Source organism: Burkholderia sp. Ac-20345 (genome assembly GCF_017104825.1).
Lineage (GTDB): Bacteria > Pseudomonadota > Gammaproteobacteria > Burkholderiales > Burkholderiaceae > Burkholderia > Burkholderia lata_B.
Map to the genome: position 1 here is coordinate 1 of NZ_JAAGPO010000048.1, position 57,406 is coordinate 57,406.

Annotated in this window: 50 protein-coding genes and 1 pseudogene (1 of these 51 cut by a window edge); 12 read left to right on the top strand and 39 right to left on the bottom strand. The window is 65.2% G+C overall.

Annotation, left to right across the window (positions count from 1 at the left end; all coding sequences use genetic code 11):
- Positions 1-375 (bottom strand): annotated as a pseudogene (locus G3O06_RS18765) (primosomal protein N'); the annotation flags it as partial.
- 454 nt (positions 376-829) lie between these two features.
- Complete coding sequence (hemE, locus tag G3O06_RS18770; RefSeq protein WP_302478512.1) at positions 830-1,924, bottom strand: uroporphyrinogen decarboxylase; 1,095 nt, start codon at positions 1,922-1,924, stop codon at positions 830-832.
- 149 nt (positions 1,925-2,073) lie between these two features.
- On the opposite strand from hemE, the gene G3O06_RS18775 reads away from it, so the two are divergent.
- Positions 2,074-2,874 (top strand): transporter substrate-binding domain-containing protein, encoded by an 801-nt coding sequence (locus G3O06_RS18775; protein WP_205817094.1) that lies wholly within the window; start codon positions 2,074-2,076, stop codon positions 2,872-2,874.
- Positions 2,875-3,595: 721 nt separating this feature from the next.
- Here the strand turns inward: G3O06_RS18775 and G3O06_RS18780 are convergent.
- From G3O06_RS18780 to G3O06_RS18870, 19 genes are all read right to left on the bottom strand, one after another.
- Positions 3,596-5,323, bottom strand: a complete 1,728-nt coding sequence (locus G3O06_RS18780) for an AMP-binding protein (protein WP_205817095.1) — start codon at positions 5,321-5,323, stop codon at positions 3,596-3,598.
- A gap of 254 nt (positions 5,324-5,577) precedes the next feature.
- Positions 5,578-6,003 carry a F0F1 ATP synthase subunit epsilon gene (locus G3O06_RS18785; RefSeq protein ID WP_006477288.1) on the bottom strand — a complete coding sequence of 142 codons (426 nt, stop codon included), beginning with the start codon at positions 6,001-6,003 and terminating at the stop codon, positions 5,578-5,580.
- Positions 6,004-6,159: 156 nt separating this feature from the next.
- On the bottom strand, positions 6,160-7,554 hold the full coding sequence (gene atpD, locus G3O06_RS18790; RefSeq protein WP_011350527.1) for a F0F1 ATP synthase subunit beta: 1,395 nt from the start codon (positions 7,552-7,554) through the stop codon (positions 6,160-6,162).
- A 66-nt stretch (positions 7,555-7,620) separates the two neighbouring features.
- A complete protein-coding gene (gene atpG / locus G3O06_RS18795) occupies positions 7,621-8,496 on the bottom strand; it encodes a F0F1 ATP synthase subunit gamma (RefSeq protein WP_011350526.1) in 876 nt (291 codons plus the stop codon).
- A 69-nt stretch (positions 8,497-8,565) separates the two neighbouring features.
- On the bottom strand, positions 8,566-10,107 hold the full coding sequence (atpA, locus tag G3O06_RS18800) for a F0F1 ATP synthase subunit alpha (protein WP_011350525.1): 1,542 nt from the start codon (positions 10,105-10,107) through the stop codon (positions 8,566-8,568).
- Between the two features lie 44 nt (positions 10,108-10,151).
- On the bottom strand, positions 10,152-10,691 hold the full coding sequence (locus G3O06_RS18805) for a F0F1 ATP synthase subunit delta (protein ID WP_174985766.1): 540 nt from the start codon (positions 10,689-10,691) through the stop codon (positions 10,152-10,154).
- A gap of 2 nt (positions 10,692-10,693) precedes the next feature.
- Positions 10,694-11,164, bottom strand: coding sequence for a F0F1 ATP synthase subunit B (locus G3O06_RS18810; protein WP_011350523.1), 471 nt, complete (start codon positions 11,162-11,164; stop codon positions 10,694-10,696).
- A 129-nt stretch (positions 11,165-11,293) separates the two neighbouring features.
- On the bottom strand, positions 11,294-11,563 hold the full coding sequence (gene atpE, locus G3O06_RS18815; RefSeq protein ID WP_006482730.1) for a F0F1 ATP synthase subunit C: 270 nt from the start codon (positions 11,561-11,563) through the stop codon (positions 11,294-11,296).
- Positions 11,564-11,638: 75 nt separating this feature from the next.
- Positions 11,639-12,490: a F0F1 ATP synthase subunit A gene (gene atpB, locus G3O06_RS18820; protein WP_174916783.1), complete on the bottom strand. Its 852-nt coding sequence runs from the start codon at positions 12,488-12,490 to the stop codon at positions 11,639-11,641.
- A 109-nt stretch (positions 12,491-12,599) separates the two neighbouring features.
- Positions 12,600-13,124: an ATP synthase subunit I gene (locus G3O06_RS18825; RefSeq protein ID WP_205817096.1), complete on the bottom strand. Its 525-nt coding sequence runs from the start codon at positions 13,122-13,124 to the stop codon at positions 12,600-12,602.
- Between the two features lie 568 nt (positions 13,125-13,692).
- Positions 13,693-14,823, bottom strand: a complete 1,131-nt coding sequence (locus tag G3O06_RS18830; RefSeq protein ID WP_205817097.1) for an SLC13 family permease — start codon at positions 14,821-14,823, stop codon at positions 13,693-13,695.
- A gap of 13 nt (positions 14,824-14,836) precedes the next feature.
- A complete protein-coding gene (locus G3O06_RS18835) occupies positions 14,837-15,730 on the bottom strand; it encodes a ParB/RepB/Spo0J family partition protein (RefSeq protein WP_174916786.1) in 894 nt (297 codons plus the stop codon).
- A 31-nt stretch (positions 15,731-15,761) separates the two neighbouring features.
- Positions 15,762-16,541 (bottom strand): ParA family protein, encoded by a 780-nt coding sequence (locus G3O06_RS18840; protein ID WP_174916787.1) that lies wholly within the window; start codon positions 16,539-16,541, stop codon positions 15,762-15,764.
- A 56-nt stretch (positions 16,542-16,597) separates the two neighbouring features.
- Positions 16,598-17,284, bottom strand: coding sequence for a 16S rRNA (guanine(527)-N(7))-methyltransferase RsmG (gene rsmG / locus G3O06_RS18845; RefSeq protein ID WP_174916788.1), 687 nt, complete (start codon positions 17,282-17,284; stop codon positions 16,598-16,600).
- Complete coding sequence (mnmG, locus tag G3O06_RS18850) at positions 17,281-19,251, bottom strand: tRNA uridine-5-carboxymethylaminomethyl(34) synthesis enzyme MnmG (RefSeq protein ID WP_174970641.1); 1,971 nt, start codon at positions 19,249-19,251, stop codon at positions 17,281-17,283. Before mnmG ends, rsmG begins: the two co-directional genes overlap by 4 nt.
- Positions 19,252-20,249: 998 nt before the next feature.
- Positions 20,250-21,005: an ABC transporter ATP-binding protein gene (locus G3O06_RS18855; RefSeq protein ID WP_174985757.1), complete on the bottom strand. Its 756-nt coding sequence runs from the start codon at positions 21,003-21,005 to the stop codon at positions 20,250-20,252.
- Positions 21,005-22,789, bottom strand: a complete 1,785-nt coding sequence (locus G3O06_RS18860; RefSeq protein WP_174970646.1) for a branched-chain amino acid ABC transporter ATP-binding protein/permease — start codon at positions 22,787-22,789, stop codon at positions 21,005-21,007. Before G3O06_RS18860 ends, G3O06_RS18855 begins: the two co-directional genes overlap by 1 nt.
- Before the next feature lie 4 nt (positions 22,790-22,793).
- Positions 22,794-23,849: a branched-chain amino acid ABC transporter permease gene (locus G3O06_RS18865; RefSeq protein WP_124533405.1), complete on the bottom strand. Its 1,056-nt coding sequence runs from the start codon at positions 23,847-23,849 to the stop codon at positions 22,794-22,796.
- A 207-nt stretch (positions 23,850-24,056) separates the two neighbouring features.
- A complete protein-coding gene (locus tag G3O06_RS18870) occupies positions 24,057-25,214 on the bottom strand; it encodes an ABC transporter substrate-binding protein (RefSeq protein WP_174985751.1) in 1,158 nt (385 codons plus the stop codon).
- A gap of 336 nt (positions 25,215-25,550) precedes the next feature.
- On the opposite strand from G3O06_RS18870, the gene G3O06_RS18875 reads away from it, so the two are divergent.
- Positions 25,551-25,835 (top strand): hypothetical protein, encoded by a 285-nt coding sequence (locus G3O06_RS18875; protein ID WP_205817106.1) that lies wholly within the window; start codon positions 25,551-25,553, stop codon positions 25,833-25,835.
- 507 nt (positions 25,836-26,342) lie between these two features.
- Here the strand turns inward: G3O06_RS18875 and G3O06_RS18880 are convergent.
- The 6 genes from G3O06_RS18880 to G3O06_RS18905 form a co-directional block, all read right to left on the bottom strand.
- On the bottom strand, positions 26,343-27,317 hold the full coding sequence (locus G3O06_RS18880) for a branched-chain amino acid ABC transporter permease (protein ID WP_174970778.1): 975 nt from the start codon (positions 27,315-27,317) through the stop codon (positions 26,343-26,345).
- Complete coding sequence (locus tag G3O06_RS18885) at positions 27,317-28,201, bottom strand: branched-chain amino acid ABC transporter permease (protein ID WP_011350508.1); 885 nt, start codon at positions 28,199-28,201, stop codon at positions 27,317-27,319. Before G3O06_RS18885 ends, G3O06_RS18880 begins: the two co-directional genes overlap by 1 nt.
- A gap of 128 nt (positions 28,202-28,329) precedes the next feature.
- Positions 28,330-29,529 carry an ABC transporter substrate-binding protein gene (locus tag G3O06_RS18890; RefSeq protein ID WP_174998706.1) on the bottom strand — a complete coding sequence of 400 codons (1,200 nt, stop codon included), beginning with the start codon at positions 29,527-29,529 and terminating at the stop codon, positions 28,330-28,332.
- A gap of 76 nt (positions 29,530-29,605) precedes the next feature.
- The gene (locus G3O06_RS18895) at positions 29,606-30,361 is read right to left on the bottom strand and encodes an ABC transporter ATP-binding protein (protein ID WP_059682652.1); all 756 of its coding nucleotides are present in this window, start codon (positions 30,359-30,361) and stop codon (positions 29,606-29,608) included.
- Positions 30,358-31,137 carry an ABC transporter ATP-binding protein gene (locus tag G3O06_RS18900; RefSeq protein WP_021160426.1) on the bottom strand — a complete coding sequence of 260 codons (780 nt, stop codon included), beginning with the start codon at positions 31,135-31,137 and terminating at the stop codon, positions 30,358-30,360. The genes G3O06_RS18895 and G3O06_RS18900 overlap by 4 nt, the downstream gene beginning before the upstream one ends.
- Before the next feature lie 458 nt (positions 31,138-31,595).
- Positions 31,596-33,281, bottom strand: a complete 1,686-nt coding sequence (locus G3O06_RS18905) for a choline dehydrogenase (RefSeq protein WP_205817098.1) — start codon at positions 33,279-33,281, stop codon at positions 31,596-31,598.
- Positions 33,282-33,452: 171 nt separating this feature from the next.
- On the opposite strand from G3O06_RS18905, the gene G3O06_RS18910 reads away from it, so the two are divergent.
- The gene (locus tag G3O06_RS18910) at positions 33,453-34,352 is read left to right on the top strand and encodes a LysR family transcriptional regulator (RefSeq protein WP_205817099.1); all 900 of its coding nucleotides are present in this window, start codon (positions 33,453-33,455) and stop codon (positions 34,350-34,352) included.
- A 235-nt stretch (positions 34,353-34,587) separates the two neighbouring features.
- On the top strand, positions 34,588-35,121 hold the full coding sequence (locus G3O06_RS18915; protein ID WP_174985742.1) for a class IV adenylate cyclase: 534 nt from the start codon (positions 34,588-34,590) through the stop codon (positions 35,119-35,121).
- Positions 35,122-35,198: 77 nt separating this feature from the next.
- Here G3O06_RS18915 and G3O06_RS18920 read toward each other — a convergent pair whose 3' ends face one another.
- The gene (locus G3O06_RS18920) at positions 35,199-35,684 is read right to left on the bottom strand and encodes an Lrp/AsnC family transcriptional regulator (protein ID WP_006408082.1); all 486 of its coding nucleotides are present in this window, start codon (positions 35,682-35,684) and stop codon (positions 35,199-35,201) included.
- 139 nt (positions 35,685-35,823) lie between these two features.
- On the opposite strand from G3O06_RS18920, the gene phhA reads away from it, so the two are divergent.
- Positions 35,824-36,717 (top strand): phenylalanine 4-monooxygenase, encoded by an 894-nt coding sequence (gene phhA / locus G3O06_RS18925; protein ID WP_241020124.1) that lies wholly within the window; start codon positions 35,824-35,826, stop codon positions 36,715-36,717.
- A 143-nt stretch (positions 36,718-36,860) separates the two neighbouring features.
- Positions 36,861-37,169 carry a 4a-hydroxytetrahydrobiopterin dehydratase gene (locus G3O06_RS18930; RefSeq protein WP_048247945.1) on the top strand — a complete coding sequence of 103 codons (309 nt, stop codon included), beginning with the start codon at positions 36,861-36,863 and terminating at the stop codon, positions 37,167-37,169.
- A gap of 92 nt (positions 37,170-37,261) precedes the next feature.
- Here G3O06_RS18930 and G3O06_RS18935 read toward each other — a convergent pair whose 3' ends face one another.
- A complete protein-coding gene (locus tag G3O06_RS18935) occupies positions 37,262-37,492 on the bottom strand; it encodes a DUF3717 domain-containing protein (RefSeq protein WP_174917303.1) in 231 nt (76 codons plus the stop codon).
- Between the two features lie 122 nt (positions 37,493-37,614).
- Here G3O06_RS18935 and G3O06_RS18940 point away from each other — a divergent pair, with 122 nt between their 5' ends.
- Both G3O06_RS18940 and G3O06_RS18945 read left to right on the top strand, forming a co-directional pair.
- On the top strand, positions 37,615-38,307 hold the full coding sequence (locus G3O06_RS18940; RefSeq protein ID WP_006401494.1) for a response regulator transcription factor: 693 nt from the start codon (positions 37,615-37,617) through the stop codon (positions 38,305-38,307).
- Between the two features lie 118 nt (positions 38,308-38,425).
- A complete protein-coding gene (locus G3O06_RS18945) occupies positions 38,426-39,910 on the top strand; it encodes a sensor histidine kinase (protein WP_174970670.1) in 1,485 nt (494 codons plus the stop codon).
- A gap of 127 nt (positions 39,911-40,037) precedes the next feature.
- Here G3O06_RS18945 and G3O06_RS18950 read toward each other — a convergent pair whose 3' ends face one another.
- From G3O06_RS18950 to mnmC, 7 genes are all read right to left on the bottom strand, one after another.
- On the bottom strand, positions 40,038-40,568 hold the full coding sequence (locus tag G3O06_RS18950) for an SET domain-containing protein-lysine N-methyltransferase (RefSeq protein WP_205817101.1): 531 nt from the start codon (positions 40,566-40,568) through the stop codon (positions 40,038-40,040).
- A 180-nt stretch (positions 40,569-40,748) separates the two neighbouring features.
- Positions 40,749-41,861, bottom strand: a complete 1,113-nt coding sequence (locus tag G3O06_RS18955; protein WP_205817102.1) for an NADH:flavin oxidoreductase/NADH oxidase — start codon at positions 41,859-41,861, stop codon at positions 40,749-40,751.
- 214 nt (positions 41,862-42,075) lie between these two features.
- Positions 42,076-42,786, bottom strand: a complete 711-nt coding sequence (locus tag G3O06_RS18960; protein ID WP_166963938.1) for a glutamine amidotransferase — start codon at positions 42,784-42,786, stop codon at positions 42,076-42,078.
- A 28-nt stretch (positions 42,787-42,814) separates the two neighbouring features.
- A complete protein-coding gene (locus G3O06_RS18965) occupies positions 42,815-43,453 on the bottom strand; it encodes a MarR family winged helix-turn-helix transcriptional regulator (RefSeq protein ID WP_027788730.1) in 639 nt (212 codons plus the stop codon).
- Between the two features lie 508 nt (positions 43,454-43,961).
- Complete coding sequence (locus tag G3O06_RS18970; RefSeq protein WP_006490006.1) at positions 43,962-45,077, bottom strand: YbdK family carboxylate-amine ligase; 1,116 nt, start codon at positions 45,075-45,077, stop codon at positions 43,962-43,964.
- Positions 45,078-45,091: 14 nt separating this feature from the next.
- Positions 45,092-46,306 carry a cation:proton antiporter gene (locus tag G3O06_RS18975; RefSeq protein WP_174985728.1) on the bottom strand — a complete coding sequence of 405 codons (1,215 nt, stop codon included), beginning with the start codon at positions 46,304-46,306 and terminating at the stop codon, positions 45,092-45,094.
- Between the two features lie 671 nt (positions 46,307-46,977).
- Entirely contained in the window at positions 46,978-48,924 is a 1,947-nt protein-coding gene (gene mnmC / locus G3O06_RS18980; RefSeq protein WP_205817103.1) for a bifunctional tRNA (5-methylaminomethyl-2-thiouridine)(34)-methyltransferase MnmD/FAD-dependent 5-carboxymethylaminomethyl-2-thiouridine(34) oxidoreductase MnmC, read from the bottom strand.
- A gap of 388 nt (positions 48,925-49,312) precedes the next feature.
- Here mnmC and G3O06_RS18985 point away from each other — a divergent pair, with 388 nt between their 5' ends.
- Complete coding sequence (locus G3O06_RS18985) at positions 49,313-49,591, top strand: HU family DNA-binding protein (protein ID WP_006401505.1); 279 nt, start codon at positions 49,313-49,315, stop codon at positions 49,589-49,591.
- Between the two features lie 118 nt (positions 49,592-49,709).
- Here G3O06_RS18985 and G3O06_RS18990 read toward each other — a convergent pair whose 3' ends face one another.
- The gene (locus tag G3O06_RS18990; RefSeq protein WP_174917310.1) at positions 49,710-51,023 is read right to left on the bottom strand and encodes a GTP-binding protein; all 1,314 of its coding nucleotides are present in this window, start codon (positions 51,021-51,023) and stop codon (positions 49,710-49,712) included.
- A gap of 158 nt (positions 51,024-51,181) precedes the next feature.
- Complete coding sequence (locus G3O06_RS18995) at positions 51,182-51,631, bottom strand: lytic transglycosylase domain-containing protein (protein WP_174917311.1); 450 nt, start codon at positions 51,629-51,631, stop codon at positions 51,182-51,184.
- Between the two features lie 367 nt (positions 51,632-51,998).
- Between G3O06_RS18995 and gspD the strand changes: the two genes are divergently transcribed.
- The 3 genes from gspD to gspF are packed head-to-tail and all read left to right on the top strand — an operon-like array spanning position 51,999 to position 57,059.
- Positions 51,999-54,341, top strand: a complete 2,343-nt coding sequence (gene gspD / locus G3O06_RS19000) for a type II secretion system secretin GspD (RefSeq protein ID WP_205817104.1) — start codon at positions 51,999-52,001, stop codon at positions 54,339-54,341.
- Positions 54,338-55,837 carry a type II secretion system ATPase GspE gene (gspE, locus tag G3O06_RS19005; RefSeq protein WP_174917313.1) on the top strand — a complete coding sequence of 500 codons (1,500 nt, stop codon included), beginning with the start codon at positions 54,338-54,340 and terminating at the stop codon, positions 55,835-55,837. Before gspD ends, gspE begins: the two co-directional genes overlap by 4 nt.
- Before the next feature lie 4 nt (positions 55,838-55,841).
- The gene (gene gspF / locus G3O06_RS19010; protein ID WP_205817105.1) at positions 55,842-57,059 is read left to right on the top strand and encodes a type II secretion system inner membrane protein GspF; all 1,218 of its coding nucleotides are present in this window, start codon (positions 55,842-55,844) and stop codon (positions 57,057-57,059) included.
- 35 nt (positions 57,060-57,094) lie between these two features.
- Here the strand turns inward: gspF and G3O06_RS19015 are convergent, their stop codons facing one another.
- Positions 57,095-57,406 carry the 3' portion of a general secretion pathway protein GspC gene (locus G3O06_RS19015; protein ID WP_085041256.1) on the bottom strand. The gene runs 99 nt beyond the window's last position, so 312 of the gene's 411 nt are visible here — the last part of the coding sequence; its start codon lies off the right edge, out of view — the gene reads right to left on this strand; the stop codon is at positions 57,095-57,097.

The following is a 57,406-nucleotide window of genomic DNA, read 5'->3' on the forward strand; positions in this document are numbered from 1 at the left end:
TGCCGTCGGCCGGTAGCGCACCTCGGGCGCGAGCAGCCGCCCCCAGCGCCCGGCATCGCGCAGCGCCTGCGGCAGCGCCGGCAGCGCGACCTCGCCTCGCCCGCGCTGATAGTAGTCGGCGGCGAACGACACGAGCGCGAGCCAATCCGGCGACAACGGCGGCAGGTCGGTGCAGATCGCGTCGATCGCGCGCAGCCGGGACGGCGGCACGTCGGTGTGAGTCGTCACTTCGCAGACGAGCCCGACGGCCTGCCGCTTGCCGAACGGCACCTGCACGAGCGTGCCGGGCCCGGGCGCCGGTTGCGCGTCGCAGCGGTAATCGAACAGGGTGGCGAGCGGATGGTCGAGCGCGACGCGCAGGTAGGTGCCGCTCATCGCGGCGCTCCGGCGGCGACATGCGCCGAATGGACATGGGCGGCCAGCATCCGCGCCCGCATCGGGGCAGCGAACTTAAAGTAAAACTTCAGATTCGGCGCTAAGTTTTGGATTCGCATTAGGAATCGCCGTATACCCTGCCCAGCCTGTGGATAACTTTGTTGAGAACTCGCCGTTCACTGGCCGCAACGCACGCGGGGCCGCGCTTTGCGCTGATTTTCGCCGCCTGTTGCGGTGCCCCGCGGAGCCTTATTCCATAAGGCTGCTATTCAAATTACCGAACCATAGCGAGACAATTTGACCGATACAGGGCTCTACCGCGCTGCAACGTGGAAAATGTGTATAAGTCAAGTCTTGACAAGCACTGAATCGGCAACCGGTGCGGGGTTGCGCCCTGTTTAGTGCCAACAACGAAACGCTGTCACACCGCAGTGCAGCATGACAGCGCTTGCGTTCAGCCGGCAGCTCCGCTACGGATCGCGCGGCTGTGGCTATGCACTTCGTCGACGAGTTCGGCGACGTGATCGGGCGACGTGAATTGCGAAATACCGTGCCCGAGGTTGAATACATGGCCCGGATGGTTGCCATAGCTGTCGAGCACCGCACGCGCCTGCTCGCGCACCGCGGCCGGCGGCGCAAACAGGATCGTCGGGTCGAGGTTGCCCTGCAGCGCGACTTGCCCCGCGACGCGCTCGCGCGCCTTGCCGAGGTTGACCGTCCAGTCGAGCCCGACCGCGTCGACGCCGGTCGCCGCGATCTCCTCGAGCCACAGCCCGCCGCCCTTCGTGAACGTGATCACCGGCACGCGCTCGCCGTCGTGCTCGCGCTTGAGCTGCGAGACCACGCGGCGGATGTAGTCCAGCGAGAAGCGCTGGTACGCGCCGTCCGCCAGCGCGCCGCCCCACGTATCGAAGATCATCACGGCCTGGGCGCCCGCTTCGATCTGCGCGTTCAGGTACGCGGCCACCGCCTGCGCGTTCACGTCGAGGATCCGGTGCATCAGGTCGGGGCGCGAATACGCCATCGACTTCACCGTGCGGAAATCGTCCGACCCGCCGCCCTCGACCATGTAGCACGCGAGCGTCCACGGGCTGCCCGAAAAGCCGATCAGCGGCACGCGCTGGCGGCCCTGGCCGTCGGTGAGCGCGCGGCGGATCTCGCGCACGGCGCCCGTCACGTAGCCGAGCGTTTCCTCGATGTCCGGCACCGCGAGCTTCGCGACGTCGGCCTCGGTACGCACCGGATGCGCGAACTTCGGCCCTTCGCCGACCTGGAAGTCGAGGCCGAGCCCCATCGCGTCGGGAATCGTCAGGATGTCCGAGAACAGGATCGCGGCGTCGAGCGGAAAGCGCTCGAGCGGCTGCAGCGTCACTTCGGTCGCGTAGTCGGGATTCTTCGCGAGACCGAGGAAGCTGCCGGCGCGTGCGCGCGTCGCGTTGTATTCGGGCAGGTAGCGGCCGGCCTGGCGCATCAGCCAGATCGGCGTGTAGTCGGTCGGCTCGCGCAGAAGCGCACGCAGGAAGGTGTCGTTGAGCAGGGTATGGGCCACGGTAGGAGCGACGATGCGAAGGCAAAGCGGCATTTTACCGGACAGCCGCCGTCCGGCTGCGTATGCCGATGCGATGGCGGCCATATGACGCGCGCGATGGCTCCGTTATGATCGGACGCTCATATCGAACGAAACGAAGGAGGAGACCGATGAAGACATTCGCCACGCTCGCCGCCGCCGCGCTGCTTTGCTGCGCCGCCGCGCACGCGCAGACCGGCGCGGGCGCCGCTGCCGCCGCACCGGGCGTCGGCTCGCGGCTCGACGACGTGCTCGCGCGCGGCACGCTGCGCGTGTGCACGACGGGCGACTACAAGCCGTATTCGTACTACCGCACGGACGGCCGCTTCGAGGGCATCGACATCGACATGGCCGAATCGCTCGCGAAGTCGCTCGGCGTGAAGACCGACTACGTGAAGACGAGCTGGCCGAACCTGACCGGCGATTTCGTCGCGAAATGCGACATCGCGGTGGGCGGCGTGTCGACGACGCTCGAGCGCCAGAAGCGCGTGTTCTTCACGCAGCCGTACGTGGTCGACGGCAAGACGCCGATCGCGCGCTGCGCGGACGCCGACAAGTACCAGACCGTCGCGCAGATCGACCGGCCGGAAACGCGCGTGATCGTGAACCCGGGCGGTACCAACGAGCGTTTCGCGAAGCAGTATTTCACGCACGCGAACCTCACCGTCTATCCGGATAACGTAACGATCTTCAAGCAGATCCTCGCGGGCAAGGCGGACGTGATGGTGACGGATGCGTCCGAGACGCTGCTGCAGCAAAAGCTGAATCCGGGCCTGTGCTCGGTGCACCCGGACAAGCCGTTCCAGTTCGGCGAGAAGGCGTACATGGTGCCGCGCGGCGACGCCGCGTTCCAGCAGTACGTCGACCAGTGGCTGCATCTCGCGCTGTCGACCGGCGAATACCAGGCGATTTCGGACAAATGGCTGAAGTAAGTGGGCACGCGCGCGGCGGCCGATAGCGGGCACCGACCCCGTGGCCACCGCCGCAAAAGTCGCTGCGCGGCGGCGGCCGAAGCGCCGCCGTTACACTTAGGTGCAGCGTGCCAGCGCCGGCAAAATTGGCCGGAAGCCCCCGAATTGGCCGAACGGCCGACTTCCGCGCGTGCCAATCACGTTTCAAAATCTTTCTGACGAATGAATCGTCATGCGCGGTATCGATCGAAAGGCGCATTTTCTCGCGTGCAAATCGGCAATTCGTCGAGCCTGATACGCATTAAAAACGCATCGCGCGCATGCGCTGAAAACGCTGCGGAAAATATGAGTAAAAATGACCTTTCTCAGACCCTCAAAAACAGCAAAAAATCCCGGAAAGCCTTATCTGGCGGGCGTTACAACCTGAAACACTTTGTTACCGCGAGGGGTCATTAATTCGCCCACAATGGCCTCAACGGTTTCAACACGGATGCGGTCTCGTGTGCCAAGTGTGAGCGGACGCGAAGCGCTGCGAGCCAGTCGGTCACGTACCGAAGCCCTTCCGAGGGGCATCCCTGTTGGAGTCGTTTCCGGCCCCCCGCCGGACTCGGTTTCATCTTTGGTCTCCTCGCGCTAACCCCGTAGCGTGTGGTTTTTAGCGGGCTAATAAGCCCGCTTTTTTTCGTCCATCGAAAGCGCAACGGCCCGCAGGCCGCCGCGTTTTTCCCGCCTTCATGCCGCGCTACGCGGTCTTCTGCACGTCGAGCTTCAGCTCCTCGATCATCCGGTCGCGCATCACGAACTTCTGCACCTTGCCCGTCACCGTCATCGGCAACTCGTCGACGAAGCGGATGTAGCGCGGGATCTTGTAGTGCGCGATCTGCCCTTGGCAGAACGCTCGCACGTCGTCCTCGGTCATCTGCTCGTCCGCGCGCAGCACGATCCACGCGCACAGCTCCTCGCCGTACTTCGCATCGGGCACGCCGAATACCTGCGCGCTCTGGATCTTCGGATGCCGAAACAGGAATTCCTCGATCTCGCGCGGATAGACGTTCTCGCCACCGCGAATCACCATGTCCTTCAGCCGGCCGACGATGTTGCAGTAGCCGTCCGCATCGAGCGTCGCGAGGTCGCCCGTATGCATCCAGCCGTCCACCAGCACCTCGCGCGTCTTCGCGTCATCGTCCCAGTAGCCGAGCATCACCGAATAACCCTTCGTGCACAGCTCGCCCGTCGCGCCGACCGGCACGATGCCGCCGCTCGGATCGACGACCTTCACTTCCAGATGCGGCTGAATGCGCCCGACCGTCGTCGTGCGCTTCTCGAGCGGATCGTCGGTCGAGCTCTGGAACGACACGGGGCTCGTTTCCGTCATCCCGTACGCGATCGTGATCTCCGACAGGTGCATCTGCGACACGACGCGCTTCATCGTCTCGATCGGGCACGGCGAACCGGCCATGATCCCGGTGCGCAGCGTCGACAGGTCGAATTTCGCGAACTCGGGGTGATCGAGCTCGGCGATGAACATCGTCGGCACGCCATGCAGCGCGGTGCAGCGTTCGTCGGCCACCGCCGCGAGCGTCGCGACCGGGTCGAATGCCTCGCCGGGGAACACCATCGCCGCGCCCTTCGACACGCACGCGAGCACCGCGAGCACCATCCCGAAACAGTGATACAGCGGCACCGGGATGCACAGCGTGTCCTGCTCGGTGAAACGCATCGCCGCCGCGATCGAGCGCCCGTTGTTGACGACGTTGCGATGCGTGAGCGTCGCGCCCTTCGGGCTGCCGGTCGTACCGCTCGTGAACTGGATGTTGATCGGCTCGCTGGCCGCGAGCGTCGCACCGATCGCATCGAGCAACGCAGGATCGACGGCCTGGCGGCCGCGCGCCATCACGTCCGTGAAGCGGAACATGCCGGCCGGTGCGACATCGCCCATCGACACGACCGTGCGCAGGCTCGGCACGCGCGCCGCATGCAGCTCGCCCGGTGTCGCGGTCGCGAGCTCCGGCGCGATGGTCTGCAGCATCTCGACGTACGCGGACGTCTTGAAGCGCTCGGCGGCGATCACGGCCTTGCAGCCGACCTTGTTCAGCGCGTATTCGAGTTCCGACAGCCGGTAGGCCGGATTGATGTTGACGAGCACCGCGCCGATCCGCGCGGTCGCGAACTGCGTGAGCAGCCATTCGCTGCGGTTCGGCGACCAGATGCCGACGCGATCGCCCTTCACGATGCCGAGTGAGGCCAGGCCAGCCGCCAGCACGTCGACCTCGTTCGCGAACTCGCGCCAGGTCCAGCGCACCTGCTGCTCGCGGAACACGACGGCCGGACGATCGGGAAAGCGACCGGCCGTGTCGAGCAGGAACCGGCCGATCGTCGCTTCGGAGAGCGGCACGTCGGTTGTGCCACGCACGTACGACAAGCCGTTTTCGGGCGCGATCAGCGCGCCCACGCCAAGGTCTGCTGCCATGAATGTCTCCGTCATTTTTGTCTGATCGGCCTGCACGCGCCTTCGGCGCCCGCCTCCGCCACGCAATCGCGACGGACAGCCTCCACGCGGATGATGACGCGCGCGGCTGACGACACTCTGACATCAAATCACGGCGGACGGATGAAATAGCACGACCGGACGGAATGATCCGACCCGCAAAAATCAGACGAACATGGCGGACGAAAAAAAAGCAGCCCGAAGGCTGCTTTCTTTCGCGGGATACGCGGCGCGGCTCAGTGCCGGCTGCGAATCTTCGCCAGACGCTGGATCGCCTCGAGCTGCGCCATCGCGGTCGCGAGCTCGGATTGCGCCTTCGCGAGGTCGAGATCCGACTTCGCGTTCTGCAGCGTTTCCTCGGCACGCTTGCGTGCTTCCTCGGCTTTCGCCGCGTCGAGGTCCTTGCCGCGGATCGCGGTATCGGCGAGCACCGTCACGGCGCCCGGCTGCACTTCGAGAATGCCGCCCGCGACGAACACGAATTCGTCGTTGCCGCCCTCGACTTCGATGCGCACCGCACCCGGACGAATCCGCGTGATCAGCGGCGTGTGGCCCGGCAGAATGCCCAGCTCACCCGTTTCGCCCGGCAGCGCGACGAATTTCGCCTCGCCCGAGAAGATCTGCTCTTCCGCGCTGACGACGTCTACTTTGATGGTTGCCATATCGACTCCTGTCGACGAGTGCGAACGCCTCGCGGCGCCTGCCCTCGTCCCATGCACGGCGGATTGAGCGTGTTGCGGTCGGCGCGACCGGCCCGGTTATCGGTCAATGAAGACCGACACCCCGGCCAGCACGCGCCATGCGACTCACTCGAACCCTTACGAGATCTTCTTGGCCTTTTCGAAGGCTTCGTCGATCGTGCCGACCATGTAGAACGCCTGTTCCGGCAGGTGGTCGCACTCGCCGTCGACGATCATCTTGAAGCCGCGGATCGTTTCCTTCAGCGGCACGTACTTGCCCGGCGAGCCCGTGAACACTTCAGCAACGTGGAACGGCTGCGACAGGAAACGCTGGATCTTACGAGCGCGCGCGACCGACAGCTTGTCTTCCGGCGACAGTTCGTCCATACCCAGAATCGCGATGATGTCGCGCAGTTCCTTGTAGCGCTGCAGCGTCTGCTGAACGCGACGGGTGATCGAGTAGTGCTCTTCACCGATCACGTTCGGGTCGATCTGGCGCGACGTCGAGTCGAGCGGGTCGACCGCCGGGTAGATACCCAGCGAAGCGATGTCACGCGACAGAACGACGGTTGCGTCCAAGTGGCCGAAGGTCGTAGCCGGCGACGGGTCGGTCAAGTCATCCGCAGGGACGTACACGGCCTGGACCGACGTAATCGAGCCCTTCTTGGTCGACGTGATGCGCTCTTGCAGCTTGCCCATTTCTTCAGCCAGCGTCGGCTGATAGCCCACTGCCGACGGCATACGGCCGAGCAGTGCCGACACTTCGGTACCGGCCAGCGTGAAACGGTAGATGTTGTCGACGAAGAACAGCACGTCGAGGCCTTCGTCACGGAAGTGCTCGGCCATCGTCAGGCCGGTCAGCGCGACGCGCAGACGGTTGCCCGGCGGCTCGTTCATCTGGCCGTACACCAGCGCGACCTTGTCGAGAACGTTCGAGTCCTTCATTTCGTGGTAGAAGTCGTTCCCTTCACGGGTACGCTCGCCCACGCCCGCGAACACGGAGTAACCACCGTGTTCCTTCGCGATGTTGTTGATGAGCTCCATCATGTTGACGGTCTTGCCCACGCCAGCACCGCCGAACAGGCCAACCTTGCCGCCCTTTGCGAACGGGCAGATCAGGTCGATAACCTTGATACCCGTTTCGAGCAGTTCGGTCGACGGCGACAGTTCGTCGAACGCCGGAGCCTTCTGGTGGATCGAACGCGTCGTTTCGCTTTCGATCGGGCCAGCTTCGTCGATCGGACGGCCAAGCACGTCCATGATTCGGCCGAGGGTCGGCTTGCCGACCGGCACCGAGATCGGCTTCGCCGTGTTCTTCACGGTCAGGCCGCGGCGCAGGCCGTCGGATGCACCCAGACAGATGGTACGGACAACGCCGTCGCCCAGCTGCTGCTGGACTTCGAGCGTCAGTTCCGAGCCATCGAGAATGAGCGCGTCGTAGATCTTCGGCATGCTGTCGCGCGGGAATTCCACGTCGATAACGGCGCCGATGCACTGTACGATCTTGCCTTCTACCAAAGCAGCAGTACTCATCGCTTTTCCTTTAAATACCTGATTCTTTACTCGCGCAAAGGCGCAGTTGTCGTCCCGGGCGCGCGCTTAAACAGCGGCTGCGCCGCCGACGATCTCCGACAGTTCTTTCGTGATCGCGGCCTGACGGCTCTTGTTGTACACGAGCTGCAGTTCGCTGATCACCGTCTTCGCGTTGTCGGACGCGGCCTTCATCGCGACCATGCGCGCCGATTGCTCGGACGCCATGTTTTCCGCGACGGCCTGGTACACCAGCGCCTCGACGTAACGCACGAGCAGTTCGTCGACGACTGCCTGCGCGTCCGGCTCGTAGATGTAGTCCCACGACGTGGCCGGCGTACCGTCATCGGCTTCGAAGTGCTCCGACGACAGCGGCAGCAACTGCTCGATCACGGCTTCCTGCTTCATCGTGTTGACGAAGCGCGTGTAAGCGATATAAACCGCCGACAGCTTGCCTTCCGAGTACAGATCGAGCTGCGTCTTCACGGCGCCGATCAGCTTGTCCAGATGCGGGGTATCGCCGAGGTGCACGACCTGCGACAACACCTTCGCGCCGAAGCGGTTCAGGAACCCGAGGCCCTTGCTACCGATCGCGGTAGCTTCGACCTTCTGGCCCTTCTCTTCCAGCTCCTTGAACTTCTGCACCGTCGCACGCAGCACGTTGGTGTTCAGACCACCGCACAGACCCTTGTCCGTCGTGACGAGGATGATGCCGGCCGTCTTCGCGCCTTCGTTCGCCACCATGAACGGGTGGCGGTACTCCGGGTTCGCGCGGCTCATGTGCGCGGCGATGGCACGGACCTTGTCCGCATACGGACGAGCGGCGCGCATGCGTTCCTGCGCGCGACGCATCTTCGATGCGGCCACCATCTCCATCGCCTTCGTGATCTTGCGCGTGTTCTGCACGCTCTTGATCTTGCCGCGAATTTCCTTCATTCCAGCCATAGCTTGCTCCTTGACCGAAGCGGCGCGGGCGCATCAGCACCCGCGCGGCCTCAGTGTGTCACTCGCGGATCAATAGGCACCGGACTTCTTGAAGGATTCGATCGCCGAGCGCAGTGCGCCTTCGTCGTCCTTCGAGAGATCCTTGGTGTCTTCGATGCGCTTGATGAGGTCAGCGTTGCTGGTCTTCAGGCTTTCGCGCAGGCCCTTCTCGAACGACAGCACTTGCTTGACGTCGAGGTCGTCGAGGTAGCCGTTGTTGGCGGCGTACAGCGACACGGCCAGTTCCCACACCTGCAGCGGCTGGTACTGCGGCTGCTTCAGCAGTTCCGTCACGCGGCGGCCGCGCTCGAGCTGCTTGCGGGTCGCTTCGTCGAGGTCCGATGCGAACTGGGCGAATGCCGCCAGTTCACGGTACTGCGCGAGGTCGGTACGGATACCGCCCGACAGCTTCTTCACGACCTTCGTCTGAGCGGCGCCACCGACTCGCGACACCGACACGCCGGCGTTGATTGCCGGGCGGATGCCTGCGTTGAACAGGTCGGTTTCCAGGAAGATCTGACCGTCGGTAATCGAGATCACGTTCGTCGGAACGAACGCGGTCACGTCGCCAGCCTGCGTTTCGATGACCGGCAGTGCCGTCAGCGAGCCGCTCTTGCCCTTCACTTCGCCGTTCGTGAACTTCTCGACGTACTCTTCCGACACGCGGGCAGCACGCTCGAGCAGACGCGAGTGGAGATAGAACACGTCGCCCGGGTAAGCTTCACGGCCCGGCGGGCGGCGCAGCAGCAGCGAGATCTGACGGTATGCCCAGGCTTGCTTGGTCAAGTCGTCATAGATGATCAGCGCGTCTTGGCCGCGGTCGCGGAAGTATTCGCCCATCGTGCAGCCGGCGTACGGTGCGAGGTACTGCATCGCTGCCGAATCCGAAGCCGAAGCGGCGACGACGATCGTGTATTCCATCGCGCCCGTTTCTTCGAGCTTGCGAACCACGTTCATGATCGACGAAGCCTTCTGGCCGATCGCGACGTAAATACAGATCAGGTCCTTGCCCTTCTGGTTGATGATCGCGTCGAGCGCCACTGCGGTCTTGCCGCACTGACGGTCGCCGATGATCAGCTCACGCTGGCCACGGCCGATCGGCACCATTGCGTCGATCGACTTGATGCCCGTCTGCACCGGCTGCGACACCGACTTACGCCAGATCACGCCCGGGGCGATCTTTTCGATCGCGTCGGTCAGCTTCGCGTTGACCGGGCCCTTGCCGTCGATCGGGTTGCCGAGCGCATCGACCACACGGCCGACGAGTTCCGGGCCAACCGGGACTTCCAGAATGCGGCCCGTCGTCTTGACGATGTCGCCTTCCGAGATGTGTTCGTATTCGCCGAGAATCACCGCGCCGACCGAGTCGCGCTCGAGGTTCAGCGCGAGACCGAACGTGTTGCCCGGAAACTCGAGCATTTCGCCCTGCATCACGTCCGACAGGCCGTGGATACGCACGATACCGTCGGTCACGGAGATCACGGTGCCCTGGTTGCGAACGTCTGCGCTCGCTTCAAGGCCCTGGATCCGGCTCTTGATCAGCTCGCTGATCTCAGAGGGATTGAGTTGCATTATTCGCTCCTGATAGTCAATTCTGTTGCGTGCCGGCGTGGCGCTCAGGCGGTCAACGCAGCCTGCATCGATGCGAGGCGCGCGCGAACCGAGGTGTCGAGCACTTCGTCGCCGACCGTCACGCGCACGCCGCCGATCAGCGACGAATCGACTGCGACCGTCGGTTTCAGCTTGCGCTTGAACTTGCGTTCGAGGCCCGAGAGGAGACTCTCGAGATCCGCGCCGTTCAGCGGGAACGCGCTCACGATCTCGGCGTCGGCTGCACCTTCACGTTCGTTCTTGAGCGCCTCGAACTGCTCGGCGATTTCCGGCAGCAGCGCGATGCGATGATTGTCGACCAGCATCTGCACGAAGTTCTTTGCTTCGGCGCCGGCTCCGAGCGGCGACTTCACCGCAGCAAGCAGCAACTCGGCTACCTGCGTGCGCGTCACCTTCGGGCTCGACGCGACCGACAGGACTTCCGGCAGACGCGCAACCTGGGCCAGCTCTTGCACGAGCGTGGACCAGGCGGCGATGTCACCGCCCTCGGCCACGCGGAACAGCGCTTCTGCGTAAGGGCGGGCGATGGTTGCAAGTTCGGCCATGATCAGAGCTCGGCTTTCAGTTGATTCAGCAGTTGGGCGTGGGCCGTTTGATCGACTTCGCGCTTCAGGATCTGCTCGGCGCCCTTCACGGCCAGCGTAGCGACTTCGCCACGCAGCGCTTCGCGCGCCTTCACGATTTGCTGTTCTGCTTCCGCCTTCGCCTGGGCGATGATGCGGGCGGCTTCAGCCTGGGCGTTGGACTTGATTTCCTCGGCGACCGCCTGGGCACGCTTTTCAGCGTCGGCGATGCGCTGCTGGCCGTCATTGCGGGCCTGCGCGAGTTCCTGGTCCACGCGCTTGTGCGCTGCGTCGAGTTCTGCCTTGCCCTTCTCGGCGGCGGCGAGGCCGTCGGCGATCTTCTTCGAACGTTCGTCGAGGGCGTTGATCAACGGCGGCCACACGAATTTCATCGTGAACCACGCGAGGACCAGGAACACGACCATTTGCGCAAACAGAGTTGCGTTGAGATTCACGGTGTTTCCTTATCTGCTATTCCGGAAAAATGAAACGGTAAGGCGCTCATCGAGTTGCATTCGATCAGCGCCCCAAGTCTCCGTTCCGCCCTGCGCCGGCTTGCGCCGGGCGCATGTTTCCGAGAAACCTTAGCCTGCGAGCTTCGACAGGAGCGGGTTCGCGAACGCGAACAGCATTGCAACACCCACGCCGATCAGGAATGCCGCGTCGATCAGACCAGCCAGCAGGAACATCTTCGTTTGCAGCGGGTTGATGAGTTCCGGCTGACGTGCGCAGGCTTCGATGTACTTACCACCCATCAGCGCGATACCGATACAGGCGCCGATTGCACCCAGGCCGATGATGATGCCGATACCGATGGCGGTCAGACCCTGGATGTTGGCGATGTAAGCTTGCATGATCACTCCTTTGTGAAAAGACTTGGAACTGAGATTTAAAAAACTAAAACGGAAACTCTTTCTTGCACGCCGCGCTTAGTGCTTGTCGTGCGCCTGGCCGAGATACACCAGCGTCAGCATCATGAAAATGAATGCCTGCAACAGAACAATCAGGATGTGGAAGATTGCCCAGACGCTGCCCGCGATCACGTGGCCAACGAAGCCGAGGAACGTTGCGTCGCCACCGAAGCTCCACATGCTGCCGAGCAGGGCGATCAACAGGAACAACAGCTCACCCGCGTACATGTTGCCGAACAACCGCATACCGAGAGAGACGGTCTTCGCGAGATATTCGACGATGTTGAGCGCGAGGTTCGGGATCCACAGCAGCGGGTGGGCGCCAAACGGTGCCGACAGCAGCTCATGCACAAAGCCGCCTGCGCCCTTGATCTTGATGCTGTAGTAGATCATCAGGACGAACACGCCGAGCGCGATGCCGAGCGTACCGTTCAGGTCGGCCGTCGGGACGATGCGATGGTGGGAAATCACGTCCGACAGACCGAGCAGGCCGATCACGCGGCCCGGCAGGTCGACCGGGAGGAAGTCGAGGGCGTTCATCAGCGCGACCCACACGAACACCGTGAGCGCGAGCGGAGCGATGAAGGTACGATTGCCGTGAACGATGGCCTTCGATTGGTCTTCGACCATCTCGACGAGCATCTCGATCGCGCACTGGAAACGGCCCGGCACGCCCGACGTCGCCTTGCGGGCGGCCAGACGCAGCACGAGGATCGTCACGATGCCGCAAACGATCGACCAGAACAGCGTGTCGAGATTCCAGACGTGAATGTCGAAAATCGACGTCTGATGCGAGGTGGAGAAATTCTGCAAGTGGTGCGCAATGTACTCGGACGGATCCGGACCGCGCGTGCCTTCGCTAGCTGCCATATCGTTAATGCCACCCAAATTGTCGAAAATCGTTTTGCCAGTTCCGCAACACGCTATTGCGGGAACGGGCCGGTGCGGTTCGTTGTCGAAACCGCACGCTGCTTGTTCCTTACCGCCAGGCCAGCGCGATCCAGTACGTCTTCAGCACGACGAGGTACGTGACGAGGAACGGCACCCAGTGCACGCCGGCCCAGCCGAACGCCACTGCTGCGAACATCCCGATCGTCAGGCCGAGCTTCAGGGCTTCGCCCATCACCCAGCTCATCACGGTGGCCGAGCCACCTGCCTTCAGTCGTGCCACGAACAACGCACTGGGCACCCAGCCAATCGCTCCGCCCAGAAACGCGGATTGCGCAGCGGCGCCCGGCGACTTCGAAAACAGCCACCACGCCAGCGTTGCAACCAGGGACAGAACCACTTGCGCGAATACCACCTTATAGGGGGTTACGCGCGAGGGCTTGCTCACGTTCGGGCCGAACAGCTTTTCGGCTTCTGCCCGTGTGAGCGGAACGATGTTGTTATCTTGCCGCTCGGCATCCCAGTCATCATCGAATTCGCGCCGCTCGCCGGCCGCTGAAGCGGTGCGTTGCGTGCGCTGATCATCGTGCCTGTCGTCCGGCGCCTGACCCGCCATCGCAATCTTCCGCAAAATCCTTGAACCCGGCCCCAAGCTTTCTGAAAGCTTTCAGGGGTGCCTAGCTAACAAATCCGGGCGATTGTAAGCGATAGTTGCAAGTGATTCAAGGCTTTAGACGCGACAAAAACCTGCGTAAAACGACGCCTCATCATGTGAAAAAACTCGCGATTCGACGACGTACGATGACAGTTGTAAGGTCGCTTTTTTGCACCGGTATTTCTTGCTCGAAAAAATCCGGCGAGGATGAAATGAGGAGGAATCGATGCCCGGTGCGGGCGCCGGCGGAGCGGCACGATCGCCACCCAGGATCCTCGCTGTGACGCGGCCCAGGGCCCGCGCTCCGCGCGAAGCTCCGGGCAAGCAAAACACTGTGGCCACGCGCTCCCGCCGGATGCGCGAAATCCAGACCGACGCTGACGCAGCGAATCATCCAATCAGTTGTCATGCCACCACAGTCGATCGACTGTGGATTGCCATACTTATCAACAGCCCGCAACGAACGCGAATGCTGTGCGCCCTCCCCGCCACCCGAATGGCACGCCTGTGCCACACGCACCTGCATCACTCAACCGTGAACGAGCAGCCACGCACCGAGTGCCGCGCTTGCGAGCGCGAACGGAATCGAAACCAGGTGGAACGGCAGCCACATGCGCGGCTCCTTCGCGAGACGCACCGCGATCAGGTTCGCAAGCGAGCCGATCGCGAAACCGAATCCGCCGACCGATACGCCAAACGCGAGCGCGCGCCAGTCATGTGTAAACTCCGACAGCAGGATCGCGGCCGGTACGTTGCTGATGCCCTGCGACAGCACGGCACCGGCCGCAAAGATGCGCAGTGGTGAACCGAGATTCGCACGCGCAATCGCGTCATGGATGACGGGCAGCGCAGCCGCGCTGCGCAGCACGACGAACATCAGCACGAAGATCAGCAGCAGCAACCAGTCGATCTTCAGGACTGCGTCACGTTTGACGACGAGCAGCATGATCGCGACGGCAACCAGGCCCGGCAGCGGATGGTGCGCATCGGCAAGCAGCACGAATGCCGCGAACAGCACCGCCGCGATCAGCGCATGCATGCGTTGCACGGGAATGGCGACGACGTCGCCGGACAGGTCGAGCGGTTTCGCGCGAAACGCGCACGCGGTCAGCACGAACAGCAGCGCCATCAGCGCGATCGCGAGCGGCCCGAGCGTGACCACGAAGTGGCCGAACGACACGCCGCTCAATTGCCACAGGAAAAGATTCTGGGGATTGCCGAGCGGTGTCGCGACCGACCCCGCATTGACGGCCAGCGCGACGACGATCACGAGCCGCCGGAACGGCAGTGGTGTCAGCGCACGCAGCGACACCATCAACGGCACGACGACGAACAGCGCGACGTCGTTGGTGAGCCACATCGACAGCACCGCGGCGAACCCGACGAGCAGCATCGCGAGCCCGCGTTCGGAGTGCACGTGATGCACGATGCGGTGTGCGAGCCACATCAGGCAGCCGGACAACTCGAGCGCCTTGGTCAGCATCAACAGGCCCGCGAGCGTCGCGACCGTCTGCCAGTCAACGCGATCGGCCAACACGGAAAATGGTTGCGGACGCACCCATTGCAGCACAATCAGGCCCAGCGCGAGTACCGATAGCACGGGCTCCTTCGCAAGCCACCCCAACCACCGGCGCGGCGCCGGTGTGCCCGTCTCCTCCATGCGCCGCCGCCCTTTACTCTTCGGTTGCGACGTTGCCGCGCAGTCGCACGAGAATGCCCTCGAGCGCATCGAGGTTGCCGAAGTCGATCGTCACCTGCCCGCGCCCGCGGCGGCCGAGCTTGATCTTCACCGTCGACGCGAGCAGGTCAGACAACTCCTCCTCGAGACGGCGCGTATCGCGGCCGCCGTCGTCCTTCGCGCGCGCCTTCACGGCCGGCACTTCCTTCGTCGTGTGCGTGACAAGCTTCTCGGTCTCGCGCACCGACATGCGCTTGTTGACGACCTGATGGGCGAGCGTGATCTGCGTAGCCGCATCGACGGCGAGCAGCGCGCGCGCATGCCCCATGTCGAGATCACCGGCCAGCAGCATCGTCTGCACCGGCGAAGCTAGGTTCAGCAGGCGCAGCAGGTTAGACACCGCGCTGCGCGAACGGCCGACCGATTCGGCCGCCTGTTCGTGCGTGAAACCGAACTCGTCGAGCAGGCGCTGGATACCGTGCGCCTCTTCAAGCGGATTCAGATCCTCGCGCTGGATGTTCTCGATCAGCGCCATCGCCGCGGCGGCCTGATCCGACACGTCCTTCACGAGCACCGGCACTTCATTGAGGCCCGCCAGGCGCGCCGCGCGGAAACGGCGCTCGCCTGCGATGATCTCATATTTGTCTGATGAAATGGGCCGCACCAGAATCGGCTGCATCACGCCCTGTGCGCGAATGCTCGCTGCGAGCTCCTGCAGGCTGCCTTCGTCCATCCGCGTCCGCGGCTGGTACTTGCCGGCCTGCAGCTTGCCGAGCGCGAGCGTGTTCGGCGCCCCTTCGATCTTCACCGCTTCGGTGATATCGGCACTGCCGCCGAGCAGCGCTTCGAGGCCACGTCCCAAGCCCTTCTTCTTTGGTACCGCGTTCATGTCTTTCTTCCTCGCTTCGCTCATGTCCGGATCACGACACCTCGAACGCGCGAACGCGGTCGATCATCTCGGCACCGAACTGGAGATACGCTTGCGCACCGCGCGAGCTGCGGTCGAACACGACGCCCGGCAGCCCGTAACTCGGCGCTTCCGCCAGGCGCACGTTACGCGGAATCACCGCGTCGAACACCTTGTCGCCGAAGTGCGCTTTCAGTTGATCGGAAACTTGCTGCTGCAGCGTGATGCGCGGATCGAACATCACGCGCAGCAAGCCGATGATCTTCAGGTCGCGATTCATGTTCGCGTGAACCTGCTTGATCGTGTTGACGAGGTCCGACAACCCCTCCAGTGCGAAGTACTCGCACTGCATCGGGATCACGACGCCATGCGCCGCGCACAGCCCGTTCAGCGTCAGCAGCGACAGCGTCGGCGGGCAATCGATCAGCACGAAATCGTAATCGTCGGCCACGCTCTCGAGCGCGGCCTTCAGCCGGCGCTCGCGGTTGTCGATGCTGATCAGTTCGATCTCCGCACCGGACAGCTCGCGGTTCGCAGGCAGCACGTCGTAGGTGACGCCTTCCGGGCGGATGCGCGCATCGGTCACCGACACGCCGTCGACCAGCACCTCGTACACGGTCGCTTCGCAAGCAGCCTTGTCGATCCCGCTGCCCATCGTCGCGTTACCCTGCGGGTCGAGATCGATCAGCAGGACTCGTTGCTCCTGCGCTGCAAGGCTTGCGGCGAGATTGACCGATGTCGTCGTCTTGCCGACGCCCCCCTTCTGGTTCGCAACGCAGAAGATCTTTGCCATCGTTGGTGTGTTCCCTTTACCTTCAAACAAACGGCGCGCTACTGCGCGCCCGCCCTTCAATTCGCCTCGTCGACGGCCACTTCGATCAGATGCCGTTCGGCATCGAGCATCGGCACCGCCAACCGTATCGTCTGCTTGACGCGGCTGCCTTCCGGCAACCGCGCAATCTCGTCATCCGGATGGACGCCCTTCATTGCCCAGATCGATCCGCCCGGCGCGACCAGATGTCGAGCAAGTTTAACGAAGTCGGACAGATCCGCGAAAGCGCGAGAGACGATCATGTCGAATTTTTCCGGCACTTCGACACCCGGCTGCAGCGATTCGACCCGCCCGGTGACCACCGACAGGTTCGCGAGCTTCAGCTCCGCGCGCATCTGAGTCTGGAAGGCAGACTTCTTCTGCACGATATCGTTCAACGTGATCTGCCAGTCCGGCTCGACGATCGCCAGCACGATACCCGGCAATCCGCCGCCCGATCCGACGTCGAGCACGCGGGCCGATGCACGGCCACGCAGATGCGAAACGATGGAAAGCGAGTCGAGGATGTGCTGGATCAGCATCTGCTTCGGGTCGCGGATCGCGGTCAGGTTGTAGACCGCGTTCCACTTGCCGAGCAGCGCGACGTAGTCGAGCAGCTGGTTGCGTTGTGCATCCGTCAGCGCGAGGTCGAGCGCCGTCGTGCCTTCGACGAGCATCCCTTCCAGTACATCCCGATTAACCGCCGGCGCGCGACGCGCCGTCATTGTTGCGTCGGGACGGCGCCGTCCCCCTGCTCCGTTGCCGCTTCGGCAGTGCCATTACGGCGGCCCAGGCCGCGGCGCTTCAGGTGCACCATCAGCAGCGAGATCGCCGCCGGCGTGACACCCGAGATGCGCGACGCCTGCCCGATCGTCTCCGGCCGGAACTCGTTGAGCTTCTGGCTCACCTCGAACGACAGGCCACGGACTTCGCGGTAATCGATGCCGTCCGGCAAGCGCGTGTTCTCGTTCGCATCGTTGCGTTCGATCTCCGATGCCTGGCGCTCGATATAGCCCTGATACTTGATGCCGATCTCGACCTGCTCCTTGATCTGCTCGAGCAACACCGGATCGTCAGCCAACGGCTCTGCGGGGCCGCATTCACCGCCCTTCAGTCCGCACACGCCGTCGTAGCTGATACCCGGACGGCGCAGCAGCTCGGCGAGGCTGTATTCATGGTCGATCGCCTTGCCCAGCAGCGCGGTCGCCTCTTCCGCCGGCAACGTCTTCGGCGTCACCCACGTCGACTTCAGGCGTTCGGTTTCACGTGAAACAGCGTCGCGTTTCCGGCTGAATGCATCCCAGCGCGCATCGTCGACGAGACCCAGTTCGCGGCCGATCTCGGTCAGACGCATGTCGGCATTGTCTTCACGCAGGCTGAGGCGATACTCGGCGCGGCTCGTGAACATACGGTACGGCTCGGCCACACCGCGCGTCACGAGATCGTCGACCAGCACGCCAAGGTAGGCCTGGTCACGGCGCGGGCACCATGCGTCCTTCTCCTGCACGTAGCGGCCCGCATTGAGGCCGGCCAGCAGACCCTGCGCGGCCGCCTCTTCATAGCCGGTCGTCCCGTTGATCTGGCCCGCAAAGAACAACCCGTTGATCGCCTTCGTCTCGAGCGACGCCTTCAGCGCGCGCGGATCGAAGTAGTCGTACTCGATCGCGTAGCCGGGGCGCAGGATATGCGCGTTCTCGAGGCCGAGCATCGAGTGCACGAGTTCAAGCTGGACGTCGAACGGCAGGCTCGTCGAGATCCCGTTCGGGTAGAACTCGTTGGTCGTCAGCCCTTCCGGCTCCAGGAAGATCTGGTGCGATTCCTTCGATGCGAACCGGTGGATCTTGTCCTCGATCGACGGACAATAGCGCGGCCCGACGCCTTCGATCACGCCTGTATACATAGGCGAACGATCGAGACCGCCGCGAATGATGTCGTGCGTACGCTCGTTCGTGTGCGTGACCCAGCACGGCAGCTGCTGCGGATGCTGCTCCGCGCGGCCCAGGAACGAGAAAACGGGGATCGGATCGAGATCGCCCGGCTGTTCGGTCAGCTTCGAGAAATCGATCGAACGGCCATCGATACGCGGCGGCGTACCGGTCTTCAGGCGGCCCTGCGGCAGCTTCAGCTCCTTCAGGCGCGACGACAGCGACACGGCCGCCGGATCGCCTGCGCGGCCGCCCGTGTAGTTGTTCAGGCCGACGTGGATCTTGCCGTCGAGGAACGTACCGGCGGTCAGCACGACCGCACGGGCACGGAAGCGGATGCCGATCTGCGTGACCGCACCCACCACACGGTCGCCTTCGACCATCAGGTCGTCGACGGCCTGTTGGAACAGCCAGAGATTCGGCTGGTTCTCGAGCCGGTGGCGGATCGCAGCCTTGTACAGGATGCGGTCGGCCTGCGCACGCGTCGCGCGCACAGCCGGGCCCTTCGACGAATTGAGGATCCGGAACTGAATACCGCTCTCGTCCGTCGCGGCTGCCATCGCGCCACCCAGCGCATCGACTTCCTTGACCAGATGGCCCTTGCCAATGCCGCCGATCGACGGATTGCAGCTCATCTGCCCAAGCGTTTCGATGTTGTGGGTCAGCAGCAGTGTCTTTGCGCCCATGCGGGCGGACGCCAGCGCGGCTTCCGTGCCGGCATGGCCGCCACCGACGACGATGACGTCAAATTCTGTGGGAAAAAGCATGGTGGATTCCGTACGCAGAGCTACGCACGAACCTATCTGAGAAATGTATGGGCCGAATTATAGCGGGTTCGCTTTTCACCCGAATGCCGTCCGAATGGTAGGGTCTGTGCATTTCGGCAATTTTTCGGCGATGAACCGATGAATCTGTGGCTCAGAGCCCGCGCCGGCAATGCTTCCGGCCCACTCGCCGCACATCGTCGTGCCTGTGAAAATATCCGGCTACCGGGAAAACCCACGTGCAACGCGCACCCGATTCGACGCCTGTGACCCAGGCAACAACCCGGACTGAACACCCTGTGCGACCGTACCCGCCCTCTTCCCCACAGAGTTTCCGCCGGTTCGCCCGACACTTATCCCCTGTGACTCGACACATCATCGGCCCACCGCACATGGCTGCTTGCGCCTATGTAGATATCCGGCCGCCGAGAAACCCACGTGAAATACGCGCACCATTCGACGCCTGCGGTCCGCGCAACATCCCGGACGAAACACCCTGTGCGACCACACCCGCCCTCTTCCGCACAGAGTTTCCGCCGGTTCGCCCGACACTTATCCCCTGTGACCCGGCACATCATCGGCCCACCACACATGGCTGCTTGCGCCTATGTAGATATCCGGCCGCCGAGAAACCCACGTGAAATACGCGCACCATTCGACGCCTGTGGTCCGCGCAACATCCCGGGCGGAGCACCCTGCGCGACCGCACCCGCCCTCTTCCCCACAGAAATTCCGTCGGTTCACCCAACATTTATCCCCTGTGGCTCGACACATCGTCGATCTGTGGGACAAACGGCAACTACCACCAAGCGGCTGCCAGGATGCGTCCCCCGCACTGTGATAACGTCGCCCACCACTACACAGAGCTTCCGACTGTTTCCCTGGCACTTATCCCCTGGCTGCCAACCGCCAATGTATCGGCATCACATCTCGCCCCAAAAACAAAAACGGCGTGTTTCACGTGAAACACGCCGCCTGTTTCCCGCCAACCGCATCACGGATCAAGCCGTTTTCTTCACCAACCCAAGGTACGTTTCGATCACGCGTGGATTCTGCGCGAGTTCAGCCGCCGGCCCTTCCAGCGCAAATTCGCCCGTCTCCAGCACGTAGCCGTAGTCGGAGATCTGTAGCGCAGCCCGCGCATTCTGCTCGATCAGCAGCGTCGCCACACCCGTACCGCGCAACGCGCTGATGATATGAAAGATCTCCTTCACGATCAGCGGTGCCAGCCCGAGGCTCGGCTCGTCGAGCATCAGCAGGTCGGGCTTGCCCATCAGCGCGCGGCCGACCGCGAGCATCTGCCGCTCACCGCCGGATAGCGTGCCGGCTGCCTGCTTGCGCCGCTCCTTCAGCCGCGGAAACAACGCGAACACGTGATCGAGCTGGTCGAGGAAGTTAGCTTCACCGGCCTGCTTGCGCCGATACGCGCCCAGCACGAGGTTGTCTTCGACTGTCATCGTGCTGAACAGCTCACGCTTTTCCGGCACGAGGCACATCCCGCGTGCAACGCGCTGCTCGACCGGCAATGCGCCGACGTCGTGACCGCGATACACGACCGCGCCCGACGCATGCCCGTTCACCGGCAGCGCGCCCATGATCGCGTTCAGCAGCGTTGATTTGCCGGCGCCGTTCGGGCCGATCACGCTGACGATCTGTCCCGCACCAACCTTGATCGCCGCGCCGTGCAGCGCCTCCACCTTCCCGTACCGGACTGCCAGCCCGCGCACTTCGAGAATCGGCATCGTCGTGTCCGTCATCACTCCACCCCACCCAGATACGCTTCGAGCACCGCCGGATCCTGCTGCACGTCCTGCGGCAGCCCTTCCGCGATCCGCGTGCCGAACTCCATCACCACCAGCCGGTCGGTGAGATTCATCACGAAATCCATGTCGTGTTCCACGAGCAACACGCTCATGCCTTCCGCCTTCAACCGCCGCAGCAGGTCGGCGAGCTGCTGCTTCTCCTGGTAACGCAGCCCGGCAGCCGGCTCGTCGAGCAGCAGCAGCGTCGGGTCGCAACACAGCGCCCGAGCGATTTCGAGAATCCGCTGCTGGCCGAGCGCGAGGCTGCCGGCTTCGTCGTACATGTGCTTTTCGAGCCCGACGCGGCGAATCTGGCGTGCGGCCTCGGCCAGCAACTGCGCTTCCTCATGGGCATTGAGCCGCGCGACGCTGCGCCATACGCCCGTATGGCCCCGCAGGTGCGCACCGATCGCGACGTTCTCGAGCACCGTCATCGCCGGCAACAGCTTCACGTGCTGGAACGTCCGGCCGATGCCGCGGCGGACGATCTGGCGCGATGTGAGCCCGTCGATGCGCTCGCCACGGAACGTGATCGTGCCGCCCGTCGGCTTCAGCACACCCGTCACGAGGTTGAACGTGGTCGACTTGCCGGCGCCGTTCGGGCCGATCAGCCCGATGATCTGCCCCGCTTTCACGTCGAAGCTGACGTCGTTGACGGCCACGAGCCCGCCGAACTGCTTGCGCGCGTTGTCGACGACGAGCAGCGGCTCGCCGGCCGCCGGCTTCGCGCGTTGCGGCAACGGATCGGCATGCTCGGGCACATGCGCACGTGGCCCGCGCGGGAACAGCCTGGCGACGAACGGCCACACGCCCTGGCGAGCGTACTGCAGCAGCAGCACCATCAGCACGCCGAACACGATGATTTCGAAGTTGCCTTCCGAGCCGAGCAGCTTCGGCAGCAGCGTCTGCAGGTAGTCCTGCAGCACGGTCAGGATCGCCGCACCGAGCACCGCGCCCCACACGTGCGACACGCCACCGACCACGGCCATGAACAGGAACTCGATCCCGTGGTTCAGGCCAAACGGCGTCGGGTTCACCGCGCGCTGCAGGTGCGCGTACAGGAAGCCCGATACGGCCGCCAGCACGGCCGCGTAGACAAAGATCACGACGCGCATCCACGCAGTGTTCACGCCCATCGCCTCGGCCATCACGCCGCCGCCGCGCAGCGCGCGGATCGCGCGGCCCGGGCGGCTGTTCAGCAGGTTCTGCACCGACACGATCGCGGCCAGCACGACGGCCCAGATCAGGAAGTACAAGCTACGACCGCTTTCGAGCGTGATGCCGAACACGTTCAGAGCCGGAATCCCGTTGATCCCGTCGTACTTGCCGAGCAGTTCGAGGTTGCCGAACAGGTAGAACAGCGCGAGGCCCCATGCGATCGTGCCGAGCGGCAGGAAGTGGCCGGACAACCGCATCGTGACCGCGCCGAGCACGAGCGCGACGAGCGCCGTCAGCACGACGCCGACGATCAGCGCGAACCACGGCGACACGCCATAGCGCGTCGTCAGGAGCGCGGTCGCATAGGCGCCGATACCGACGAACGCGGCCTGCCCGAAGCTCGTCATCCCGCCGACGCCCGTCAGCAGCACGAGCCCGATCGCGACGATCGCGTAGAGGCCGATGTAGTTCAGCAGCGTGATCCAGTATTCGGGCACCTGCAGCGCGCCGGGCAGCACCGGCAGCGCGAACAGCACCACGAGAAACACCCAGAAGGTCTTGTTGCGTACCATCGTCTTCATCGTGTCACTCCTCTTCCTCTTCCGTGTGCGGTGTCGCGAAGCTCCGCCACAGCAGCACCGGAATGATCAGCGTGAACACGATCACCTCCTTGTAGGCGCTCGCCCAGAACGACGAATACGATTCGAGTACGCCGACGAGCAGCGAGCCGGCGGCCGCGAGCGGATAGCTGACGAGCCCGCCGATGATCGCGCCGACGAACCCCTTCAGGCCGATCAGGAAGCCCGAGTCGTAGTAGATCGTCGTCAGCGGGCCGACGAGGATCCCGGACAGCACGCCGAGCCCCGCGGCGAACGTGAACGCGAGCCGCCCTGCCTCGGTCGTGCCGATGCCGACGAGCCGCGCGCCGAGCCGGTTCACCGACGTCGCGCGCAGCGCCTTGCCGGCGATCGTGCGGCCAAAGTACACGTAGAGCGCGCCGATCAGCACGAGCGCCGTCACGACCACCAGGATGCTTTGCACCGACACGGTCATGCTGCCGATCGCGAGCGACGCATCCGAGAAGCCGTTGGTACGCGAGCCCTCCGCGCCGAACATCACGAGCCCGAGGCCGACCATCGCGAAGTGGACGGCGACCGACACGATCAGCAGCAGCAGCGTCGTGCCTTCGGCGATCGGCTGGTACACGAGCCGGTAGACGAACGGCCCCATCGGCACGACGATCGCGAGCGTCAGTGCGATCTGCGCGAGCATCGGCAGCGGCTGCGCGGCAAAGCTGCGCGTGATCGCGAACACTGCCAGCGGCAGCAGGACGTAGCGGCTGCCGAGCGTCGCGAGCGTGCGGCCGAGCTGATGGCGCCGTTCGCGATGCCGGATCAGGCCGCCGACTTCGAGCAGGAAGCACGCGATGCCCATCACGAACAGCAGCCAGCAGGTGGCGGGAAATTTCTGCGCCTGTAACGCGGCAAGCGTCAGCGCACCATAGGCGACGAATTCGCCCTGGGGAATGAAGATCACCCGCGTGACGGAAAACACCAGTACGAGCGCCAGCGACAGCAATGCATATATGGCGCCGGTCGTAATGCCGTCTTGCGCGAGGATCGCTGCAATCGAGAGATCCATACGTTTCGTGTATCGAGAATGCTGAGGAGAAACGAAAGACAGGAATGGCCGGGGCGCACGGGCCGCAAGATCGGCGCGTCGGGCGCCACGCGGCGAGCCCCGGTGGTTCCACACGACATGAGCATGGGCGCGGCCCGTCAGGCCCGGCGCCCTGCCGACGGCACGCACGGCGCCATTCGCGCCGCGCATGCCGGTTTCACGTGATGCTTACTCGCCCTGCAGCTTCCACTTGCCGTCGACGATCTGCACCATCACGCGCGCACGCGTGTCGAAGCCGTTGTGGTCGGTCGGCGTCATGTTGATCACGCCGTGCGACACGGGCAGGTCCTTCACGTTCTCGATCGACGCGCGCAGCGCCTCGCGGAACGCCTCGGTACCCGGCTGGCCCTTCTTCAGCGCTTCCGGAATCGCACGCTGCAGCAGCAGCCCCGCGTCCCACGCATGGCCGCCGAACGTCGCCAGCGAGCCCGCGCCGTAAGCCTTCTCGTACGCGGCCTTGTAGCCGAGCGCCGGCTTCTTCACCGGGTTCGAATCGGGCAGCTGGTCGGTCACGAGCACCGGGCCGGCCGGCAGGATCTCGCCTTCACAATCCTTGCCGCACACGCGCAGGAAGTCGTTGTTCGCGACGCCGTGCGTCTGGTACACCTTGCCCTTGTAGCCGCGCTCCTTCAGCGTCTTCGCCGGCAGCGCCGCCGGCGTGCCCGAGCCGGCGATCAGCACCGCATCCGGATTCGAGCCCATCAGCTTCAGCACCTGCCCCATCACCGACGCGTCGGTGCGGTTGTAGCGCTCGTTCGACACGACCTTCAGGCCGTTCTTCGCGGCCGCCGCGTTGAACGTGTTGTACCAGCTGTCGCCATACGCATCCGCGAAGCCGATGAAACCGACCGTCTTCACGCCGTGCTTCGCCATGTAGCCGGCGATCGCGTCGGCCATCAGCTGGTCGTTCTGCGGCACCTTGAACATCCATGCGCGCTTCGCATCCATCGGCGAGATGATCTGCGCGCTCGCCGCGAGCGAGATCGTCGGCGTCTTGCCCTGCGACACAGGGTCGAGCATCGCGAGCGAGTTCGGCGTGACGGACGAGCCGATGATCGCGTCGACGTGATCTTCATCGATCAGCTTGCGCACGTTCTGTACCGCGCGGCTCGTGTCGGATGCGTCGTCGAGCACGATGTACTGCACGCTCTTGCCCGCGATTTCCTTCGGCAGCAGCGCGATCGTGTTCTTTTCCGGAATCCCGAGCGACGCGGCCGGCCCGGTGGCCGACAGCGTCACGCCGATCTTCACCTGCGCCGACGCCGTTGCCGCCGCGCACACGAGGCCCGCGGCAAGCACGGCCTCCATCCATCGATTCATCTTCATTTACGTTGTCTCCAAACGCTGCTCGAAAAAGCCACGGGTCGCTCGGGCGGCTCCCGGTCCCCAAAACAAGTTAATAATTTAACTATCTCGCCTTGCCACGCCTACGCTCGTTTTCCCGTGAAACACCTCACCTTCAACGGCGCCCGGACGGCACCGCGCGCGGACGCACCGGCCGGCGGTCGAAACGGTCGTTCGACCGTCACGATGCGCAGCAGCGGTGTCGTCAGGATGAAGAAAGCGGAGAAATGCGGAATCGTGCGGGCAATCGATGCATGCGCAACGATCAAGGAAAGGCGCGCCGTTCCGGCCTGATGCGGCCAGGCCGGCGAGCGGCACATGATCGGGAAGCCGGCCGCTCATGCGAATGCGGATGCGAATACCGATACGGATGCGCACGCAACGACCGGCGACGGCGCCGGAATGCGCCTACAGGCCGCAGAACGGCTCGGGAAGGCCGCGGCGACGGCAGACCAATCCCACGACGAACGAACGGCACCAGCCGCCCTTCCTGCCCCGATCCATCGTCCTGCGCTGCTCATCCAACCGTACTCCCTCTTCTGCATTCTGCTTGTAGGAGAACTGCCGACCGATTTTCCCGACCGTGCGGTCGGCGAAAGCTGAGTGTAACGGACGCGTTTTGCGCACGCCAACCGGGTTAGCCCGAACGGCCAGCGCACAGCTGCGCATCGTCTGCGAACGAATCGTGGGAAAGCGGAAAACGGGAAAAACGGGGGGACGCGGCGAAGCGCGAAAGAAGCGCGGTGCGAACGCAAGCGCGGAATGCGGCCACTGCGCCGGTCGATGCACCATCAACGCAAATCCGTGCACGCAAATGAAAAAGCGCTGTTGGATTCCGTCCAACAGCGCTTTGGGGTCCGGGCACTTTGTGCCTCGATTGTCTCCTCGTTCTCCACCTGCAAATTCGTTTCGCGGTGCATCAGAACTAGGACGAAGATTAAAGGACCTTTCACACTGCGACAACTTAGCATTTACCCCTATGGTGCATCGCCGCACGAAAATGGGGCACCAGTCTGCCGCGCGGCACCGGCCCGAGCCCGCTGCGACGCCCTTCCGGAGCATGCCGGATGGTGCTTCGCATCAACCCGAGGTGACGCGCGCCGCACGCATTCAGGACGCCCTGAGCGGCTTGATCCGCGCGACCATTTCGCCGACGATGCCGCGCCGGAACGCAAGCACGCATGCGATGAAGATCAGCCCGGTGACGATCGTCGCCGATTCGCCAAGCGAATGGAACCACGCGACACCCGTGGTCGATGCGAGCCATTCGCCGATATCGCCGAGCCGGTCTTCCAGCGCGACGATCAGCGCCGCGCCCAGCAGCGGCCCGAACAGCGTGCCCATCCCGCCGACGAGCGTCATCAGCACGACGAGGCCCGACATCGTCCAGTACGCGTCCGACAGCGTCTCGAAGCCGAGCACGAGCACCTTCAGCGAGCCAGCCAGCCCCGCGATGCCCGCTGACAGGATGAACGCGAGCAGCTTGAAGCGGTCGGTGTCGTAGCCGAGCGAGATCGCGCGCGCTTCGTTCTCCTTGATCGCGACGAGCACCTGGCCGAACGGCGAATGAACGACCCGCACGATGAACGCGCACGCGGCGACGACCACCGCCAGCACGACGTAGTACAGCGCGACGTCGTTCGACAGGTCGAGCAGCCCGAACAGGTGGCCGCGCGGCACGCCCTGCAGCCCGTCCTCGCCGTGCGTGAACGGCGCCTGCAGGTAGATGAAGTAGACCATCTGCGCGAACGCGAGCGTGATCATCGCGAAGTAGATGCCCTGCCGCCGGATCGCGAACAGCCCGACGACGAGCCCGAGCAGCGTCGCGGCAACGGTACCGACCAGCACGCCGAGCTCCGGCGTGAAACCGAGCGTCTGGATCGAATAACCGGTCGCATAGCCGGCCGTCGCGAGGAACATCGCATGGCCGAACGACAGCAGCCCCGTATAGCCGATCAGCAGGTTGAACGCGGCCGCGAACAGCGCGAACGTGAGCACCTTCATCACGAACACCGGGTACGCGCCGATGAACGGCGCGGCGAGCAGTGCGGCGAGCAGCACGCCGTAGAGCACTTTTCTCTGCATCATTTTTCCTTGCCGAAGAGGCCCGCCGGGCGGAACAGCAGCACGATCGCCATGATCACGAACACGACGGTGGCCGACGCTTCGGGGTAGAACACCCGCGTGAAACCCTCGATCACGCCGAGCAGCAGGCCCGTGACGATCGAGCCGAGGATCGAGCCCATCCCGCCGATCACGACCACCGCGAACACGGTGATGATCATCGGCTGGCCCATCAGCGGCGACACCTGGATCACCGGCGCGGCCAGCACGCCCGCGAACGCGGCGAGCGCGACACCGAAGCCGTAGGTGAGCGTGATCATCATCGGCACGTTCACGCCGAATGCCTCGACGAGCTTCGGGTTCTCGGTGCCCGCGCGCAGGTAGGCGCCCAGGCGCGTCTTCTCGATCACGAACCACGTCGCGAGACACACCGCGAGCGACGCGACGACCACCCACGCGCGGTAGTTCGGCAGGAACATGAAGCCGAGGTTGGTGGCGCCGGACAGCTGCGACGGCACGTCGTACGGCTGGCCGGACGAGCCGTAGATCGACCGGAACACGCCTTCGACGACCAGCGTGAGCCCGAACGTGAGCAGCAGCCCGTACAGGTGATCGAGCTTGTACAGCCAGCGCAGCATCGAACGCTCGATCAGGATCCCGAACGCGCCGACGACCAGCGGCGCGATCACGAGCATCGCCCAGTACGGCAGCCCGAAATACGACAGGCCCATCCACGCGAGCATCGCGCCCAGCATGAACAACGCGCCGTGCGCGAAGTTGATCACGTTGAGCAGCCCGAAGATCACCGCGAGCCCGAGGCTCAGGATCGCGTAGAACGAGCCGTTGACGAGCCCGAGCAGCAACTGGCTCAGCATCGCCGGCAACGGAATGCCAAAGATTTCCATCGACTTAGCCGTCAGAATGAGTTTCGTTGCGCACGCAACCTTCGTGCGTCGCGTACGCGGGCGGCGCAGCGGGCACATCGCTGCAGCCGCCACCGAGCGGCGCGCCCGCGCGCGCCGCTACGCCCTGCTTACTTCCACAACGCGCAGCGCGTCTCCTGCTTGGTCGTGAACGCCTGCTCGCCCGGAATCGTCGCGAGCACCTTGTAGTAATCCCACGGCTCCTTCGATTCCGCCGGCTTCTTCACTTCCATCAGGTACATGTCGTGAATCATGCTGCCGTCCGTGCGGATGTAGCCCTTCGCGTAGAAGTCGTTGATCTTGATCTTCTTCAGCTCGGCCATCACCTTGTCGGAGTCGGTCGTGCCGGCGGCCTGCACGGCCTTCAGGTAGGTCGTCACCGACGAGTAGTCGGCCGCCTGCAGGCTCGACGGCATCTTCTTCATCTTGCCGAAGTAGCGCTGCGCCCACTGGCGCGACGCCGCGTCGCGGTTCCAGTACCAGCTGTCGGTCAGCACAAGGCCCTGCGTCGTCTCGAGGCCGAGGCTGTGCACGTCGTTGATGAACATGAGCAGCGCGGCGAGCTTCATCGTCTTCGTGATGCCGAATTCCTTCGCGGCCTTGATCGAGTTGATCGTGTCGCCGCCCGCGTTCGCGAGGCCGAGGATCTGCGCCTTCGACGATTGCGCCTGCAGCAGGAACGACGAGAAGTCCGACGCCGACAGCGGGTGCCGCACCGTGCCGAGCACCTGGCCGCCGTTCGCCTTCACGACATCCGACGTGTTCTTCTCGAGCGCCTTGCCGAACGCGTAGTCCGCGGTCAGGAAGAACCACGTCTTGCCGCCCTGCTTCACCACTGCCGAGCCGGTGCCCTTCGCGAGCGCCATCGTGTCGTACGCGTAGTGGATCGTGTACGGCGTGCACTGCTCGTTGGTCAGCGTATCGGCGCCCGCGCCGATGTTGATGTAGACCTTCTTCTTCTCGGCCGCGACCTGGTTCATCGACAGCGCGGTGGCGGAGTTCGTGCCGCCGACCAGCAGGTCGAGCCCGCCGCGGTCCATCCATTCGCGCGCCTTCGATGCGGCGATGTCCGCCTTGTTCTGGTGATCGGCATAGACGACCTCGATCGGCTTGCCGAGTACCTTGCCGCCGAAGTCGGCAACTGCCATGCGGATCGCCTCGAGGCCGCCCTGCCCGTCGATATCCGCGTAAAGCCCCGACATGTCGGTGATGAAGCCGATCTTCACGGTATCCGCGGCCTGCGCGGCGCCGGCGGTGAACGCGGCAGTCGCGAGCGCGAGACAGGCGTGTGCGAGGGTCTTCATTTTCATTGACGTCTCCTGTTGTTCTGATGCGTTGTGGTTGTTTGAAGCCGCCACGGCTAGCGGCCAGAGAGACGGGGCGGCGTCACACCCCGAGCAGGTCGTGCAGGGTCGGCATCTTGCTCTCCAGTTCGGCCGCCTGGAAATGTTCGACGATGCTGCCGTGCTCCATCACGTAGAACCGGTCTGCGAGCGGCGCGGCGAAGCGGAAATTCTGTTCGACCATCACGATCGTGTAGCCGCGCGCCTTCAGCGCGACGATCATCCGCGCCAGCGCCTGCACGATCACCGGTGCGAGGCCTTCGGAAATCTCGTCGAGCAGCAGCAGGTTCGCGCCGGTGCGCAGGATCCGCGCGACCGCGAGCATCTGCTGCTCGCCGCCGGACAATCGCGTGCCCTGGCTCTGCCGGCGCGACGCGAGGTTCGGAAACATCGCGTAGATCTCGTCGATCGACATCGCGTGGTCGCGCGGCCCGATCGGCGGCGGCAGCATCAGGTTCTCCTCGCACGACAGGCTCGAGAAGATCCCGCGCTCCTCCGGGCAGTAGCCGATGCCGAAATGCGCGATGCGGTGCGTCGCGAGGCCGATCGTCTCGTTGCCTGCGACCTTGATCGACCCGCTGCGGCGGCCCGTGAGGCCCATGATCGCGCGCAGCGTCGTCGTGCGGCCCGCGCCGTTGCGGCCGAGCAGCGTGACGACCTCGCCGCGATGCACCGTCAGGTCGACACCGTGCAATATGTGGGATTCCCCGTACCAGGCCTCCAGGCCCGTGATCTCCAGCGCGGGCGTACCGCTTTCGACGCCGCTCAATTCGCGTTCCTCCCGTTCGCTGTGCTTCATGCGTGCGCCCCCGCGAGCGCCGCATCGGCGCTGCCCATGTAGGCCTCGATGACGAGCGGATTCTTCGACACTTCCGCATACGAGCCTTCGGCCAGCACCTCGCCGCGTTGCAGGACGGTGATCGTGTCGGAGATGCCCGCGATCACGTTCATGTTGTGCTCGACCATCAGGATCGTGCGGCCGCTCGCGACCTTCTTGATCAGCGCGGTCACGCGATCGACGTCCTCGTGGCCCATCCCCTGCGTGGGCTCGTCGAGCAGCATCAGTTCGGGCTCCATCGCGAGCGTGGTCGCGATCTCCAGCGCGCGCTTGCGGCCGTACGCGAGTTCGACGGTCGGCACCTGCGCGAAATCGGTGAGGCCGACCTGCGTGAGCAGGTCCATCGCGCGATCGTCCAGCCGCTTCAGCGTGCGTTCGCTGCGCCAGAAATGGAATTCGGTGCCGAGCGCACGCTGCAGGCCGATGCGCACGTTCTGCAGCGCGGTCAGGTGCGGAAAGACGGCCGAGATCTGGAACGAACGGATGATGCCGCGGCGGGCAACCTGCGCGGGCCGCTCGTCGGTGATGTCGATGCCGTTGAAGACGATCTGGCCGGCCGTCGGCGTGAGGAATTTGGTGAGGAGGTTGAAGCAGGTGGTCTTGCCCGCGCCGTTCGGTCCGATCAGCGCATGGATCGCACCGCGACGCACACGCAGGTTCACGCCATTGACGGCCGTGAAACCCCTGAATTCCTTTGTCAGTCCGCGTGTTTCCAGAATCGTGTCGCCGAGAATCATGTTCCCTTCCGTACGAAGTCAGGCGAAGCACCGGGAAGATTCGCGAGAAGCGTCCGCGAAACAGGTCAGCGGATGAGCAGGCTGCCCCGGGCGCCGTGTTACGCCTCGAGGGTGGTCTCCCGCGCCGACGCGTATGCACACTGCGCCACATTGTCTCGCCGTTGGTGCAGTGCAATCATCGGGATTTGCACTTATAGGGCTGGCCGCCATGTCGCGCGCGGCTGTGCACGGCTTTTCGCCACGATTTTTTTGACACGTGCATCATCGACCGTCGCCCTCAGCACGGCCCGGCAAGCACGCAACAAAAAAGCCGTGCGGCTGCACGGCTTGCATGGATCTTGCCGGCAATCCGGCACAATCGGCGCGATCGGCACCGGCGCTGCAACAGCAGCTTGTTTCGCATAGCGAATCAGCGGGCGTCATCATGACGGCCCGCTGTCGTGCGTGTCAGCGTCCCGTCACGCGGCCGTCGTCGCGGCCTCCGTGCGCACCGGCGTTGCTTCGCGCGCCGCGCGGCGATCGGCACGGATCATGTCGCTCGCCCGCTCGGCGATCATCAGCGTCGGCGAATTGGTGTTGCCCGATGTAATGAACGGCATCACCGATGCATCGACGATCCGCAGCCCGGCGATGCCGCGTACGCGCAGCCGGCTGTCGACCACCGCACGCTCATCGTCGGCACGCCCCATCCGGCAGGTGCCGACCGGGTGGAAGATCGTCGTGCCGACCGCGCCGGCCGCCTCGATCAGCTCGGCTTCGCTCCGGTACTGCGTGCCCGGCAGGATTTCCTCGGGACGATAGCGTGCGAGCGCCGGCGCAGACGCTATCCGGCGCGTGAGCCGCAGCGCGTTCGCGGCGACGTGGCGATCGTGGTCGGTCGACAGATAGTTCGGCGCGATCGCGGGGGCCGCGCCCGGATCGGCGCTCGCGATATGCACGCTGCCGCGCGACGTCGGCCGCAGATGGCACACGGACGCCGTAAACGCGTTGAAGCTGTGCAGCGGTTCGCCGAAGCGTTCGAGCGACAGCGGCTGCACGTGGTATTCGAGATCGGGGCGCGTGAGCGCGGGATCGTCCGGATCGGATTTCGCGAACGCGCCGAGCTGCGACGGCGCCATCGACATCGGCCCGCGCTGCAGCAACGCATATTCGGCGCCGATCATCAGCTTGCCCCACCAATGCGCGGACAGCGTGTTGAGCGTGCGCACGCCTTCGACGCGAAACGCCATCCGCAATTGAAGGTGATCCTGCAGGTTTTCGCCGACGCCCGGCAGATCCTGCACGACGTCGATGCCGAGCGCCTGCAGCCGCCGGCCATCGCCGATACCCGACAGTTCGAGCAGCTGCGGCGAATTCACGGCGCCTGACGTCAGCAGCACCTCCGAGCGCGCCCGTGCAACGTAATCGGTGCCGCCGCCGTGATATTCGACGCCGACCGCGCGCCGCCCGTCGAAGATCACGCGCTGCGCCTGCGCGCCGGTGATCACGGTCAGGTTCGGGCGCGCCATCGCGGGCCGCAGGAACGCCTTCGACGTATTCCAGCGCACGCCGCGCTTCTGGTTCACCTCGAAATAGCCGACCCCGGTATTGTCGCCACGATTGAAATCGTCGGTTGCCGGGATGCCCGTCTGCTGCGCGGCCTGCGCGAACGATTCGAGGATCTCCCAGCGCAGCCGCTGCTTCTCGACGCGCCAGTAACCGCCTGCGCCGTGCGCATCGCTCGCGCCCGCATGGTGATCCTCGCTGCGCTTGAAGATCGGCAGCACGCTGTCCCACGACCAGCCGGCGTCGCCGGTTTCCTGCGCCCAGCTGTCGTAATCCTCGCGCTGGCCGCGCATGTAGATCATCCCGTTGATCGACGAGCAGCCGCCGAGCACGCGGCCGCGCGGATACGATAGCGCCCGGCCGTTGAGCGCGGCTTCGGGCTGCGTCTTGTACAGCCAGTCGGTGCGCGGGTTGCCGATGCAATACAGATAGCCGACCGGGATATGGATCCAGTGATAGTCGTCCTTGCCGCCCGCTTCGAGCAGCAACACGCGGATGTCGGGATCTTCGGTCAGGCGGTTCGCGAGCACGCAGCCCGCGGTGCCCGCGCCGACGATCACGTAATCGAATTCGCCTTCTAGCGTGCGTTGTGTAGTCACGGTTTGTCTCCTGTCACGCGGCGCAACGGCACGCGTCATTTTCAGCATAGTGCGTCGCGAGCCGCGCTTTCGGCCCCGCGCGCCACGACCGATGAAGCGTACTCCGGCCGCCGGCCGCCGATCCAATGAGTTATGCTGAACTGCGTTATAAGCTGCGCTCATATCACGACGATGGATCTCACCCTACTCCGCGCGTTCGCGACGGTCGCGCGCGAAGGCAACCTGACGCGCGCCGCCGTGCAGCTGCACCTGACGCAGCCGGCGGTCAGCCTGCAGATCAAGCATCTGCAGGAAACGCTCGGCGTCACGCTGTTTACGCGCACGTCGCGCGGGCTCGCGCTCACGCGCGACGGCCAGACGCTGCTGCCGCACGCCGAACGCGCGCTCGCCGCGGCCGCCGACGTGCAGCGCGCCGCTGCTGCGCTGCGGCACGAGGTACGCGGCCGGCTGCGGATCGGCACGATCCTCGATCCGGGCTTCCTGCGGCTCGGCGGCTTCCTGCGCGCGCTCGTCGAAACCCATCCGCAGATCGAGACGGCGCTGCGGCACGGGATGTCGGGCTGGGTGATCGAACAGGTGCGCTCGCAGGCGCTCGACGTCGGTTATTACATCGGCCGGCCGGGCGAGGACGATCCGCTCGACGGCGCGCTGTTCCACACCGTCACGCTCACACATTTCCAGTACCGCGTGCTCGCGCCGGCCGGCTGGAAGGAGCGCGTGCAGCGCGCACACGACTGGCGCTCGCTTGCCACGCTGCCGTGGATCTGGACGCCGCCGGCGTCCGCGCACAACCGGCTGCTGTCGCGGCGCTTCGCCGACGCCGGCGCGCAGCCGCTCAAAGTTGCCGAGGTCGACCAGGAGCAGTCGATGCTGGATCTCGTCAAATCGGGAATCGGGTTGACGCTCGCGCGCGACTCGACCGCGCTGGCCGAAGCGCACGCGCATGCGCTGACGATCGTCGAGCCCGTGACGGTGCCGACCGAACTGACGTTCGTGACGCTCGCCGAGCGGTGCGACGAACCGGCGATCGCGGCGGCGCTGCGGCTGATCGAAGCGCAGTGGGCGATATGAGTGCCGCTGATAGTGCTGGAGCTGGCCGCGCACCGGGCGTCGACGCCTGACACGTCGCCGGTCGGCAGCCGGCGACCGTGCGGGCCATCGCGTGTGCGTGAACGGGGAAATCACGGTGCCGAACCTCCCGGCCGCGTCGTGTCGCCGCGTCCCGCCGGTCGTCACGCCACCTTCGCGGGCTTTTTGCTAGATTGTGCGTTCGCACACCGCGAGACCCCGATTGAAGGAGACCCGCATGGCCCGCAACATCGAGATCAAAGCCCGCGCCCGCGAATTCGACCAGCTGCGCGAACGCGCGGCGACCCTCGCGACCGAAGCGCCGCTGTTCTATCGCCAGCAGGATTTCTTCTATGACGTGCCGCGCGGCCGGCTGAAGCTGCGCCGCTTCGAGGACGGCACGCCGGCCGAACTGATCTTCTACCAGCGCGACGATCGCGACGGCCCGAAGGCGTCGTACTACACGCGCAGCCCGGTGACGAACCCCGACGCGATGCACGCGCTGCTCGCCACCGCGCTGACCACGCGCGGAATCGTGACGAAGGAACGGCACGTGTACCTCGCGGGCCGCACCCGCATCCACCTCGACCGTGTCGACGGCCTCGGCGATTTCATCGAACTGGAAGTCGTGCTCGGCCCCGATGACGACGAAGCCGGCGGCGAAGCCGAGGCGCACGACGTGTTCGCGAAGCTCGGCGTATCGCAGGACGATCTCGTCGCGGTCGCGTACGTCGACCTGCTGAACGCCGATACGCAGCACGAAACGGCCTGATTCGGCCCTGCCCCGAGGCGACGCAACCCGCGCCGCCTTCAACCCTGCCGCCGCCCGGTTGCCGCCCTATCGCTGCATCATGCGGCGCCGGGCGCCAGGTGCGCGAGCGGCAGCGCGCCGTTGCGCTTGAAGGTTGTCAGCACAATGTTCGAGCGCACGCTGTCGACGCCCGGCACGCGCATCAGCTTCTTCATCACGAACTGCGACAACGCGTTCAGGTCGGGCGCAACGATCCGCAGCAGGTAGTCGGCATCGCCCACCACCGCATGGCATTCGAGCACTTCGGGCAGCACGTCGATCTGCTGCTGGAACTGCTCGATGATCGAATCGCCGTGGTGCTTGAGCTTGAGGCTCGTGAACGCGGTGACGCCGAGCCCCAGCTTTTCGGGGCGCAGCATCACGCGATAGCCTTCGATCACGCCGGCCGCCTCGAGCCGCTGCAGCCGCCGGCCGATCTGCGACGGCGACAGCGGCACCTCCTCGCCGAGCTGCTGATGCGTCGCGCGGCCGAAGCGCTGCAGTACGTCCAGCAGCGCGAGATCGAAGTGATCGAGTTCCAGCATGAGTATTCTCCGCATTGATTCGTGATTTGATGCGCGATTATCGCATCAACGAGCGAATCAACGCCAATATTGCGCCCATTCCGCGCGCAGCCCGCTCTACACTTGCATGGTTCCCAACCGCTACGTGCAAAGCCAGATCATGTCCACCGTCGTCACCGCGAAACTGCAGGAGCAGTTCGATGCGGGCCTCGAAACCCGCGCCGATTTCACCATCGACCAGCCGCTCGCGCGTTACGGCCAGGTCGACCACGCGGTGTGGAAGCAGCTCTATGCACGCCAGTCGGCGCTGCTGCGCGGGCGCGCGTGCGATGCGTTCGTCGCAGGGCTCGGGAAGATCGACCTGCCCGCCGATCGCGTGCCGTCGTTCGCCGACGTGAACCGCCAGTTGAAGCCGGCAACGGGCTGGGAAATCGTCGCGGTGCCGGGCCTCGTGCCCGACCGCGTGTTCTTCGAGCATCTCGCGAACCGGCGCTTCCCCGTCACCTGGTGGATGCGCCGCCCCGACCAGCTCGATTACCTGCAGGAACCCGACTGCTTCCACGACCTGTTCGGCCACGTGCCGCTGCTGATCGACCCGGTGTTCGCCGACTACATGCAGGCGTACGGCCGCACCGCGCTCGCGGTCGCCGACGACGAAGCGGCGCTGGCGCGCCTCGCGCGGCTCTACTGGTATACGGTGGAATTCGGGCTGATCCGCGATCCGCGCGGCACGAACGGGCTGTCGATCTACGGTGCCGGGATCGTGTCGAGCAAGGGCGAAAGCCTGTACAGCCTCGAAAGCGCGGCGCCGAACCGGCTCGGTTTCGACCTGGAGCGCGTGATGCGCACGAAGTACCGGATCGACACGTTCCAGAAGACCTACTTCGTGATCGACGATTTCGCGCAGCTGTTTGCGCTCGCCGATGTCGACGGCCGTGCGCTGGCCGACCGGCTCGCCGCGCTGCCTGAATTCGCGGCCGGTGCGGTGCTCGATACCGATCGCGTGCTGCATCGCGGCACGGGCGAAGGCTGGCCCGACGACACCGACGCGTGACGCTCGAGGGCGCCGCTGCCGATCGCCGTCGCCGGATGGCCTTCCCCGGATGCCCGTCGCACAACTATGAAACAATGACCGGTGCCGGCTTCGCCGCGCGGCTCAGCCGCGCGCGGGCGCCGTTACCGACAGAGAGGTGCAAGATGATCCACAAGCTCACATCAGAAGAACGCAAGACCCGGCTCGAAGGCCTGCCGCTCTGGACGGCCGTACCGGGCCGCGACGCGATCCAGCGTAGCCTGCGCTTCGCCGATTTCAACGAAGCGTTCGGCTTCATGACGCGCGTGGCGATCAAGGCGCAGGAAATGAACCACCATCCGGAATGGTTCAACGTGTACAACCGCGTCGACGTCACACTGTCGACCCATGACGCCGACGGCCTGACCGAACGCGACATCGAACTGGCGCTGTTTATCGACCGTGCCGGCGCGCACGCGCACCCGGCCGCCTGAGGCCTTCCTCTACCGCCGCGCGTCTTTCGATGCGCGGCGCGTCAACTTTTCATTTCGATGAACGTTTTCTAGGATGTAGTCAGCGAAAGCCTTCAGCTTTCCAAGCCATCCTTAAGGCGCACGTAAGTCTCGTACGCATTCCGCGCCTTGGGGTCCAAACCTTCCAGTTGTAGCGCGCTTCCGCGCTGTACAATCAGCAGCGCATACGGCTTGGAGAGCGCGCTGGCCTCTTCGCAGAGTTTGAGTTCGTCGCCGCTCGACGGCGAGCGGGCGCGCCAGAAATTGATCGCGGCTTCTAGGTCGTTGATCGAAATATCGGACATGTTTGGATTTAATCGTTCGCTGGCCGCCATGCTTGATGTCAGGTGTTGCGGCGCCCCTGTGGAAACGGCGTCGTGCTGTCCGCGTGCCTGAACCGCCAACCCATTGTACTTGAGCGAACTTCATGCGACTCCTTCTGATTGAAGACGACCGCCCCATCGCACGCGGTATCCAGAGCAGCCTCGAGCAGGCTGGCTTCACCGTCGACATGGTGCATGACGGCATCTTTGCCGAACAGGCGCTGGCACAGAACCGCCACGAACTCGTGATCCTCGACCTCGGCCTGCCGGGCATCGACGGGATGACGCTGCTCACGCGCTTCCGCCAGACCAACCGCCACACGCCCGTCATCGTGCTGACCGCACGCGACGAGCTGAACGACCGGATCCAGGGCCTGAATTCGGGCGCCGACGACTACATGCTCAAGCCGTTCGAGCCGGCCGAGCTCGAAGCGCGCATCCGCGCGGTGATGCGCCGCAGCGGCCCGCACAGCGACATGCCGCGTCCGGAAGTGTCGCTCGGCGGTGTCCGCCTGTCGGGCGTCGACCGCCGCATCTTCAACGACGACAAGCCGCTCGAACTGTCGCCGCGCGAATTCGCGGTGCTCGAAATGCTGCTGCTGCGTCACGGCCGCGTCGTCAGCAAGGCCCAGCTGCAGGATCACCTCACGCACTTCGGCGGCGATCTCGGCGACACCGCGATCGAAGTCTACGTGCACCGCGTACGCAAGAAACTCGAGCAGTGCCGTGTCGAAATCGTCACGGTGCGCGGCTTCGGCTACCTGCTGCAGGAAATCCGCCAGACGGCGAGCGTCTGAGCGGCGCCGCGCACGGGGCGGCCACGTGCCGCCCGCGTGTGCGTGCTGCTTCGCGTCGCCGCCCGGCGCAAGACCGCGCCGCTCCCCGTGAGCGGCGCTTATCCATTTGCCCGTCGAAATGTCTCCTGATCCGGCTGTGACCACCAGCCTGCGCCGCTCGCTGCTTCGGCGCCTCGCCGCCCCGCTGTCGATGCTCGCGCTGATGAGCGGCCTGATCGCCTACTGGCTCGCGTGGCAATACACGCAGCACGTGATCGACCGCTCGCTCGCCGATCTCGCAACAGCCATCTCCAAACAGATCCAGATCGCCGGCCCCGACGCGCCGTTCACGGTGCCGCCGCTCGCGCAGGCGATGTTCTCCGATCCCGCCGAAGCACTGATCTACCGGATCAGCGACGGCGAACAGGAGCTCGCCGGCGATCCGAAGCTGCCGCTGCGCGGCATCAACGTGCGCCGCATGCATCACGCGTACGTGTTCGAGGCCGAATACGACAACCGTGCGGTACGGGTCGCGCAGGTGCGCGTCGACGATGTCGAGGGCGGCAAGCCGATGGTCGTCGAAGTCGCGCAGCCGGTGCGGCACCGCTACCGGATCGCAGCCGAATTCCTCGTCGCGATCATGATGCCGCTACTGCTGCTGCTGCTCGCGGGCTGGGGCATCGTGTGGCGCGTCGTGAACCAGCAGCTCGGCCCGCTCACGCACCTGGCCGATTCGCTGAACCGGCAGACCCACACGTCGCTGGAACCGGTCGACGAAACCGAGGTGCCGCTGGAAATCCGGCCGCTGACGAGTGCAATGAACGCACTGCTCGGCCGCCTGAAGACCGCGCTCGACGCGCAGCGCAAGTTCATCGCCGACGCCGCGCACCAGTTGCGCACGCCGCTCACGGCCGTGAAGCTGCACGCGGAGCAGGCGGCCGTCGCGCGCGACCCGCACCAGACCTTCGCCGCGGTGCGCGAGTTGCGCGCGGCCGCCGACCGCGCGGTGCGGCTGTCCAACCAGTTGCTGTCGCTCGCCCGTGCGGAACCAGGCGAACAGGCCGCGCGATTCGTCGACGTCGACCTCGCGGCGATGGCGTTCGAGACGGGCGCCGAATGGGTGCCGCGCGCCCTCGCGTCGCACGTCGACCTCGGCTTCCAGCGCACCGACGATCCTGGCGACGACGAGAAGCTGGTCGTACGCGGCAACCCCGTGCTGTTGCGCGAGGTGATCGCGAACCTGCTCGACAATGCGCTGAAGTACGTGCCGCTTGCGCGGCCGGACGGCGCGCGCATCACGGTGAATGTCGCGCGCGGGGCGCTCGAGGATGGCCAGCCGGCCGCCGAGATCGTCGTCGAGGACAACGGCCCCGGCGTGCCCGCCAACCAGCAGGCCGACCTGTTCAAGCGCTTCTTCCGCGGCGACGCGCAAAGCGGCAACGGTGTCGAGACGGGTGCCGGGCTCGGCCTCGCGATCGTCCACGACATCATCGCGATGCACGGCGGCACCGTATCGTACGAGGATGCATCGGAAGGCGGCTCGCGCTTCGTGGTGAGGGTGCCGCTGATCGCGCGCACCGAGAAGCCTGCCAGCGAGACGCCGGCCGCCGCGTCGACGCACTGAGCGATTCGCGGCGTGCGGCCGCCGATCGGGCCGCACGCCGGATGAGGAAGGTGGAAAGCACGGCTGCGCGACGCGGCAGCCATCCGCTGAAACGGTAGCGGCAGCGCACGATGCGCTGCCGCCTACGTCACTTCCTGCTTTTCTTGTCCTTCGATCGGGACTCGGACTTGCCGTCCTTCTTGTCCTTCTTCTTTTTCTTCTTCCCGCCGTCGTCGGCCGTCGCGAGCAGCGTGCCGCGGCACGACGCCGCGCCGCAATGGCACGCGTACTCGCGCTTGAGCGACTTCGTCAGCTTCGCATCGATCACGAGGCCGTAGTCGTAGAACAGTTCCTCTTCCGGCCCGATGTCGCGCAGCGCGTGGATGTACACGCGGCCTTTGACTTCCTCGGCTTCGCAGTTCGGCGCGCACGAGTGGTTGATCCAGCGCGCGCTGTTGCCGTCGATCTTGCCGTCGATCACCCCGCCCTCGTCCAGTGCGAAGTAGAACGTATGGTTCGGTTCGCTCGGGTCGTGCGGGTGGCGACGCAGTGCTTCCTTCCACGAAATTCGCTCGCCCTTGTATTCCACTACGCGCTCGCCGGCCTTGATCGGCGCCACGGCGAACACGCCCTTGCCGTGTACTCCCGAGCGGCGCACCGCGATCCTGCGTGAACTCATCGAACGAATCCTTGTGAAGACGACTTGAATGGAAGGCGGCCGCGATCGCGGCCTGGCGTCGCGCAAAACGAAAACGCGGCACCGGTCGGTGCCGCGTCGGGGCATGCGGCGAATCACCCGCATCCTACACGTTCACGATTGCTTCGTTCAACATCACGCGCAATATTGCGCGCGCGGTGCTCAACGCTGGCCGAATGCGATGTCGCCGAACAACGCCTTGTGCTCGCGCGGCTGCGAGCGCCAGTATTGCGGCGGCGCCGTCACCTGCGCACCGAGCTCGGCCGCCGCGTGCCATGGCCAGCGCGGGTCGTACAGCATCGCGCGCGCCATCGCGACGAAATCGGCATCGCCGGCCTCGATGAGCCGGTTCGCATGCGCGGGCTCGTTGATCAGGCCGACGGCGATCGTCGGCATGCCGACCGCGCGCTTGACCGCCTGCGCGAACGGCACCTGGTAGCCGGGCGACAGCGGAATCTTCTGCAGCGGCGACACGCCGCCGGACGACACGTCGATCCAGTCGCAGCCGCGGCGCTTCAGTTCGTGCGCGAACGCGATCGTATCGTCGAGCTCCCAGCCGCCTTCGACCCAGTCGGTCGCGGACACGCGCACGCCGACCGGCCGGTCCTCCGGAAACGCCGCGCGCACGATCTCGAAGATCTCGAGCGGAAAGCGCATGCGGTTTTCGAGTGAGCCGCCGTATTCGTCGGTGCGCTGGTTCGCGAGCGGCGACAGGAACTGGTGCAGCAGGTAGCCGTGTGCCGCATGCACCTCGATCGCGTCGATACCGAGCCGTGCGGCCCGCTTCGCCGACGCCGCGAACGCTTCGCGGATCCGGTTCAGGCCCGCGGCATCGAGTGCGAGCGGCGGCGTCTCGCCGTCCTTGTGCGGCACGGCCGACGGCGCATGCGGCAACCAGCCGCCGTCGGCAACCGACACGAGCTGACCGCCCTGCCAAGGCACGTTGCTCGATGCCTTGCGCCCCGCATGCGACAACTGCATCGCGACGCGGACCGGCGAATGCTTGCGGATCGCGGCCAGCACGGGCTTCAGCGCGGCTTCGGTCACGTCGTCCCAGAGGCCGAGGTCGCCATGCGTGATGCGTCCGTCGGGTTCCACCGCGGTCGCCTCGATGCAGAGCAGCCCCGCGCCCGACAGTGCGAGATGGCCGAGGTGGATCATGTGCCAGTCGGTCGCCTCGCCGCGTTCGGCCGAATACTGGCACATCGGGGAGATCACGATCCGGTTCGGAAGGGTCACGCCGCGCAGCGTGAACGGGGAAAACAGCGCAGTCATGGAGGCCGCTCGCCAGGAAAGGAAAGAGCGAACGAGCGTAGCACGCAGGCTGCAAGCGTGCAGAAGGCGCACCCGGCAGTAAGCGGATGGTCAGGTACGGCCGGCGGCCGGTTGCCGATAATGGAGAAAAGGTAGCGCATACGGCGATGCGCCGGCCTGCAACGGATGCGGGCCGGGCAGCACCTCGCGGCGAACGGCGCCGCCGCTGGCAGCGTCAGAGTCCGACGCTGTCGAGCCACTCCGCGAACATGCGTCGCGCGGCCGCCTCGAGCGCGGGGCCGTGCTGAGCGGTATCGGCGCGCAACTGGCGCGCGTCGATGCCCGGCGTCGCCGCGATTTCTCCGGCGTTCGCGATCAGCCACGGTTCGAAGCGGTCGGTGCGGATTTCCGGATGGCATTGCAGCGCCAGCACGTGCTGGCCCCATGCGAATGCCTGGTGACGGCAGGCCGGTGTCGATGCGAGATGCATCGCCCCGCCCGGCAGGTCGAACGTGTCGCCATGCCAGTGCAGCATCGACGTCGCCGCACCATCGAGATGGCGCAGCGGCGATGCGCGGCCGGCGTCGGTGAGCGTCAGCGGCGCCCAGCCGAGTTCGTGCTGCGCGGCCGGATAGACACGCGCACCGAGCGCCCGGGCGATGAACTGCGCGCCGAGGCAGATCCCGAGGATCGGCAACCCGGCGTCGATGCGCTTGCGCACGAGCGCCGCGAGCGGCGCGATCGTCGGATACTGCGCATCGTCGTACACGCTGAGCGGCCCGCCGAGCACCACGAGAAGCGAAGGCTCGAGCACGTCGAGCACCTCGACCCGCGATGACCCGACGTCGACGTAGCGCACCCGCCGGCCCCGTTCGCCGAGCACCTGCTCGAAGCTCCCGAGATCCTCGAAATGCACGTGGCGGATCGCCACGACTTCAGCGTTCATCATCGGCCTCCCGGTCGATCGACGGACGTCAGCCTGCGAAAATCTTCCAGGTCTTCTTCTGCGTCGCCGCGTCGGCTTCTTCCTGCACCGAGCAGTCGAGACGCAGATCGCTGTCCGACATCGAGATGTCGAGCGCCGCGCAGTGATGCACGGTCTTCTTCGACAGCTTGCCCGGCTGGAAGTGGGCGCACGTCAAGCACATGCGCTGCGGCGGCGTCGCACCGGCCACCTGCAGTTCGCGCAGCGTCTTCAGCAGCGCGCGATACAGTGCGCCCTGCTCGTCCGCGCCGAGCTTGCCGACCGCTTTCGTCAGGAATTCAGGCCATTGCAGTGCCTTCTTCGCGGCCGTCCGGCCACGGGCCGACAGGCGCACGGCCAGCGCGCGGCCGTCGTCCAGCGCACGGCGCTTCTCGACGAGACCCTTGGTCTCGAGCGTGCTCACCGCATCGCTCGTGGTCGCCGCGGTCAGCTGCGTCTCGCGCGCGATCTCGCCGAGCCGCATCGGGCCCTTGCGCTGCAGCAGCAGCACGAGGATCTCGCCCTGCGTCGGCGTCAGGCCAGCGCCTTCCGCCCAATCCCATGCCTGGCTTCGCATGGCCGTACTCAACCGCAGCAGGCTGTGGGTCACACGTCCCGAAGCCTGATTCCCGTAAACGCCTTCGCTCATAGTCTTTTCGCTTTGCCGCCGCCCGGTTTGCCGAGCGGCCGTAGTGTGGAGATCGAATGTCTATCTCAAAACAGACACGCTCTTGCGAGTGCGTCAGCACGGCCGTCGCGAGGGCACACGCGGCGGTCGCGTTCGCGGCGACCGGTAAGACACTCATCGTTCCGGTGTCCGCAAAGCCGACATTCTAAGCGAGAGCGGAAAATCGCACAGCTAAGTTATCCCCTTCATTCTGTGGAAAATCACTGGATAACCAAAATTTTTCGTTGTGCCTGCAATGCCGAACGCCCGCCAAACGGTGCGTATGGGCATTTTCCTGTTCGGATCGGCCATCGGGCCGACCGCAATGATCCACCGGGTTATCCCGCGCACAGATCGTTGACTTTGCAGCGGAATATCAGGTTATCCACAGATTTTCAGGACAACCGGCAACGATTTCGGCCGCAATCGGGGCCGCCGGTCGTTCAGTGAATCGCGACTCGGTCGAGCCCGTAATCTGCAAAACATTTTTTCACTCGCGCCAACGTAAGCACTGCTGGCGGACCGTCTCATTGAGCGATTTTTCCTGTTTGAAAACGGTTCTCAACCACGATGCGTCGTTTACGCGCGCCTTGGCCAGCGCGCCGATCTCGTCGAGCGCCGCCCGCGAGCCAAGCGCGGCCGCATGCGGCGCGATCCGGTCGAGCGTGTCGAGGATGTCTTCGGCGATCGTGCGGCGCTCACCCGTCTGAGGATTCACGCAGGTGCCCTCGAGCCCGAAGCGGCACGCCTCGAAACGGTTGAACGTGTAGACGAGGTAGTCGTCCTCCGACAGCTTCAGCGGCCGGTCGGTCAGCAGGTAGCGCGCGAGCGTCTGGATGTAGCAGGCGATCGCCGCCGCGCGGTCGACCGACAGCGGCGTGTCCATCACGCGCACCTCGATCGTCCCGTAGCCGGGCTTCGGCCGGATGTCCCAGTAGAAGTCCTTCATCGAGTTGACGACGCCGGTGTTCACCATCTTCGTGAAGTACTCCTCGAAGCTGTCCCAGGTCAGCACGAACGGCGCGCGGCCCGACAGCGGGAACGCGAACACCGAATTCAGGCGTGCCGAATGGAAACCGGTGTCGACGTTCTGCACGAACGGCGACGACGCGGACAGCGCGATGAAGTGCGGGATGAAACGCGACATCGAGTGCAGCAGGAACAACGCGCTGTCGGGATCGGGGCAGCCGATGTGCACGTGCTGGCCGAACACGGTGAACTGCTTGGCGAGATAGCCGTACAGCTCGGAGATGTACTGGAAGCGCGGTGCATCGTAGATCTGCCGGTCGCTCCATTGCTGGAATGCATGGGTGCCACCGCCGGCCAGCCCGACGTTGAGCTGGTCGGCCGCCTTCACGAGCACGTCGCGGATCGCGTGCAGCTCGCTCACCGCCTGCTCGTGCGAATGGCAGATGCCGGTCGACAGCTCGATCATGCTCTCGGTGATTTCCGGCGTGATGTTGCCCGGAAAGGTCTCGCCCTGGATCAGGCGCATCAGGTCGGATGCCGCTTTGGTCAGGTCGTAGTTGTGCGTGTTGACGACCTGGATCTCCAGTTCGACACCGAACGTGAACGGCTCGGAATTGACGAAGGTTTCGAGTGCCATGGCAGGTTCCGGAATCAGTTGCTGTCGCTGCGCTCACCGACCGCCGACAGGCAGCGGTAGACGATGAACGGGCTGACGAGCTGCAGGATCACGATCGTGCACATCACGATCGCGCGCAGGTGCGGGTCGAAATTCGGATAGAGCTGGTAGGTGTCGTCGACGAGCAGGTACGACAGCGCGGACATCGGCGTGAGCGCGATGCCGAGTGCGATGCCCTGCTTCATCCCGATGCCGCTCGGCTTCGCGAACGCGACGACGCCGGCCAGCTTCGCGACGAGCCGCGTAATGATCAGCACGATTGCAAGCAGGCCGCCGAGCGCGATATCGCCCCACGTGAACGACGTGAGCGTGAGCACGAACAGGACCACCGTCAGCAGCCAGCCGGCCGTGCCGAAATGCTCGGGCCACAGTTGCGGGCGTGCTTCGAGGTTCTTCACGATGATGCCGGCGAGCAGCAGCGTGAGCAGCGTCGACAGCTTCAGTGCCTGGGCGACGGCGATCGCGAGCATCACGAGCCCGAACAACGCAACGAACGAATGCTCGTCGCGCATCGTCGCGGTCATGTGGCGGAACAGGTAGTTGCACGAACGCGCAACGACATACGCGACGATGAACGAACCGGCGATCAGGTAGAGCGGCTGCAGGATCGTCGCGAACACGTTGCCGTACGCTTCCTGGTGGAGCCAGCTCGTCACGAGCTTGGTCAGCACGATCGCATAGACGCTGTTGAGCGCGGTGAGCGTGATGAGGCGTTGCGACACCTGCCCTTCCGCACGCAGCTCGGTCTTCAGCTGGATCACCATCGACGGCGATGTCGCGATCGCGATCGCCGACAGCACCAGCGCGACCATCCCCGATACGCCGAGCGCGAGCATCACGAACAGCACCAGCACGAACGTCAGCGTGGCTTCGGCCAGGCTCGAAGCGACGAGCCACGGATTGCGCCGGATCCAGCGCAGGTCGAGACGGCTGCCGAGCTCGAACAGCAGCAGGCCGAGCGCGACGTCGATCAGCAGTCGCGAGGTTTCGTCGGTGCTTGCATCGATCACGCCGAATCCGAACGATCCGGCGATGAGACCGATCACCGCATAACCGGTGATGCGAGGCAGGCGCCATGCGCGATAGCACAGCTCGCCACACAGGCCGGCCGCGAACAGCGCGAGCCCGGCCCAGAACACGGCATCCGGCGTGAGCGGCCAGTTGGGCAGGAATGAGAACGCCGACTTCATCGTGGTGACTTCTCCTTTGGAAGCGACCGCCAGCGACGCGGGGTCAAGCGTCAGAAATGGATACGCGCCGGCTGGGTATCGCCCCGAATGTGATTGTTGTGTCGACGACGGCGGGACATGGGATCCGCCTTTTCCGCCACAGGGCGGAAAGTCGTTCAGGTTGCCGATCTGGATTGTCGGCCTGGTGTGTGAACGGACTGCGCAGTCTCGAAGATTCAGATTCGAAATCGTGCCGACCGTTCCATTGAAGCATGTCCGGCGCCTGGCCGGATGAACGCGAAGGAAACCGATTGTGCCACAGCTTTTTCGGTCTGGAACCCATTGAATCGACTCGCGGCGCTGTGCGGCACCGCAGGTCTTTGGTTTCAAAGGTTTACTTGTATATATACGTAGTAGAAGTTAACAAAGGACGCACAGTTCTGTGGATAACTTCAGTTTACGTCGACGGATCAAGGTGTTGAAGCGCCCATAACCCATTGCACAGACTGTTCGTGCACAGAGGTTTGAGTTGAGCAACTTTCGGGCCGTCTCACAGCTGTGCCGAGTTGCTCAGTTTACGTCCACTGTGATTGCACACGAAGTGCGTGCCGATTCCGCGCGGTTATCCACAGCGTCGAGTGGATAACCTTGCGCGAAAAAGTCTGGAAACTGTGAGTGGCTCAGGTGAGCGGTCAGCCGTCCTGGCCGACGCGGCGCGCGCGCAACGCGCGGATCAGGAAGCGTGCGGGATCGACGGCATCGGCGAGTTCGCGCTCGAGCGGCCACGGCTCGCCTTCGAGTTGCGATGCAATTAGTTCGGCGCCGAGTGCGGCCCATACGAGGCCCCGCGAGCCGAAGCCGAATGCGCCGTAGAGCCCGGGCAGGCGCGGCAGGTCGCGCGCTTGCGCACCGCTGAGCGCGCGTGCATTGGCGACGGCGCCTGCTTCGTCCGCGAGCGGGCCGAGCAGCGGCAGGCGGTCGCCGACGACCCAGCGGAACGCGACGCGGCCGCGCAGTGTGTCGGGATCCGGCAGGTTGCCGATCAGGCCCGGTAGCAGATGCCGTACGCGCTCGATATTTTCGAGGTGGCCGGCTGCGCGCATCGCGGGATCGACATCGTCGGGTTCGAACGTCGCGCCGATCAGCAGCGTACCGTCGTCGAGCGGCACCGCGTAACCGTCGCCGATCGTCGGGCACGGCAGCGGCGCCGTGGTGCCAGGTGGCAGCAACGTGAGCTGGCCGCGCACCGGTTGCAGCGCGACATGCTGCAGCCCGGCGAGACGCGCGGCGTCGCCGGCATTCGCGAGCACGACGACGGGCGCTTCGGCCAGCGTGCCGCCCGCGTCGTCGAGCGCATGCCATGCGTCGCCCCGCCGTTCGAGTCGTGCAACGCGGGTGGAAGCGAGCAAGCGCACGCGCTCGCCGGCCGCCGCGTATTGGGCCGCGCAAAGGCCGGCCGGCCAGACGGCGCCGCCGTGCGGAAACAGCAGGCCGCCCTGCGCGACCGGCAGGTTCAGATGGGCGCGCGCGGCATCGGCGTCGAGCAGCGACACATAGTCGGACGGCGCGCCGAACGCATCGAATGCATCGCGCATCCGTGCGAAATCCTCGGCCGATTCCGCGAGATGGATCATCCCGTGCGTGCTGCGCGCGAATGCGTGGCCCGCACGTTCGAGTGCGCGCCAGCGCGCGATCGCGTGCAGGAAGCCGCCGCGCGTGAGCCGGCTCGCGACGTTGTCGTCGCGTGTCATCAGCGGATGGAATACGCCGGCCGGATTGCCCGACGCTTCGCTCGCGATCCGGTCGTGCCGCTCAATCAGCGTGACTTCCCAGCCGCGCGCGGCCATGCGTTCGACGACCGCGCAGCCCGCCAGGCCCGCGCCGATCACGATCGCGCGACGTGTCGCAACAGGCAGTGCGAGCGGCGGCTCGTGCCGGCGCGCGCGCCAGCGCGGCGCATATTCGCCGACGAGCAGATCGTCGACCTCGCGATACGTGAAACCCGATTTGCCGAGTGCGTGTTTCAACACGTCGGAATTCGCATGCGCTGCAAACGTCGCGTGTTCGCCGGCGATTTTCGAGAGCGCGCGAACCACGTCGGTCGATCGGAGATCCGCGTCGCTCGATGATGCGAAGCCGTCGACACAGAACGCGTCGGCGCGCGCAACGATCTTTCCCAGCATGTCGATCGCATCGCCGAACGCGAGCGTGAGCACGACGCGCCCTTCGTCGAATTCGAGCCGGTGCAGGCCCGGCACGAGCATCGGCCACGCGTCGGCAAGCGCATCGACATTCGCCGACATGGTTGTGTCCGCAACGATATGCGAAGCTGCGCGGCGCAGGTCGTCGCGCGAGAACGGATGCGGTTCGACTGCGACAAAATGCAGCCGCTCGCAGCGCGCGGGATCGTCGCGCCACGCGGCCCAGGCCGCGAGGAAGCTGCCGCCCGCGCCGAATCCGGTCGCGACGATCGTGAACGTGCGGCGGCCCTGCCAGCGCGTCGGCAGCCCGTTGCCCGCGACGAACACGCGATGCGCAAGCGCACCTGATGTGCCGCGATGGAGATCGCCGAACTCGGGCGAGACGAGCGTGCCGTCGTCGCGAAGCGCGAATGTGGCGGGAACAAGTCGGTCGGTCATGCGAAACAAAAAACGTGGCAGCCAAGCCTGGCAAGGGATTGCGCGGGGCCGTCCGTCCGGTCGTTGGAAAAAGCCAACGGGGCGGCGCTCGGGCGGACCGCGCTGCGTATCCTGTCCGGTTGGCGCTGGTCAAAAAACGGGCAGTCGATGATTCATTCGGCGAAATACCGATGAAAATCTTTGAAACCCTTGTCGTTATTGGGTTTGCGCTGCGCTATCATAGCAACGCCGTACCGCGGGGTGGCCGCCGGCTAACCGGAAGGCGCGTCGCGCGGGCCAGGATTCGGCGCTGTGTCGTCGGAGTCTGACTCTCGACGGCACGGTTCGCGCACGTATAATCGGCGCGTTCGCGCTGTTCGTGTCAACCTAACCTGATAAAGGAACCTTAATGAACAAACAGGAACTGATCGACGCCGTCGCCGCCCAAACGGGCGCCAGCAAGGCTCAAACCGGCGAAACGCTGGACACGCTGCTCGAAGTCATCAAGAAGGCCGTGTCGAAGGGTGATGCGGTTCAGCTGATCGGCTTCGGCAGCTTCGGTTCGGGCAAGCGCGCAGCACGTACGGGCCGCAACCCGAAGACCGGCGAAACCATCAAGATCCCGGCAGCCAAGACGGTCAAGTTCACGGCTGGCAAGGCGTTCAAGGACGCCGTCAACAAGCGTTAAACCAGCGCCTGTTCCAAGAAAAACCCGCCTTTCGGCGGGTTTTTTGTTGGGCGCGCGCGGCATTTTCGCCACAGTCCGCGCCCCTCTTGCAAGATTTAACGGTTGTTCTTACAACGCGTTACACGTGCACGATCTGCGTGTCGCCGTGATCGTCGTCATCGTGCGAATCGACATCCCACGCCGGGAACGGATCGTCGAACGCATGCCATCCCGCCGCGCCGAGTGCAAATTCCGCATCGGTCAGCAGGCACGCATCGAGCTTCTCGCGCCATGCATCCGCATCGAGCGCGATGCCGATCAGCACGAGTTCCTGCCGGCGATCGCCCACTGCGCGATCGTCGAGATCGCCGTGCCATTCCGCGCGGATTTCACCGAGCAGCTCGTCGTCGTCCGGCCATTCCGCGCGATCCTGCGCAGCCCACCAGAGGCCCGCCGGGCCATGCCGGCATACGCCGCCCGCCTGCGACAGCGAGCCCGCGATGTCGTTGCGCGTCGCAAGCCAGAAGAAGCCCTTGCTGCGCAGCACGCCCGGCCACTCCTGGTGCAGCAGCGCCCAGAGTCGCGCCGGATGAAACGGCCGGCGCGCGCGGTAAACAAAATTGCCGATGCCGAATTCGTCGGCTTCGCCGTGCACGTGCGCATGATGTTCGTCATGGCAGTCCGGGTCGTCGCAATGCGTGTGATCGTGATCGAGCGACGCGAGCCAGCCCGGTGCGTTCGCGGCTTCGTCGAAATCGAAGCGGCCCGTGTTCAGCACTTCATCGAGCGGCACGTTGCCGAACGTCGACACGACCTGGTGCGCGCGCGGATTGAGTCGCGCGAGGATGTGCTGCAGGCGTGCGAGGTCGTCCGCGGCGACGAGGTCGGCCTTGTTGATCACCAGCACGTCGCAGAATTCGATCTGCTCGATCAGCAGCTCGACGAGCGTGCGGTCGTCCTCTTCCGATGCGGCGATTCCGCGCGTCGCGAGCGCGTCGTCCGAGCCGTAGTCGCGCAGGAAGTTGTAGGCGTCGACCACGGTGACGAGCGTGTCGAGCCGCGCGATTGCCGACAGCGACGTGCCGTCGTCGTCGACGAACGTGAAGGTTTCGGCGATCGGCATCGGCTCCGCGATCCCGGTCGATTCGATCATGATCGCGTCGAAGCGGCCTTCGGACGCGAGCGTGCGGATCTCGACGAGCAGGTCGTCGCGCAGCGTGCAGCAGATGCAGCCGTTCGACATCTCGACGAGGCGTTCCTCGACGTGCGACAGCGCCTGCGCGTCGCGCACGAGCGATGCGTCGATGTTGACCGCCGCGAGATCGTTGACGATCACGGCGACTTTCAGGCCCGCGCGGTTCGCGAGGATGTGGTTGAGCAGCGTGGTCTTGCCGGCGCCGAGGAAGCCGGACAGCACGGTGACGGGCAACGGCTGGTTCATTGCCGGATTCATAGCGATATGCACCAACGGAAAAATTGAAAAAGCGGCCGTGGCGCCCTTCCGGGGCGCGATCGTCCCGCGAGCGGGCGAAATTGCGGCGTGAGCCCGCATTGTGCATCAAACGCGCGCCGGCCGGCCGGTACGGCGTCAGGCCGCGCTGCGCCGCCGCGTCATTGCACGGGCGGCAGCAGCTTCCACTGCGTCAGGATGCCGGCGATCTGCCGCGCGTACTTGTCGCGCAGCGACGGGGTTTCCGAATGATAGGCGCCGACCGCCTGCCACGTGTTGCCGTAGCGGTTCATCTTCTGCTTGAGATGCCACGCGGCGATGTAGACGTTCTTGCACGGCTCCATCAGCGTGTCGCGGCCGATCCCGTAGCGCGACAGCGTCGGCAGGTGGATCGAATTGATCTGCATCAGGCCGTAGTCGACCGAGCCGTTCGTGTTCTTGTTCAGCGCGGCGGGGCGGTTGCGCGACTCCTGCCACGCGATCGCGCGCAGGATCAGCGGATTGACCTGCTGATATTTAGCGGCCTCGTCGAAACAGTCCGCGCGAGCGTTCGCGCTGGCGAAACACACGCCGGCGGCGATTAACGCAATCGAAACGAACCGTCTGTTCATGGTGCGAAATCGCGAAGAAAATGCGTGAGGGTCGGGAAAACCCGTGCCTGTTATTCATGCGACAAGAATCGTGCCGCCCGTATCATACCGACAGTCCGTCAGCTTGCGACATACAGGAATACGGCAGCCCGGTTATACCGCATTTCCGTGTCGATTCTTCATGAAACGGGGGCGATGGCCGGCATGCCGAGAATAGCGTCAAAGCTTACATATTGCATACGGCTCGCCCGATACATGTCGTATGTGAGACAGTCCTCGGATCAATGTGATATTTCGGACATGAAAAACTGCTAATGTCGCCTCTTTCGGACTTGGATCCCAGCACTACCGCCGGAAGTGGCCTGAGCCGGCATCGACCCATTCATCCATGACAAGAAATCGCTTCGTTATGCGGCGTGTCGCCACGACCCTGATCGTCGCCGGCATCATCGTCTCGCAGGCCGCCTACGCTCAGGTCACGCTCAACTTCGTGAATGCGGATATCGACCAGGTCGCCAAGGCGATCGGCGCCGCAACCGGCAAGACCATCATCGTCGACCCGCGCGTGAAGGGGCAGCTCAACCTCGTCGCCGAACGGCCGGTGCCGGAAGACCAGGCGCTGAAGACGCTGCAGTCGGCGCTGCGCATGCAGGGCTTCGCGCTCGTGCAGGATCACGGCGTGCTGAAGGTCGTGCCCGAGGCCGACGCGAAACTGCAGGGCGTGCCGACCTACGTCGGCAATGCGCCGCAGGCGCGCGGCGACCAGGTGATCACGCAGGTGTTCGAGCTGCACAACGAATCGGCGAACAACCTGCTGCCCGTGCTGCGGCCGCTGATCTCGCCGAACAACACGGTCACCGCCTACCCGGCGAACAACACGATCGTCGTGACCGACTACGCGGACAACGTGCGGCGCATCGCGCAGATCATCTCGGGCGTGGACAGCGCCGCGGGCGCGCAGGTGCAGGTCGTGCCGCTGCGCAATGCGAACTCGATCGACCTTGCCGCGCAACTGCAGAAAATGCTCGACCCGGGCGCGATCGGCAACAGCGATGCGACGCTGAAGGTGTCGGTCACGGCCGACCCGCGGACCAACTCGCTGATGCTGCGCGCATCGAGCGCGTCGCGCCTTGCGGCCGCGAAGCGGCTCGTGCAGCAGCTCGACGCGCCGAGCGCGGTGCCCGGCAACATGCACGTCGTGCCGCTGCGCAACGCGGACGCGGTGAAGCTCGCGAAGACGCTGCGCGGGATGCTCGGCAAGGGCAGCGGCAGCGACAGCGGCTCGTCGGCGTCGTCCAACGATGCGAACAGCTTCAACCAGAGCGGCGGCTCGTCGTCGAGCGGCAACTTCTCGACCGGCACGTCGGGCACCCCGCCGCTGCCGTCGGGCAGCCTCGGCGGCTCGTCGTCCTCGTCGTACGGCAGCGGTTCGTCGTCCGGCGGCAGCCTCGGCAGCGCCGGCCTGCTCGGCGGCGACAAGGACAAGGGTGACGACAACCAGCCGGGCGGGATGATCCAGGCCGATGCGGCGACCAACTCGCTGATCATCACCGCGTCGGATCCGGTTTACCGGAACCTGCGCTCGGTGATCGACCAGCTCGATGCGCGGCGCGCGCAGGTCTATATCGAAGCGCTGATCGTCGAGCTGAACTCGACGACGCAGGGCAACCTCGGCATCCAGTGGCAGGTGGCGAGCGGCCAGTTCCTCGGCGGCACGAACCTGAACCCCGGGCTGGGCCTGGGCAACAGCATCATCAACCTGACGGCGGGCGGCGTGACCAGCGCCGCAGGCGGCGTCACCGGGGGCGGGCTGGCCAACAATCTCGGGGCGCTGAGCCAAGGGCTCAACATCGGCTGGCTGCACAACATGTTCGGCGTGCAGGGGCTCGGTGCGCTGCTGCAGTATTTCGCGGGTGTGAGCGACGCGAACGTGCTGTCGACGCCGAACCTGGTCACGCTCGACAATGAGGAAGCGAAGATCGTCGTCGGCCAGAACGTGCCGATCGCGACCGGCTCGTATTCGAACCTGACGAGCGGCACGACGAGCAATGCGTTCAATACCTACGACCGTCGCGACGTCGGCCTGACGCTGCACGTGAAGCCGCAGATCACCGAAGGCGGGATCCTGAAGCTGCAGCTCTACACGGAAGATTCGGCGGTCGTCAGCGGCACGACGAATGCGCAGACCGGCCCGACCTTCACGAAGCGCTCGATCCAGTCGACGATTCTCGCGGACAACGGCGAGATCATCGTGCTTGGCGGCTTGATGCAGGACAACTACCAGGTGTCGAACAGCAAGGTGCCGTTGCTCGGCGACATTCCGTGGATCGGCCAGCTGTTCCGTTCGGAATCGAAGGTGCGCCAGAAGACCAACCTGATGGTGTTCCTGCGCCCCGTGATCATCTCCGATCGCAGCACCGCGCAGGAAGTCACGTCCAACCGCTACGACTACATCCAGGGCGTAACGGGTGCATACAAGTCGGACAACAACGTGATCCGCGACAAGGACGATCCGGTCGTCCCGCCGATGCCGATCGGCCCGAGCCAGGGCGGCACGGCCGCGGGCAACCTGTTCGATCTCGACAAGATGCGTCGCCAGCAGCTGCAGCGCCAGGTCGTGCCCGTGCCGGCCCAGCCGTTGCCGGAAGCGACGCCCGCGCAGCCGCAGAGCGTGCCGCAGCAGACGGTACCGCAACGGCCGCTGACGGCCACGCCGGGAGCGTCGCAGTGAGCGACGTGCTCGCGTCTTCCGCCCACGACGGCGCGCCGGGCGAACGGCAGCCGCCGTCGCCGCTCGCCGCGCGCCTGTTGCCGTACGGCTTCGCGAAGAGCGGCCAGGTGCTGATCGCGCATCAGCTCGACGACACGCTCGAGGTGTGGATCAGCGAACGCACGAGCGACGCCGCGCTTGCGGAGATCGCGCGCAACTTCGGCTCGATCTCCGTGCATCGCGTGCCGGCCGACGAGCTCGTGCAGGCAATCAACCATGCGTACGCGCGCCAGGACGGCAGCGCCGCGCAGGTGGTCGGCGAGGTCGAAGGCGAAGTCGACCTGTCGCGGCTGATGCAGGACATCCCCGAAGTCGAGGATCTGCTCGAATCGGAAGACGATGCACCGATCATCCGGATGATCAACGCGCTGCTCACGCAAGCGGCGCGTGAACAGGCATCGGACATTCACATCGAGCCGTTCGAGAACGCATCGGTCGTGCGCTTTCGCGTCGACGGCACGCTGCGCGACGTCGTGCGGCCGAAGAAGGCGCTGCACGGCGCGCTGATCTCGCGGATCAAGATCATGGCGCAGCTCGACATCGCGGAGAAGCGCCTGCCGCAGGACGGCCGCATCACGCTGCGCGTCGGCGGCCGGCCGGTCGATGTGCGGGTGTCGACGCTGCCGACCGGGCACGGCGAGCGTGCGGTGCTGCGTCTGCTGGAAAAGGATGCGCAGCGCCTGAACCTCGAGGCCCTCGGGATGGGCCGCGACACGCTCGTGCAATTCGACAAGCTGATCGCGCGACCGCACGGCATCGTGCTCGTCACGGGCCCGACGGGTTCGGGCAAGACGACCACGCTGTATGCGTCGATGTCGCGGCTCGAAACCGCGACGACCAACATCATGACCGTCGAGGACCCGATCGAATACGACCTCGGCGGCATCGGCCAGACGCAGGTGAACGAGCGGATCGGGATGACCTTTGCCCGTGCGCTGCGTTCGATCCTGCGCCAGGACCCGGACGTGATCATGATCGGCGAAATCCGCGACCTCGAAACCGCGCAGATCGCGGTGCAGGCATCGCTGACGGGCCACCTCGTGCTCGCGACGCTGCACACGAACGATGCGGCGTCGGCCGTCACGCGTCTGACCGACATGGGCGTCGAGCCCTACCTGCTTGCGTCGTCGCTGCTCGGCGTGCTCGCGCAGCGGCTCGTGCGGCAGCTCTGCCCCGTCTGCAAGGAAGAGCGCCAGGAAGAAGGCCGCACCGTGTGGCATCCGGTCGGCTGCGACAAGTGCGGGCATTCGGGTTATTCGGGCCGGCGCGGTGTGTACGAACTGCTGCTGGTCGACGAGTCGATCCGCTCGCTGATCCACCGCAACGCGGCCGACGCGGAGATTCTTGCCGCCGGCCGTGCGGAAGGGATGCGCACGCTGCGCGACGACGCCGAGCGCTGGCTCGCGTCCGGCGCGACGTCACTCGAGGAAGTGCTGCGCGTGACGGGAGGCGCATAGCGCGATGCCGGCATTCCGTTTCGAAGCAATCGATGCGGCGGGCCGCGCGCAGAAAGGCGTCATCGATGCCGACAGCGCGCGTGCCGCGCGCGGCCAGCTGCGCACGCAGGGTCTTACGCCGCTCGTCGTCGAGCCGGCCGCCAGCGCGACGCGCGGGGCGCGGTCGCAGCGGCTCGCGTTCGGCCGCAAGCTGTCGCAGCGCGAACAGGCGATCCTCACGCGCCAGCTCGCGAGCCTGCTGATCGCGGGGCTGCCGCTCGACGAGGCGCTCGGCGTGCTGACCGAGCAGGCCGAGCGCGACTACATCCGCGAACTGATGGCCGCGATCCGCGCCGAGGTGCTCGGCGGCCATTCGCTCGCGAATGCGCTGGGCCAGCATCCGCGCGACTTCCCGGAAATCTACCGTGCGCTCGTCGCGGCGGGCGAGCACACCGGCAAGCTCGGCATCGTGCTGTCGCGCCTGGCCGACTACATCGAGCAGAGCAACGCGCTGAAGCAGAAGATCCTGCTTGCGTTCACGTATCCAGGGATCGTCACGCTGATCGCATTCGGCATCGTCACGTTCCTGCTGAGCTACGTCGTGCCGCAGGTCGTCAACGTGTTCGCGAGCACGAAGCAGCAGCTGCCCGTGCTGACGATCGTGATGATGGCACTGTCGGATTTCGTGCGGCACTGGTGGTGGGCGATCCTGATCGCGGTCGTGCTCATCGTGTGGTTCGTGAAGGCGACGCTGTCGCGCGACGGGCCGCGCCTCGCGTTCGACCGCTGGGTGCTGACCGCGCCGCTCGCGGGCAAGCTCGTGCGCGGCTACAACACGGTGCGCTTCGCGAGCACGCTCGGCATCCTCACCGCGGCGGGCGTGCCGATCCTGCGCGCGTTGCAGGCGGCCGGCGAGACGCTGTCGAACCGCGCGATGCGCGCGAACATCGACGACGCGATCGTACGCGTGCGCGAAGGCTCCGCGCTGTCGCGCGCGCTGAACAACGTGAAGACGTTTCCGCCGGTGCTCGTGCACCTGATCCGTTCAGGCGAAGCGACGGGTGACGTGACGACGATGCTGGATCGCGCGGCCGAAGGTGAGGCGCGCGAGCTCGAGCGTCGCACGATGTTCCTGACGAGCCTGCTCGAGCCGCTGTTGATCCTGGCGATGGGCGGCATCGTGCTCGTGATCGTGCTGGCCGTGATGCTGCCGATCATCGAGCTGAACAACATGGTGCAGTGACGGCCTGACCGTTGGTCGGGCCGTCGCCTTCTGCTTTAGCGCACGTAGATCGCCGGGGACGGCGTGTTGGCGGGAAGCTGGACTTCGGTGCGGGCACCGTTGCGCTCGACGATGATCGAGCGGGGGCGGACTTCGGCGAGCTTCGCGCCGGACGTGACGTCCGCGCCGAGCGACACGGCGCGCGGCGGTTCGCCACCGATACCGACGATCGCGGCACCGCCGTGGTCGAGCGCAAGGATGCCGAACAGGTGGATGTCCTGCACGGGATTCTTGTCGAGCTGACCGCCGAAGAGCGCCGCGGCGTCCTCGGTGCGGATCGGCAGCCGCGCGGCGGCGGCGGGCAGCGG

Coding starts and splice junctions, on each gene's coding strand:
- G3O06_RS18775 (WP_205817094.1), top strand. CDS start 2,074: ATGAAGACATTCGCCACGCTCGCCGCCGCCGCGCTGCTTTGCTGCGCC.
- G3O06_RS18780 (WP_205817095.1), bottom strand. CDS start 5,323: ATGGCAGCAGACCTTGGCGTGGGCGCGCTGATCGCGCCCGAAAACGGC.
- G3O06_RS18785 (WP_006477288.1), bottom strand. CDS start 6,003: ATGGCAACCATCAAAGTAGACGTCGTCAGCGCGGAAGAGCAGATCTTC.
- atpD (WP_011350527.1), bottom strand. CDS start 7,554: ATGAGTACTGCTGCTTTGGTAGAAGGCAAGATCGTACAGTGCATCGGC.
- atpG (WP_011350526.1), bottom strand. CDS start 8,496: ATGGCTGGAATGAAGGAAATTCGCGGCAAGATCAAGAGCGTGCAGAAC.
- atpA (WP_011350525.1), bottom strand. CDS start 10,107: ATGCAACTCAATCCCTCTGAGATCAGCGAGCTGATCAAGAGCCGGATC.
- G3O06_RS18805 (WP_174985766.1), bottom strand. CDS start 10,691: ATGGCCGAACTTGCAACCATCGCCCGCCCTTACGCAGAAGCGCTGTTC.
- atpE (WP_006482730.1), bottom strand. CDS start 11,563: ATGCAAGCTTACATCGCCAACATCCAGGGTCTGACCGCCATCGGTATC.
- atpB (WP_174916783.1), bottom strand. CDS start 12,490: ATGGCAGCTAGCGAAGGCACGCGCGGTCCGGATCCGTCCGAGTACATT.
- G3O06_RS18825 (WP_205817096.1), bottom strand. CDS start 13,124: ATGGCGGGTCAGGCGCCGGACGACAGGCACGATGATCAGCGCACGCAA.
- G3O06_RS18830 (WP_205817097.1), bottom strand. CDS start 14,823: ATGGAGGAGACGGGCACACCGGCGCCGCGCCGGTGGTTGGGGTGGCTT.
- G3O06_RS18835 (WP_174916786.1), bottom strand. CDS start 15,730: ATGAACGCGGTACCAAAGAAGAAGGGCTTGGGACGTGGCCTCGAAGCG.
- G3O06_RS18840 (WP_174916787.1), bottom strand. CDS start 16,541: ATGGCAAAGATCTTCTGCGTTGCGAACCAGAAGGGGGGCGTCGGCAAG.
- rsmG (WP_174916788.1), bottom strand. CDS start 17,284: ATGACGGCGCGTCGCGCGCCGGCGGTTAATCGGGATGTACTGGAAGGG.
- mnmG (WP_174970641.1), bottom strand. CDS start 19,251: ATGCTTTTTCCCACAGAATTTGACGTCATCGTCGTCGGTGGCGGCCAT.
- G3O06_RS18855 (WP_174985757.1), bottom strand. CDS start 21,005: ATGACGGACACGACGATGCCGATTCTCGAAGTGCGCGGGCTGGCAGTC.
- G3O06_RS18860 (WP_174970646.1), bottom strand. CDS start 22,789: ATGAAGACGATGGTACGCAACAAGACCTTCTGGGTGTTTCTCGTGGTG.
- G3O06_RS18865 (WP_124533405.1), bottom strand. CDS start 23,849: ATGGATCTCTCGATTGCAGCGATCCTCGCGCAAGACGGCATTACGACC.
- G3O06_RS18870 (WP_174985751.1), bottom strand. CDS start 25,214: ATGAAGATGAATCGATGGATGGAGGCCGTGCTTGCCGCGGGCCTCGTG.
- G3O06_RS18875 (WP_205817106.1), top strand. CDS start 25,551: ATGATCGGGAAGCCGGCCGCTCATGCGAATGCGGATGCGAATACCGAT.
- G3O06_RS18880 (WP_174970778.1), bottom strand. CDS start 27,317: ATGCAGAGAAAAGTGCTCTACGGCGTGCTGCTCGCCGCACTGCTCGCC.
- G3O06_RS18885 (WP_011350508.1), bottom strand. CDS start 28,201: ATGGAAATCTTTGGCATTCCGTTGCCGGCGATGCTGAGCCAGTTGCTG.
- G3O06_RS18890 (WP_174998706.1), bottom strand. CDS start 29,529: ATGAAAATGAAGACCCTCGCACACGCCTGTCTCGCGCTCGCGACTGCC.
- G3O06_RS18895 (WP_059682652.1), bottom strand. CDS start 30,361: ATGAAGCACAGCGAACGGGAGGAACGCGAATTGAGCGGCGTCGAAAGC.
- G3O06_RS18900 (WP_021160426.1), bottom strand. CDS start 31,137: ATGATTCTCGGCGACACGATTCTGGAAACACGCGGACTGACAAAGGAA.
- G3O06_RS18910 (WP_205817099.1), top strand. CDS start 33,453: ATGGATCTCACCCTACTCCGCGCGTTCGCGACGGTCGCGCGCGAAGGC.
- G3O06_RS18915 (WP_174985742.1), top strand. CDS start 34,588: ATGGCCCGCAACATCGAGATCAAAGCCCGCGCCCGCGAATTCGACCAG.
- G3O06_RS18920 (WP_006408082.1), bottom strand. CDS start 35,684: ATGCTGGAACTCGATCACTTCGATCTCGCGCTGCTGGACGTACTGCAG.
- phhA (WP_241020124.1), top strand. CDS start 35,824: ATGTCCACCGTCGTCACCGCGAAACTGCAGGAGCAGTTCGATGCGGGC.
- G3O06_RS18930 (WP_048247945.1), top strand. CDS start 36,861: ATGATCCACAAGCTCACATCAGAAGAACGCAAGACCCGGCTCGAAGGC.
- G3O06_RS18935 (WP_174917303.1), bottom strand. CDS start 37,492: ATGTCCGATATTTCGATCAACGACCTAGAAGCCGCGATCAATTTCTGG.
- G3O06_RS18940 (WP_006401494.1), top strand. CDS start 37,615: ATGCGACTCCTTCTGATTGAAGACGACCGCCCCATCGCACGCGGTATC.
- G3O06_RS18945 (WP_174970670.1), top strand. CDS start 38,426: ATGTCTCCTGATCCGGCTGTGACCACCAGCCTGCGCCGCTCGCTGCTT.
- G3O06_RS18950 (WP_205817101.1), bottom strand. CDS start 40,568: ATGAGTTCACGCAGGATCGCGGTGCGCCGCTCGGGAGTACACGGCAAG.
- G3O06_RS18955 (WP_205817102.1), bottom strand. CDS start 41,861: ATGACTGCGCTGTTTTCCCCGTTCACGCTGCGCGGCGTGACCCTTCCG.
- G3O06_RS18960 (WP_166963938.1), bottom strand. CDS start 42,786: ATGAACGCTGAAGTCGTGGCGATCCGCCACGTGCATTTCGAGGATCTC.
- G3O06_RS18965 (WP_027788730.1), bottom strand. CDS start 43,453: ATGAGCGAAGGCGTTTACGGGAATCAGGCTTCGGGACGTGTGACCCAC.
- G3O06_RS18970 (WP_006490006.1), bottom strand. CDS start 45,077: ATGGCACTCGAAACCTTCGTCAATTCCGAGCCGTTCACGTTCGGTGTC.
- G3O06_RS18975 (WP_174985728.1), bottom strand. CDS start 46,306: ATGAAGTCGGCGTTCTCATTCCTGCCCAACTGGCCGCTCACGCCGGAT.
- mnmC (WP_205817103.1), bottom strand. CDS start 48,924: ATGACCGACCGACTTGTTCCCGCCACATTCGCGCTTCGCGACGACGGC.
- G3O06_RS18985 (WP_006401505.1), top strand. CDS start 49,313: ATGAACAAACAGGAACTGATCGACGCCGTCGCCGCCCAAACGGGCGCC.
- G3O06_RS18990 (WP_174917310.1), bottom strand. CDS start 51,023: ATGAATCCGGCAATGAACCAGCCGTTGCCCGTCACCGTGCTGTCCGGC.
- G3O06_RS18995 (WP_174917311.1), bottom strand. CDS start 51,631: ATGAACAGACGGTTCGTTTCGATTGCGTTAATCGCCGCCGGCGTGTGT.
- gspD (WP_205817104.1), top strand. CDS start 51,999: ATGACAAGAAATCGCTTCGTTATGCGGCGTGTCGCCACGACCCTGATC.
- gspF (WP_205817105.1), top strand. CDS start 55,842: ATGCCGGCATTCCGTTTCGAAGCAATCGATGCGGCGGGCCGCGCGCAG.